This window comes from Enterobacter sp. DNB-S2, assembly GCF_019443845.1.
GTDB classification, from domain to species: domain Bacteria; phylum Pseudomonadota; class Gammaproteobacteria; order Enterobacterales; family Enterobacteriaceae; genus Enterobacter; species Enterobacter asburiae_B.
This window is the reverse complement of the sequence record NZ_CP050520.1, coordinates 339,582-396,305: the sequence shown is the minus strand read 5'-3', so window position 1 is coordinate 396,305 and position 56,724 is coordinate 339,582. Positions and strand designations below refer to the sequence as shown.

Sequence of the window (56,724 nt, the reverse complement as noted above, 5' to 3'; positions counted from 1 at the left end):
ATAAATCCTTTTCAGGTAGGTACCGGTTAATTGTAGCTAAGTCAGATAAAAAAGCCCCCTGATGGGGGCAAAAAAGTAGCAACATATCCGGTTAAGGAATAATCTATCAAGGAAAGGGTAAAAGCACGGATACTACAATCGCATTCAGCCTGCATTGATCATGTGGCGGTGCGCTTCGGCCATGGCCTCATGTGGGCCGGACTGACCGTTATTCATGAATTCATGGGCAACCGCTGCTCTTTCATGCTCATCCATCGCTGCGTAAGACGTTGACGAGACGGTCGTGGATACAGTGTTATTTCCCATCATCTTTTGATGACTTTCCACCATTTTCTGGTGCGCATCCGCCGATCCGTTCGTCATGGTTTCATGAGCAATTATGGCCTGTTCATGCTGATCCATACCGTTCATACTGGGGGCGGAACCCTGAATCCCTACATAAGCAGCAGCAGACTGCATCTGGTGAGCAGGAGCCTGTGCATTGTTGACGCGCTCATGGATATTCACGGATTCCGTGGCCCACGCTGACGAAATTAAGCCAAGACCTAACACTGATGCTAAGACGATATTTTTCATTGTAACTCTCCAGTAATTAATTAGTGATGTCCGGGAATGGAGAGCTGCATCTCCCGTTGCATAACAGCAAAGGCTCGGCAGTTCTTATTTCTCCGGAAGTTGGCTGGATATTCATTTCCTGGCGTACTCTGACGCCGGGTATTGATGAAGCAATCCAGCCTTCCTGATAAGTTGCACTAATTATATCGAATGGCTTCTGTTTGCTGCATGACAGGCTAATGACATCTTTGTCATTTAATTCTTTATTCTCAGTGTTGGGGACCCGGAATCATTTTCTCCAGTCTGGGTACGGATAAAATAAAACGCGTCGAGCGTTCATCCGATTCCACATGCACTCTTCCGTGATGTGCTTCCACGATTGACTTCACAATCGCAAGACCGATGCCGCTGCCTTCTCCTTTTCGTTGTCTGGCCGGATCCACCCGATAAAAACGGTCAAAGAGCCTTGATAAATGCTCTTCAGGGATTGGTTTCCCCGGATTTTCAATCACAAGGTCAAAAAAGCTCTCCTGCTCTCTTATTGAGACGGTGATTGCCTGTCCCTCCGGGGTATAACGCAGGGCATTGGATAACAGATTATTAATCGCTCTTCTGAACATTTGTGGATCTCCCTCAACCAGGCAGGGCATCCCGTTAAATTTGAGCGTGATATTGCGTTCTTCGGCCCAGGCTTCGAAAAACTCGAAGACTTTCAAAACTTCCGCTCTAAGGTCAAACATGACCCTGTCAGGTATCAGCTGATTATTATCTGCCTGTGCCAGGAACAGCATATCGCTGACCATTTTGGTCATCCGGTTATATTCTTCAAGACTGGAATAGAGGACATCCTCAAGTTCCCTCTGTGTTCGATCCTGACTCAGTGCGATTTCAGTCTGCGTCACCAGATTGGTGATGGGCGTTCTGATCTCGTGCGCGATATCGGCAGAGAAATTGGCCTGGCGGGTAAAGACATCCTCAATCTTTTCGATCATATGATTGAAGGAGATAACCAGCTGCTCCAGCTCTATGGGAACGCGTGTCGGTTCGAGTCGCGCATCAAGATTCTCAGAGGTGATGTTTTTAATGGCATTGCTGACATTACGAAGCGGCAGATGTCCCTGGCGGACGGCGATTCGAATAATAAGAACAATCAGCAGGCTTATCACGACAGCAATCGCAATCAGATTTTTTTTCAGCGCATCGAGGTAGTGGAGATGGAAATTAATGGAGAGGCCGACCAGCATGACATATTGCTGCTGTTTACCCTGAAATATCACCTGACCAGAGGAAGCGATAATCCTGTATGTTTCCATCTTCATTTCGGACCCGGTATCCATAGGTCTTGCAGGATCCTCCACCGTCCAGAGAAAGACATCCCGTGCGCGGCAATGCTCGCTAAAATCTGCTGTTCTCACGGCCGGTCGTAGTGCTGCCCCCTGCGCTGAACTAAAGAGCACTTCCCCCCTGGGGTTGAGGAGCAAAAGGGCAACGTTGCGGTAGCTGGCAATCGATTCCTTTATTTTACTTACTTTTTTTTCATCCGGAACTGTTGGGGACTGGAGTATACGGCTCAGAGTGGTGCTGATTTGCTGGAGATCGCTGACATCCTGCTCGGCAAAATGATTTTCAACAGAATGCAGCATAAACCAGGTGAAAGCGATAAAAGCCAGTATCGTGGACAGGCTGATAAAAAAGGTCAGCCGCAGAGCGAGTGAAAAAGGGCGCCTGGAAGGTTTGCTATGCATCCGGGACCTCCAGCATATAGCCCACGCCGCGGACTGTCTGGATCAGCTTTGTCCCGTAATCGTTATCTATTTTAGCGCGGAGTCGCTTTACGGCGACATCAATCGCGTTAGTGTCGCTGTCAAAATTCATGTCCCAGACCTGAGAGGCAATCAGGGAGCGGGGAAGAACCTCTCCCTGATGGCGAATGAAAAATTCCAGCAGGCTGAACTCTTTACTGGTGAGCACAATGCGGTTTCCGGCGCGACTGACTTTTCTGGATACGAGATCAATAGAGAGGTCAGCCACCTTAAACTGGCTTTCCGTGATCATCGTGTTTCCCCGCCTCAGAAGAGTTCTCACCCGAGCGAGCAGTTCGGCAAACGCAAAGGGTTTAACCAGATAATCGTCCGCACCCAGCTCCAGTCCTTTGACCCTGTGTTCGATCGTGCCCAGGGCCGTCAGCAGTAAGACCGGCATACCCTTTCCGGCAGTGCGGAGCATGCGGATGATATCCCAGCCGTTCACATCAGGCAGCATGATATCCAGAATGACTAAATCATACTCCGCGGTCATGGCGAGATGATATCCGGTAAGACCATTATCAGCGTGATCCACTACGAACCCTGCTTCTGTAAGCCCTTTGCTGAGATATTCACCTGTTTTAATTTCGTCTTCGACGATCAATATTTTCATCTTGCTCCCCGGCTGGCTGCTAATGTCATTCTATTGCGCCCACGATCGTTATCAACGGATTACAGCAAAAATGACAACATTGTCATTATCCTGTCACCCGGCAAACAGAGAGCGTTCGGTAAAGTATCCCTATCAATAATCTGGACTTCATTTGAACCATTTATCAGGTCTGCCTGGACGAGAAGCGTTATGTTCAAATTAAAATTACTCAGCATCAGCACGATATTCATCCTGGCCGGTTGTGTCTCTCTGGCACCTGAATATCAGCGCCCGGCAGCACCGATACCCCAGCAGTTTTCACTGTCCCGAAACAGCCTGACGCCAGCTGTGAATGGTTATCAGGATACGGGCTGGCGTAACTTTTTTGTCGATCCCCAGGTTACACGGTTGATTACTGAAGCTCTGAACAATAACCGTGATTTGAGGATGGCTGCTCTGAAGGTTGAAGAGGCCCGGGCCCAGTTCAACGTCACGGATGCAGATCGTTATCCCCAGTTGAATGCCTCATCCGGGATCACATACAGCGGTGGTCTGAAAGGCGACAAGCCGACCACACAAGAGTACGACGCGGGTCTGGAGCTCAGCTATGAGCTCGATTTTTTCGGCAAACTTAAGAACATGAGTGACGCTGATCGCCAGAACTACTTTGCCAGCGAAGAAGCCCGTCGGGCCGTACACATTCTGCTTGTCTCCAACGTTTCACAGAGCTATTTCAGCCAGCAACTGGCGTACGAACAACTCCGTATTGCGCGGGAAACGCTGAAAAATTATGAACAGTCTTATGCTTTCGTTGAGCAACAGCTGGTGACCGGGAGTACGAACGTTTTGGCACTTGAACAGGCCAGAGGACAAATCGAAAGTACCCGCGCCGAAATAGCCAAACGAGAAGGCGATCTGGCTCAGGCAAACAATGCCCTGCAACTGGTGCTGGGAACATACCGCACACCGCCGTCAGAAAAAGGGATGAAAGGCGGGGAGATCGCCCCAGTAAAATTGCCACCAAATCTGTCGTCACAAATTTTGCTGCAGCGTCCGGATATTATGGAAGCGGAATACCAGCTGAAAGCGGCTGATGCCAATATTGGCGCAGCGCGAGCGGCCTTTTTCCCGTCCATTACCCTGACAAGTGGTCTTTCCACAAGCAGTACGGAGCTGTCCAGCCTCTTTACGTCAGGAAGTGGAATGTGGAATTTTATTCCTAAAATTGAAATTCCTATTTTTAATGCTGGCAGGAACAAAGCCAATCTGAAGCTGGCTGAAATTCGCCAGAAACAGTCGGTGATTAATTACGAACAGAAAATTCAGTCAGCCTTTAAGGATGTTTCCGACACGCTTGCGCTGCGGTATAGCCTTAGCCAGCAACTTGAGGCACAGCAGCGTTATCTTGATTCACTTCAGATAACCCTCCAGCGTGCCAGAGGATTATATGCAAGTGGTGCTGTCAGTTACATTGAAGTACTGGATGCAGAGCGTTCCCTGTTCACGACGCAGCAAACCATCCTCGACCTTACCTATTCCCGACAGGTTAACGAAATTAATCTGTTCACTGCACTGGGTGGCGGTTGGGTAGAGTAAATTATATTCAACATATCAGGAAATTTAAAATGCGTAACTCACTTAAAGCTGTTTTATTTGGTGCTCTCTCTGTCATGTTTTCTGCCGGTCTTCATGCTGAAACACATCAGCATGGTGATATGAATGCTGCCAGTGATGCTTCGGCACAGCAGGTGATCAAGGGCACCGGTGTCGTTAAAGACATTGATATGAATAGTAAAAAGATCACCATTTCACATGAAGCAATTCCTGCGGTGGGCTGGCCTGCAATGACTATGCGCTTTACTTTTGTTAATGCAGACGATGCTATTAATGCCCTGAAAACAGGCAACCAAGTCGATTTCTCGTTTATTCAGCAAGGCAATATCTCCTTACTCAAAAGCATTAACGTGACGAAATCCTGATTGACATCCGGAGCGATTACATCCAGTACGCCTGAACATTCATTAAGAGATTTCTGTGAATGAATAATCGGGCGCATATGCCAGGTGTTTTGATTTTTCAGCGAGAAATTGTATGGCTTCTTTAAAGATAAAATATGCTGCAATAATTATCAGCAGCCTCATAGCAGGAGGGCTGATATCGGTTACTGCCTGGCAGTTTGTAAACTCATCACAAAAAACAGTACAAACAGAACAAAAGGCACCGGAGAAAAAGGTACTTTTCTGGTATGACCCGATGAAACCGGATACCAAATTTGATAAACCCGGAAAATCTCCCTTTATGGATATGGACCTGGTGCCAAAATATGCTGATGAAAGCGACGAGAAAAGCAATGGCGGGATCCGTATAGACCCAACGCAGGTTCAGAACCTGGGATTAAAAACGCAAAAAGTCACGCGCGGAATGCTGAATTATTCTCAGACGATCCCGGCGAATGTTAGTTACAACGAGTATCAGTTTGTCATTGTGCAGGCGCGCTCTGACGGTTTTGTCGAAAAAGTGTATCCACTGACGATTGGCGATCATGTGAAGAAAGGCACTCCGCTTATCGATATCACCATTCCTGAATGGGTTGAGGCACAAAGTGAATTCCTGCTGTTATCCGGTACAGGCGGTACGCCAACCCAGATAAAAGGGGTTCTGGAACGGCTTCGTCTGGCCGGTATGCCGGAAGAGGATATTCAAAGGCTGCGTTCAACCCGCACCATCCAGACCCGTTTCACCATTAAAGCACCTATTGATGGTGTAATTACTGCATTTGACCTGCGAACCGGCATGAATATTTCGAAAGATAAGGTGGTGGCTCAGATTCAGGGGATGGACCCGGTCTGGATCAGCGCTGCAGTGCCAGAATCTATCGCCTATCTGCTGAAAGATACGTCGCAGTTTGAAATTTCGGTACCGGCTTATCCGGATAAAACATTCCATGTCGAAAAATGGAACATTCTTCCCAGCGTGGATCAGACAACCCGTACGCTTCAGGTCCGTCTCCAGGTTTCTAATAAGGATGAGTTTCTCAAGCCGGGCATGAATGCCTACCTGAAACTAAATACCAAGAGCCAGGAGATGCTGCTGATACCAAGCCAGGCCGTTATCGATACCGGCAAGGAACAGCGCGTGATTACTGTTGATGATGAAGGCAAGTTTGTGCCGAAACAGATCCACGTTCTGCATGAATCACAGCAACAGTCCGGCATCGGCTCCGGTCTGAATGAAGGTGATACTGTGGTGGTCAGTGGCCTGTTCCTCATTGACTCCGAAGCCAATATTACGGGCGCCCTGGAACGTATGCGTCACCCTGAAAAAACAGAAAGCAGCATGCCAGCAATGTCTGACCAGCCTGTAACCATGCATTCAGGGCACTGAGGAGACGACGATGATTGAATGGATTATCCGGCGCTCTGTCGCCAACCGTTTCCTGGTCATGATGGGGGCCCTGTTTCTCAGCATCTGGGGTACATGGACGATTATTAACACGCCGGTCGATGCCTTGCCTGACCTGTCAGATGTGCAGGTTATTATTAAAACCAGCTATCCCGGCCAGGCCCCGCAGATTGTAGAAAACCAGGTCACCTATCCACTTACCACCACCATGCTGTCCGTACCTGGCGCAAAAACCGTGCGTGGTTTTTCACAGTTCGGGGATTCGTATGTGTATGTCATTTTTGAAGACGGCACCGATCTGTACTGGGCCCGTTCCCGCGTGCTGGAATATCTGAATCAGGTTCAGGGAAAACTGCCCGCCGGTGTGAGTTCTGAAATCGGTCCGGATGCCACGGGTGTGGGCTGGATTTTTGAATATGCCCTTGTCGATCGCAGCGGAAAACACGACCTTTCAGAACTGCGTTCTCTGCAGGACTGGTTCCTGAAATTTGAGCTGAAAACCATCCCGAACGTGGCTGAAGTAGCCTCGGTTGGCGGCGTGGTGAAGCAGTACCAGATTCAGGTGAACCCGTTAAAACTGTCCCAGTATGGTATCAGCCTGCCCGAAGTGAAACAGGCCCTTGAATCGTCTAACCAGGAAGCCGGTGGCTCGTCCGTTGAAATTGCGGAAGCGGAGTATATGGTCCGTGCCAGCGGTTATCTTCAGAGCATTGATGATTTCAATAACATTGTCCTTAAAACCGGCGAGAACGGCGTGCCGGTTTATCTGCGGGATGTTGCCCGCGTGCAGACTGGGCCGGAAATGCGTCGTGGCATTGCAGAACTTAACGGCCAGGGGGAAGTTGCTGGCGGCGTGGTGATCCTGCGGTCGGGTAAAAATGCGCGCGACGTTATCACTGCGGTCAAGGATAAACTGGACACGCTGAAGGCCAGCCTGCCGGAAGGCGTTGAAATCGTGACCACCTACGATCGCAGCCAGTTAATCGACCGGGCCATTGATAACCTCAGCTACAAACTCCTGGAAGAGTTTATCGTGGTGGCCATCGTCTGTGCCCTGTTCCTGTGGCACGTACGTTCAGCCCTGGTGGCAATTATCTCTCTGCCGCTTGGCCTGTGTATCGCCTTTATCGTTATGCACTTCCAGGGGCTGAACGCCAATATTATGTCACTGGGAGGGATAGCGATTGCCGTCGGAGCGATGGTGGATGCCGCCATTGTGATGATTGAAAATGCGCATAAACGGCTTGAAGAGTGGGATCATCAGCATCCGGGTGAGCAGATTGACAACGCAACCCGCTGGAAGGTCATTACCAACGCCTCCGTGGAAGTGGGACCTGCACTGTTTATCAGCCTGCTGATCATCACCCTGTCCTTTATTCCTATCTTTACCCTGGAAGGTCAGGAAGGACGTCTGTTTGGCCCGCTGGCATTCACGAAAACTTACTCCATGGCGGGCGCGGCCGCGCTGGCCATCATCGTCATTCCGATTTTGATGGGGTTCTGGATCCGGGGGAAAATTCCTGCCGAGACCAGTAACCCCCTGAACCGGGTGCTGATCAAAGCGTATCATCCATTGCTATTGCGGGTACTCCACTGGCCAAAAACAACCCTGCTGGTTGCGGCCTTGTCCATTTTCACCGTTATCTGGCCGCTGAGTCAGGTGGGCGGTGAGTTTCTGCCGAAGATCAATGAGGGCGACCTGCTGTATATGCCGTCAACATTGCCAGGCGTCTCTCCGGCAGAAGCTGCAGCGCTCCTGCAGACGACGGACAAGTTAATCAAAAGCGTTCCTGAAGTGGCCTCTGTATTTGGCAAGACCGGTAAAGCAGAGACTGCGACGGATTCCGCGCCGCTCGAAATGGTTGAAACCACGATCCAACTGAAGCCTGAAGATCAGTGGCGTCCAGGCATGACGATTGACAAGATTATTGAAGAACTCGACAGGACCGTCCGTTTACCGGGTCTGGCAAACCTCTGGGTGCCGCCAATCCGTAACCGTATTGATATGCTCTCAACCGGAATTAAAAGCCCGATAGGTATCAAAGTGTCCGGGACTGTTCTGTCGGATATCGATGCGACTGCGCAGAGTATCGAGGCGGTAGCCAAAACCGTGCCGGGCGTGGTATCTGCCCTGGCTGAGCGACTTGAGGGCGGGCGCTATATCGATATCGATATCAACCGGGAAAAAGCCTCCCGCTACGGAATGACGGTGGGCGATGTTCAGCTGTTCGTCTCATCAGCCATCGGCGGCGCGACGGTAGGGGAAACGGTTGAAGGTGTGGCCCGGTACCCGATTAATATCCGCTATCCGCAGGATTACCGGAACAGTCCAAATGCGTTGAAACAAATGCCGATCCTGACCCCGATGAAGCAGCAGATTACGCTGGGCGACGTCGCGGATATTAAGGTTGTTTCAGGGCCGACTATGCTGAAAACGGAAAATGCCCGTCCAGCCAGCTGGATTTACATTGACGCGCGCGGCAGGGATATGGTGTCGGTGGTTAATGACATTAAAACGGCGATCGGTCAGAAAGTGAAACTGAGACCGGGTACCAGCGTGTCATTCTCCGGACAGTTTGAACTGCTTGAGCATGCCAACAAGAAACTGAAGCTGATGGTGCCGATGACGGTGATGATCATCTTCATCCTGTTGTATCTGGCATTCCGCCGGGTTGATGAAGCCCTGCTGATCCTGATGAGCCTGCCGTTCGCCCTGGTTGGCGGGATATGGTTCCTGTACTGGCAGGGCTTCCATATGTCTGTTGCAACCGGAACCGGGTTTATCGCCCTGGCCGGGGTGGCAGCAGAGTTTGGCGTGGTCATGCTGATGTATCTGCGTCATGCCATTGAAGCGCACCCGGAATTGTCCCGTAAAGAGACGTTCACACCGGAGGGTCTTGATGAAGCCCTCTATCATGGTGCCGTATTGCGTGTCCGGCCGAAAGCCATGACCGTGGCGGTGATCATTGCGGGTCTGCTGCCAATACTCTGGGGAACCGGTGCAGGTTCAGAAGTCATGAGCCGTATCGCGGCACCCATGATTGGTGGGATGATCACGGCTCCGCTGCTGTCCCTGTTCATTATTCCTGCCGCCTACAAATTAATCTGGCTGCGCAGACATAAAAAAAGCGTGTCCTGAACCTGAAGGGGCACCCCCTGTGGGTGTCCTTCTGTACTGATTCACCCTGACGTCAGGGTTTATATCGATAATATACAGAGGTGAGTATGAAAAAAGTGGTTCTCATGGCGCTGGCTCTCGGCCTTTCACTTCCCGCGATGGCGAGTGAAAAAGTGATTGATATGTACAAATCTGAAAACTGTGGCTGCTGTTCCCTGTGGGGCAAGGCGATGGAAAAAGACGGGTTTGAAGTACGAACTCACGTAATGAATGATCAGGCGCTGTCAGCCCTGAAAGAAAAGCATGCTATTCCTGCAGGACTACGAAGTTGTCATACCGCGGTTGCCGGTAATTTGATCATTGAAGGCCATGTGCCTGCGACAACGATACATAAGGCAATGCAGTCTGGTTCGGGTATATACGGTCTCGCCACTCCCGGTATGCCAGCAGGAAGTCCTGGAATGGAGATGGGAGCCCGAAAAGAGGCTTACGATGTTATCGCATTCTCACCGGATGGAAGTAAAAAAGTCTTCCAGCGAATCGAATAGTCAGCGGAACGGCTGATAACGAGACGCCGGCAGCAGGCACTCCTGTTCCGGCGACATTCGTGGTAATCGCATCCATGACATACCCTGAAGACAGAAGATGCTTCAGGTATGCATAAGGAGAGTTACTGTGAAAAATGACAATGCAGTGCAACACAACAACCAGACTGCTTCTGAGCAGACATTATCCCCGGACGAGAGTCACGTATTGCATAAGGTGAGAGATCCCGTGTGCGGGATGACCATCCTGCCCGACAGGGCGCACAGCAGCATTCGATACCAGGACCATCAGTTTTATTTCTGCTCCGCCAGCTGTGAGAGCAAATTTAAAGCCCATCCTGATCGTTATCTTACCGAAGATGCCAGTGAACATTCCCATCACCGTCACCACGATCATCACGAAGTCAGCCCTGATCAGATAAAACAGCCTCATCACCAGGCGGAGAAAGTGAATTCTGAAGGTGTGTGGACATGTCCGATGCACCCGGAGATACGCCGTAGTGGTCCCGGAAGCTGTCCTGTCTGTGGAATGGCACTGGAGCCGCTCGTAGCTACGGCATCCACGGGGCCGAGTGATGAACTTCGCGACATGACAAGACGCTTCTGGCTGGGGTTGTTGCTGGCGTTTCCGGTTCTGGTACTCGAAATGGGATCTCATCTGTTTCCCGCCTTGAGGGATACAGTACCGCCACAGTACAACACATGGCTGCAGCTGCTTCTGGCCTCTCCTGTCGTGTTGTGGTGTGGCTGGCCATTCTTCGCCCGGGCCGGAATGTCGTTACGTAACCGCTCCCTGAATATGTTTACCCTTGTTGCAATGGGAACCGGCGTAGCCTGGGTTTACAGCGTCATTGCAACCGTCTTCCCCTCCTGGTTTCCTGCATCGTTCAGAAACATGGATGGCCTGGTGGCCGTTTATTTTGAAGCCGCAGCAGTCATTACGGTGCTTGTTCTTCTGGGACAGGTTCTTGAGCTGCGGGCACGGGAACAAACCTCAGGTGCCATTACTGCGCTTCTGAACCTTGCCCCCAAAACCGCCAGGCGGCTGGATCTTGACGGTCATGAAACGGATATTAATGCGGAAGATGTTCTGCCTGGCGATAAGCTCCGCATCAGACCTGGAGAGAGTATTCCGGTCGATGGTATCGTGATCGAAGGCAAAACAACCGTTGATGAATCGATGGTGACCGGGGAATCTATGCCGGTTACAAAAACGGAAGGTGATCCTGTCATCGGGGGGACGATTAATCAGACAGGTAGTCTTATCATCCGTGCAGAGAAAGTCGGTGATGAAACGATGCTCTCACGAATTGTTCAGATGGTCGCTGATGCACAGCGTTCGCGTGCCCCCATCCAGAGAATGGCTGACAGCGTATCAGGCTGGTTTGTTCCTCTGGTGATACTTATCGCGGTTGTTGCTTTCGTTATCTGGTCTGTCTGGGGGCCAGAGCCCAGGATGGCGCACGGTCTGATTGCGGCTGTATCGGTCCTGATTATTGCCTGTCCCTGTGCGCTGGGGCTGGCCACGCCGATGTCGATAATGGTGGGGGTGGGAAAAGGAGCCCAGGCCGGGGTATTAATCAAGAATGCCGAAGCCCTGGAGCGTCTTGAAAAAGTAGACACACTGGTTGTAGATAAAACAGGCACGCTCACGGAAGGTGCGCCTTCGGTGACAGGGATTATCAGTCTCAATCCGGGAGGCGAAACATCTCTTCTACGTTTAACGGCCGCAGTGGAAAAAGGCTCGCAGCATCCGCTGGGTGTGGCAGTAGTTAAAGCAGCACAGGAAAAGGGGATCGCGATACCGTCGGTCAGTAATTTCAATGCTCCGTCGGGTAAAGGCGTCTCAGGCGATGTTGAAGGTCAACGGGTTGTTATTGGTAATGAACTGGCTATGCAGGAAAACAGTATCGTTATTGATAATGAAAAGGCCGTTGCGGATACGTTGCGGATGGAAGGCGCTACCGTTATCTATGTGGCGACAGACGGGCACCTTGCAGGCCTGATAGCTATCTCGGATCCTGTGAAAGCAACCACACCGGATGCGCTTAAAGCGTTACGTCAGGCGGGGATACGCATTGTTATGCTCACCGGGGATAACCAACTTACTGCTGAAGCAGTCGCACGGAAACTGGGAATAGATGAGGTTGAAGCCGGAGTTCTGCCTGACGGAAAAAAAGCAGTGATAACCCGACTGAAAGAGTCTGGTCATGTGGTTGCAATGGCGGGGGACGGTGTAAATGATGCCCCGGCACTTGCTGCGGCTGACGTGGGCATAGCCATGGGAACGGGTACTGATGTCGCAATTGAAAGCGCCGGAATCACCCTTCTCAAAGGCGATTTGATGATACTGAACAGGGCCCGTCATCTGTCAGAGATCACCATGAAAAATATCCGGCAGAATCTGTTTTTTGCATTCATCTACAACGCACTTGGCGTGCCTGTGGCAGCAGGTCTGCTTTACCCTCTTTATGGAATTCTACTGTCGCCGGTTATTGCGGCGGCGGCCATGGCTCTTTCCTCCGTCAGCGTCATTCTAAATGCGTTGCGTCTGAAAAGTGTCAGGCTCGGGAAATAACCCTGAATGAAGGCTCTGTTACGAACAGAAGGAGTCCAGAATGAAAAGTACAACTTATGCTCTTATTGCAGTCGTCGCGATCGCGGCATTTGCTCTCCTGCGCGAACACTGGTCACATGTGGCAGGTTACTGGCCATATCTGTTGTTGCTGGTCTGCCCGCTTATGCATCTTTTCCACGGGCATGGAGGGCATGGAGATCACCAACATCACGATGGTGGGAACGATAAAAAAAATTAATTCGGCAAACGGGGCCGCGTCGCGGTCCCGTTATCAGTCCAGGTATCGTTCGTAGTCTCTGGCATGCGCAAAGGCATGCTGTTCGAGTTTGTTATCAGCGGGTGCCGCTCCCCGGAACGCCAGTGAGTTAACAGGATTGTTATTGATGACCAGCTCGTAATGCAGATGAGGACCGGATGAACGTCCGCTGTTACCGGATAACGCAATAGCGCCTCCCCGGGTAACCCTGGCCCCTTTAGTAACGAGTATTTTATTGAGGTGGAGATAGCGAGTTTTAACACCGGCTTTTCCCGTTACTTCAACAAAATATCCCATGGTACTGTTGTATTCGGCCCGGGTGATTTTTCCGTCGATGACGCTGACTATTTTCGTGTTCATAGGCATGGAATAATCAATGCCATTATGGGGACTCACTTTTCCCGATACCGGGTTAAGTCTTGCAGGATTGAAAGGCGAACTGAGTCTTGCTGTGGCCGGTAACGGATAATCGAGACTGCTTTTCCCGGAAGTATCGGAAAGGTTATAGAACTTTTTGTCTGATATACGATACGCCGTGTAATTAAATGAACCGGACGTAAATTTATAGGCCACTACACGTGATTTTCCCGCTTTCTTTTGCAGTACGAGTTTCAATGATTCATTTTTTTTCAAATGCCGAAGATCAAACCGGGAAGGCAAAGAGCGCTGAAGGGTAGCGATCTCGTTCGATTCCAGCCCCGAGCGGGTGGCTGAAAGGTAGGCATTTTCTTTTACGACATCGGTAGAATACATTTACTGGAATTCGCCGTTAGCATGAACACTGCGGCGTATGCTAGGGGTTTTCAGGAGGCGTGTCATCTGTCAGTTAATCGGGAGCACCGTTGATGTTCGGCATTTTTGTAACATATCTTGTTTCCCGTTTGCTCCTGAAGCTCTGGGAACTGTATGACCAGCCCGACGTAAATGATTAACGGGACTGAAACAGGTTACGGCAGAGCAATATGGTGCTCATGTCCTTCTACGTAACCCGTCAATGAAGCCCTGCTGCGCACCTCACGTTCAGCACTAACCCGCCTGCGGCTACTTGGACGAATACAGTCCGCGAAGCTTTCTTGCCTGCGTCTGATGAGCTTCCGCACCGGCATTATTGACCTGCTCATGCACGAGGGCGGCTTTCTCTCCGGAATTCAGTTCGTTAAAAGAAGAAGATGAGGTCTTTGAATTTGCATCACTGCCGGACAGCATTTTTTTATGTTCCTCAATCATTTTCTGATGTACATAGGACGCGCTGTTGTTCATAAATGAATGAGCAACAATGGCCCTTTCATGTTCATTCATTTCAGAGAATGAGGGCGTGTTGTTTTTATTAATCCTGTCCGGCAAGTTTTCATGCGTCGATGAATTTACATGACTGACTGCTGAGGCATTATTAACGAATCGGTGTGCTTCATGGGCAATATCACTGGACTGAGCAAAAGCCGCCCCACAAAATAAAGCTGTAAACGCAGTGGTTGTAATTAATGCATTCATGTGTAATTACCTTCTTAGGTACATAAAGATGTCATCACGATCATATATAAAAATAATCAACCTGTGGGGAAGATGACATAAATGTAATACAGCTACGTACATTACACGATTGTAATGAATTTGTTTCTTGAGGTGTGTTAGCTTCATTTCATTGTAAGAGGGTGAACCAGAAATTTAATTTAAATCGGTCCTCGAATTTTGTCAGTAACCATACTTTAAATAAGGGAACGCGCATGCTGTTGAAAACGTCTCGACGAACTTTCCTGAAGGGGTTAACCCTCTCTGGCGTAGCCGGAAGTCTTGGCGTATGGAGTTTCAATGCGCGTTCCAGTCTGAGCCTGCCAGTTGCCGCATCCCAGCAGGGTACTCAGTTTGACCTGACCATTGGTGAAACGGCAGTCAATATTACGGGCAGTGAGCGTCAGGCCAAAACAATCAATGGAGGCCTGCCGGGACCCGTTCTTCGCTGGAAAGAAGGTGACACTATTACCCTGAAGGTCAAAAACCGTCTTAATGAACAAACGTCCATTCACTGGCACGGCATTATTCTTCCGGCCAATATGGATGGTGTTCCGGGGCTGAGTTTTATGGGTATCGAACCTGATGATACCTACGTTTACACCTTTAAGGTTAAGCAGAACGGGACATACTGGTACCACAGCCATTCCGGTCTGCAGGAACAGGAGGGGGTATACGGTGCCATTATCATCGATTCCAGGGAGCCAGAGCCGTTTGCTTACGATCGTGAGCACGTGGTTATGTTGTCTGACTGGACCGATGAAAATCCTCACAGCCTGCTGAAAAAATTAAAAAAACAGTCGGATTACTACAATTTCAATAAACCAACCGTTGGCTCTTTTTTCCGCGACGTGAATACCAGGGGGCTGTCAGCCACCATTGCCGACCGGAAAATGTGGGCTGAAATGAAAATGAATCCGACTGACCTCGCGGATGTCAGTGGCTACACCTACACCTATCTCATGAACGGGCAGGCCCCGCTGAAAAACTGGACCGGACTGTTCCGTCCCGGTGAAAAGATACGCTTACGGTTTATCAACGGCTCGGCAATGACCTATTTCGATATCCGCATCCCCGGGCTGAAAATGACGGTCGTGGCTGCAGATGGCCAGTATGTAAACCCGGTTACCGTTGACGAATTCAGGATTGCCGTAGCCGAAACCTATGATGTCATTGTGGAGCCTCAGGGTGAGGCCTATACCATCTTCGCACAATCCATGGACAGGACCGGTTACGCTCGGGGGACACTGGCCACGAGAGAGGGGTTAAGTGCTGCCGTTCCCGCCCTCGATCCCCGTCCTCTGTTGACCATGGAAGATATGGGTATGGGAGGAATGGGACATGATATGGCAGGAATGGACCACAGCCAGATGGGAGGCATGGATAACAGCGGAGAGATGATGTCTATGGACGGTGCTGACCTTCCGGATAGCGGGACATCCTCCGCGCCCATGGATCACAGCAGCATGGCTGGTATGGATCATTCACAGATGGCCGGAATGCCGGGTATGCAAAGTCACCCTGCGTCAGAAACGGATAACCCACTGGTTGATATGCAGGCGATGAGCGCCTCACCGAAATTAAATGATCCGGGTATTGGTCTTCGAAATAACGGAAGAAAGGTTCTTACGTACGCGGATTTGAAAAGCCGCTTTGAGGATCCTGACGGTCGTGAACCCGGGCGAACTATAGAGCTGCATTTAACCGGGCACATGGAAAAGTTCGCCTGGTCATTTAACGGAATCAAGTTTTCAGATGCCGCACCGGTGCTGCTGAAATACGGTGAGCGACTCAGGATCACGCTGGTCAACGATACCATGATGACTCACCCAATTCACCTGCATGGTATGTGGAGCGATCTTGAAGATGAAAACGGTAATTTCATGGTTCGTAAACACACAATAGATGTTCCCCCTGGTACAAAACGCAGTTACAGAGTGACAGCAGATGCGCTTGGCCGCTGGGCGTATCACTGCCATTTGCTCTATCACATGGAAATGGGAATGTTTCGTGAAGTCCGGGTGGAGGAATGATGCGAATGAAGAGAAGTTTTAAGGCCATACCTGTTCTGATCGCCGGTTTGTTTACCTCACAGCTTTCGATTGCGGCGGGCTCCGTCTCTGCAGAGCCCCACGTCGGGCACGACATGTCTTCCATGCAGATGCCAGCAGATGAGAATTTCACTGAGATGACGTCCATGGAGCCCATTGTAACTGAGAGCAGAACGCCAATTCCGCCTGTTACCGATGCCGACCGGAAGGCTGCATTCGGCAATTTACAGGGGCATGCGATTCACGACAGTGCAATTAATTATCTGGTTCTGCTGGATCAGCTGGAATGGCAACGGTCAGATAACACCAACAATTTCAGCTGGAGTGTTAACAGCTGGATTGGCGGCGACACAGACCGGCTTTGGCTAAAGAGTGAAGGTGAACGAAGCGGGGGAAAAACAGAGACGGCAGAAGCCCAGTTACTCTGGGGGCATGCGGTTGGCCCCTGGTGGGATTTGGTTACGGGTGTCAGGCAGGATTTCAGACCTGCGTCTGCCCAGACCTGGGCTGCTGTCGGTTTTCAGGGGCTCGCTCTCTATAATTTTGAGTCTGAAATTACGGGTTTTGTCAGTAATGGTGGAAAAGCAGCCCTCCGTCTCGGGGGAGAATACGACGTTTTACTGACAAACCGACTCATACTCCAGCCATCCTATGAGGTAAATCTCTACAGTCAGGATGATGAATCGCGGGGGCGTGGCAGGGGATTAGCTGACACAGATCTGGGCCTTCGGCTTCGCTATGAAATACGCCGCGAGTTTGCACCCTATATAGGCGTCTCCTGGAATCAGCTTTACGGGAAAACGTCCGATATAGCGAAAAGAGAGGATGAGAAAGACCATCAGATAGTATTCCTGGCGGGAGCCAGAATCTGGTTTTAATACGTTGACTTAAAACACTAAACTAAACAGGTAAATAACATGTCGATTTTAAATAAAGCCATTATTACAGGTGGCCTGGTTATGGGCGTCGCTTTTTCTGCCATGGCCCATCCGGAATTAAAAAGCTCTGTTCCTCAGGCAGATTCAGCCGTAGCGGCCCCGGAAAAGATTCAGCTTAATTTCTCGGAAAATCTGACCGTGAAATTCTCAGGTGCAAAATTAACGATGACGGGTATGAAAGGCATGTCATCACATTCTCCGATGCCGGTCGCGGCAAAAGTGGCACCAGGTGCTGACCCTAAATCGATGGTCATTATTCCGCGAGAGCCTTTACCCGCTGGCACTTATCGTGTTGATTGGCGCGCGGTTTCTTCAGATACGCACCCTATTACCGGTAATTATACCTTTACAGTGAAGTAATATTATGAACGACCTGATTATGATTGTTATTCGTTTTCTTCTTTATCTTGATTTGATGGTGATATTTGGATTGCCATTTTTTCAGATATACGGAATAAGCGGTGTCAGACATGAAACCTATAACCTGACTAATTTCAGGTCGTTTATAACCTTTGCTGTTGTTGCAGGCATCATTCTTACTGGCATTAATATGCTCCTGGTATCTAATGCCATGAGCGGAGTAACTGACCTCAGAGAATTATCCATCCATATTATCGAGATGGTTATAGAAGAAACGGATGTAGGTATTAGCTGGATTGTCAGGCTCTGTGCCCTGTTTACCACACTCGGTGCTTTGTTCCTTTACACTAATAAGAGAGTATTGTCCTGCCTGCTGATGACGATGAGTGGGGGCGTGGCGCTGGCCACACTTGCCTGGGGAGGACACGCCGTCATGCATGACGGTCTGCATTACTATCTCCATTTACTGAGCGATCTGACTCATCTCGGCGCTGCAGGTGCCTGGACAGGTGCTCTGGTTGCATTTGCTATCCTGCTGATGCGCAGAAACGCGCATAACGCACAGAGCGTCATTGTGATATCTGATTCCTTAGCAAAATTTGCCACGGCAGGTACGGTGATTGTTGTAGCCCTGATCCTGAGTGCGCTGGTCAACTATCTGTATATTGCTGAGGGTAATTTAACCCCCTTATTCAACAGCTCATGGGGGGGGATATTGCTTGCTAAGACGGCTCTGTTTGTTCTGATGCTTCTTCTGGCTGCAGCAAACAGGTTTCACCTGGGTCCCCGGCTTGAAGTTATGGTCAGGGAAGGGAATTATGATCGCAGTGTTGCCCTGATGCGAAACAGCATCCTGACAGAATTCGTTGTTGCGATTATCATTCTGGGCGCCGTAGCGTGGCTCGGAATGCTTGCTCCGTCTCAGGTCAGCTAGGGGACAGCCAAAGCTCATGCGTGAGATTTTTACTTTCATATCAGCGAGTTGACCATGCAGCGTATTTTAATCGTTGAAGACGAACAAAAAACAGGTCGTTACCTGCAGCAGGGACTGGCTGAGGAAGGCTATCAGGCCGATCTCTTTAATAATGGCCGCGATGGTCTCGGGGCCGCGTCGAAGGGACAGTATGATTTGATAATACTGGACGTGATGCTGCCTTTCCTCGACGGGTGGCAAATCATCAGCGCACTGAGGGAGTCCGGGCACGAAGAACCGGTCCTGTTTTTAACCGCAAAGGACAATGTGCGGGACAAAGTGAAAGGACTGGAGCTTGGTGCAGATGACTACCTGATTAAGCCCTTCGATTTTACGGAGTTGGTTGCACGTGTAAGAACCTTACTGCGCCGGGCACGCTCGCAGGCCGCAACGGTTTGCACCATCGCCGATATGACCGTTGATATGGTGCGCCGGACCGTGATCCGTTCGGGGAAGAAGATCCATCTCACCGGTAAAGAATACGTTCTGCTTGAGTTGCTGCTGCAACGCACCGGAGAAGTGTTACCCAGGAGTCTTATCTCGTCCCTGGTCTGGAATATGAACTTTGACAGTGATACGAATGTGATTGATGTCGCCGTGAGACGTCTGAGAAGTAAAATTGATGATGACTTTGAACCAAAACTGATCCATACCGTTCGCGGTGCCGGATATGTCCTGGAGATCAGAGAAGAGTGAGGTTCAAAATTTCCCTGACCACACGCCTGAGCCTGATTTTTTCTGCAGTGATGCTTACGGTATGGTGGTTATCTAGTTTTATATTGATTAGCACACTTAATGGCTACTTCGATAATCAGGACCGTGATTTTCTGACAGGTAAACTTCAGCTCACCGAAGAGTTTCTTAAGACAGAAACGTTCCAGAACAAGACGGATATAAAATCATTAACTGAAAAAATAAATGATGCGATGGTGGGGCACAATGGTTTATTCATTTCTATAAAAAATATGGAAAATGAAAAAATCGTGGAGCTGTACGCTAAAAACTCTGTTGTCCCTGCGATCCTGCTGAATAAGTCGGGTGATGTTCTCGACTATATGATCCAGACTGAAGAAAATAATACCGTGTATCGCAGTATCTCGCGGCGGGTTGCTGTGGCTCCGGAACAGGGTAGAAGCAAACATTTCATCATTACGGTTGCCACGGATACCGGGTATCACACCCTGTTTATGGATAAGCTCAGTACCTGGCTGTTCTGGTTCAATATCGGTCTGGTCTTTATTTCTATTTTTCTGGGATGGCTGACAACACGTATTGGTCTGAAACCATTACGGGAAATGACCAGTCTTGCATCTTCCATGACAGTGGATAGCCTGGACCAGCGTCTCAATCCCGATCTGGCACCGCCGGAAATCTCTGAGACCATGCAGGAATTTAATAATATGTTCGATCGTCTGGAGGGATCATTCCGGAAACTCTCAGATTTCTCTTCTGATATCGCGCATGAGTTGCGTACACCGGTCAGTAATCTGATGATGCAGACGCAGTTTGCACTGGCTAAGGAAAGGGATGTATCGCATTACCGCGAAATTTTATTCGCGAACCTGGAAGAACTGAAAAGATTGTCACGAATGACCAGTGACATGCTTTTTCTGGCGCGTTCAGAACATGGTCTGCTGCAGCTGGATAAACATGACGTGGATCTGGCAGCCGAGTTAAACGAATTACGTGAGCTGTTCGAGCCTCTGGCAGACGAGACAGGAAAGACACTCACGGTTGAAGGTGAAGGGGTTGTTGCCGGAGACAGCGACATGTTGCGACGTGCTTTCAGTAACCTGCTTTCAAATGCAATCAAGTATTCTCCCGATAACACATGTATTGCGATACGCCTTGAGAGTGGCAGTGACTGTATGAACGTGCTGATTACGAATGTGATGTCTGGCTCAGCTCCCGCCAATCTTGAACGTTTGTTTGACCGCTTCTATCGCGCAGATTCATCACGGGTCCACAACACAGAAGGTGCGGGGCTGGGGTTATCGATAACGAGGTCAATCATTCTCGCTCACGGTGGCGAATTGTCAGTAGTACAGCGGGGGCGGGAAATTGTGTTCAAAGTGCGCCTGTTAAAGGATTAATACCGTGATTCAGGAGAAACCTGGAAGGTGACAAAATTGTCATCATTCAGTCACGCGATAAACAGAGGCAGTTTTTTATAATTATTCATAAATCAGGAGCAGCGTGATAACACAATCACCTGGTTCCTGGAGTGATGATTAACCCGCCCTGAGATCAACTGCTTTCTCTGTTATAAGCCATTGATTGTTTGGGTATGTAAACACCGGAGACCCAACCATGAAAAAGATTCTCGTATCATTTGTTGCCATTATGGCTGTCGCTTCATCCGCCATGGCTGCAGAGACAATGAACATGCATGACCAGGTAAATAATGCACAGGCTCCTGCCCATCAGATGCAGTCATCTGCTGAAAAAAGCGCAGTTCAGGGAGACAGCATGACAATGATGGATATGAGCGGTCACGATCAGTCCGCAATGTCCCATGACATGATGCAAAACGGCAATTCTGCTGCCCATCAGGACATGGCTGAAATGCATAAAAAAATGATGAAATCCAAGCCAGCAGCTTCTAACGAAACAGCAAAATCATTTTCCCAAATGAACGAGCATGAGAAAGCCGCTGTTATGCATGAGAAGGCGAATAATGGTCAATCTTCCGTTATTCATCAGCAGCAGGCTGAAAAGCATCGCAGCCAGATCACCCAGAATTAACCCGCAGCTCCACTTGTTAGACCCTCATTTGACGCCGAAGTCACTGGCTTACGCTCCCGTCCGGGAGCGTTTTTTTTCTCATATATCAAACTTTAACTCTGAAGAAGTGGAAGTATCTGACCAATACTGTCACGTAACTCCGGATAACTAGGGGTCAGTTTGGATATCGAAAATTATTGTACGTTAAGGTCGTTTTTTGACCTTCCTACTTTAGCTGGCCGCAGCCGACGAAACTTACCTGAAGCCGGTAACCACTTTTAGTTACTGGCGTCCTGATGAAGCCCGCTGTGTTCCAAAAGCGGACATTACAAAACTGATAGTATTACAGTCCAGACTAAATCCGAAACAGGCTATTGAAATCAGATCCACAGTGCGGATACATTACGCATGTTGTTACTTTGTATCGTCAGGATGCCGTTGATTGTGTTTATTCGCCGTGAAGTCATTTCCAGAATCGTGCTTATCATCATGGCTGTTGCCGTGCTGAGCAGTTCGTTTATGGCAAAACCACAGGCTGCATACAGCGTTCAGGAAACAACGTCCATCAGTGACCATCAACACGACAGCGATGAACCACTGAATGAGCACGATCCGTTGCTGTTTCATTCCCACGGCAGCGTGCATCACCTCAATGCCGATCATTCCCACGATCTGAATAAACTCTTTGCTCTGCCTACTCTTCACACCTGGAATCCAGGTATGCGGGCGATATATGCGTTGAGCTCAGAACAAATATTGAAAATGCCTCAGGCCACCCCCGAACGCCCTCCGAGAATCCTGCCTGCGTAATAACTTCTGTTAATTCGTTATTATTCAAAATGTAAGGATTTTTATGAATACCAGCCTTGATACACAGGGCCGGTTGAGCGCTGGCCTGCTTTCAGCTCAGGCGCGTTCGGCTTGTCTGTTTTTCCTGTTGTTACTGCTTTTCTACAGCCAGGGCGCGTATGCGCACGGCGTGGCGGAAGGCGACAAAGGGTACATCCAGGAAATCACCGGGATTAACATCATCCCGTTTATCTACCTTGGCGCGAAGCACATGGTGACCGGTTACGATCATCTGCTGTTTCTGTTCGGGGTGATTTTCTTTCTCTACAAAATGCGCGATATCGGCCTGTACGTCAGCCTGTTCGCTATCGGTCACTCGACGACGCTGCTCATCGGCACGTTCTTTGATATCAGCGTCAGTGCTTACATCATTGACGCCATTATCGGGCTGTCCGTGGTCTACAAAGCGCTTGATAACCTTGGAGCATTCCAGCGCTGGTTTGGCTTTCAGCCCAACACGAAGCTTGCGACGCTTATCTTCGGGTTCTTCCACGGTTTTGGTCTGGCGACCAAAATCAAAGAATTTGAAATTTCTCCCGATGGCCTGTTTGTCAACCTGATTGCCTTCAACATTGGCGTTGAGATCGGCCAGCTGCTCGCGCTGAGCGCCATCCTGATCATTATGAGCTACTGGCGGCAAACGGCGAGCTTTTTCCGCCACGCTTATGCCGCCAATGTAGGGATGATGAGCGCAGGATTCCTGTTAATGAGTTACCAGCTTTGTGGCTACATTTTAGCCTGAAGGAGAAAAGACAATGTACAACACTGATTTACCAACACGCGCAGAATTACCTTCTGCCATCAAACTGATGCAGTCCACTATTCTCGCCGCCATCGTCGCGCTGACACTACTGATCACCATCGTCATGCCTTCGGAATATGGCATTGATCCTACCGGCGTGGGTCGTCTACTGGGGCTAAAGCAGATGGGAGAAATCAAAACGCAGCTTGCCGAAGAGGCTGATGCCGATAATCAGGCCAGCGCTATTCAGCAAGCACAGCTGGGTACACCGGTTAATGAGCGACCGATCCCGAATAATCCTCCGGCAATCACGCAGAGCAGCTACCCGGAGCGGAGCGTTCCGGCGACCACGCCCGCCCCGGTAGAGCCAGCGGCTGGTTCGCAGCGTCATCAGATGCTCATCACCCTTGAGCCTAACGAAGCTGCTGAAGTTAAACTGGAAATGCGTAAAGATGCCCGCGTGACCTATCAGTGGACCAGCTCCGGCCCCGTCAACGTGGATGCACACGGCGATCCGCTCAGCGCACCGAAAGGCTTCTACCATGGCTACGGTAAGGCCCGGCAGATCACCGCCAAAGACGGCGTTTTGCAGGCCGCGTTCGATGGCAAACATGGCTGGTTCTGGCGAAATCGCGGGTCTGAGACCATCACGATCCAGCTTGATACCAACGGCGACTACCTGAACATCAAACGGGTAATCTGATAAGTCAGGGGCAGGACAACCTGCCCCTTTTCACGCTGCCGTCAGCCCGGTCAGGCGTAATATCAGCCCGGCAAGAGCCGCCAGGGCAATAACGTGCGTGACTTTCCATTTTAATCTGAAAAGCGCAAACGCAGCGGCGACGGCAATCAGAGCGGCAGGGATATCGATCCCTCCCTTTGCGCCTTCTGGCCATACGGTATGCCAGATAAAAAACAGCCCCAGATTAACAATGACGCCCACTACGGCCGCCGTAATGGCGGTTAACGGTGCCGTGAAACCCGTCTTGTTGTGGGTCGTTTCGATAAACGGCCCGCCTGCCAGCACGAAAATGAAGGACGGGAGAAAGGTAAACCAGGTCACCAGGCAGGCGGCAACGGCTCCGCCGACAAACAGCATATCCGCGCCAAAAACGGCATGGGTATACCCGCCGACAAATCCGACAAAAGTCACCACCATAATCAGCGGGCCGGGCGTGGTTTCTCCCAGCGCCAGACCGTCCATCATCTGCCCGGCAGTCAGCCAGCCAAAATGGGCGACCGCCCCCTGATAAACGTATGGCAGGACGGCGTAGGCTCCACCGAAGGTAAGGAGCGCAGCCTTGGTAAAGAACCAGCCCATCTGCGTCACCGGATGCGCCCAGCCCAGCCCCAGCGTCAGCACCGTCATGGGAATAAGCCAGAGCAGTGCGCCCACCGCCACAATCCTTAACAGTTTCGCCCAACTGAACAGGGCATGCGCCGGTATGGGCGTATGATCGTCAATCACCGCAGCAGCACCGGCGGCTTTCTCCTGTTTGTTATGCCCGCTACCGCTGTGAAATTTTTCCGGCGCGATGCGTCCACCGATAAAGCCAGTTATCGCTGCCGAAATAACGATGACAGGGAAGGGAACGTTCAGGGCGAAAACGGCCACAAATGCCGCAGCAGCTATAGCCCAATGGGCACCGTGTTTCAGCGCACGGGAGCCGATGCGATGCGCCGCCTGCAGCACGATTGCCGCAACGGCGGGTTTAATACCGTAAAAGATACCGGCAATAACGGCGACATCTCCCCAGGCGATATAGATCCACGACAACGCGATAAGAATAAAAAGCGAAGGAAGGATAAATAACAGCCCGGCTATCACGCCGCCCCACGTTCTGTGCATCAGCCAGCCGATGTAGGTCGCAAGCTGCTGCGCTTCCGGACCGGGCAGCACCATACAGAAGTTGAGTGCGTGAAGGAAACGGGACTCGGATATCCAGCGCCGGTTCTCGACCAGCTCCTGGTGCATGATAGCTATCTGTCCGGCGGGCCCGCCAAAGCTGATAAACCCCAGCTTGAGCCAGAACCAGAATGCCTCCTTCAGGGGGAGCGGCGAGGGCTTATCGTTTTCCTCTGCCAGCGTCAGCGACTCCGTTTTGTTCATCATGGCCGGACCTCATTTCAAACGTCGTTAACAGACCATCAAACAGCGAACAGGCCGCTGTGAGTAATGTGTCATCATCCGTAATGCTTTCACGCAATCCTGCCAGTACACTTTCAACGCCAGCCGCTTCGGGGGGCTGAATCCCGCCTACATCAAGGTAATGTACCAGCATTGCCAGACCATTCAGGGCATCCCTCGTCAGCCCGAAGCGGACCATCAGTACTTCAAAGGTCACGCGATTGTCGATGTGGCTGAAGGTCGCCCCATCAAAATCAAACCCCACTGCCTCTGCCGGACAATCGTTGCCATCTTCAAGCCAGAGAAACTGCGCGTCAGGATCGATAAAACGCCGTATAAGCCAGGCGCTGGCAAGCCTGTCAATCCAGGGTCTGCGACGGGTTGCCCAGATCCTGTTGTGGAAATCCTCAGGTATCAGTTGTGTCAGTTCGCCGCTGACGGCGTGGGGCTCGCCGGGAGAGATGAACCTGTTAATGCCTGCTTCCAGTTCCGTCAGGCTAAAGACGGCCTGCGCCCGCGCTTCACCAGGAAAGAAATCAATCGCCACAATCCGATCCAGCTCGCGGCGAAGTTTTCTCACCACCTTCAACTGGCTGACGGCGGTTTCCTCATCCAGGTCGTTTTTACACACCTGTAGCCTTTCCAGCAGGGCCATGTACTGCTGAGAGCGATCAAATAACGGACGGATTTCCTCTTCTTCGGGCGTTTCAGCGTTAAAAACAAAGGCAGCGCCCCCCTCATCCCGGATTTCACGACTTATATCGTAAAAGATCTCATGCTCTTGTTGCGCTTCAGGCAACAGATAGACGCCGTCGCGCAGCATGGCGGCACCGGTGTTTTTTAATGCCCGCCAGACACGCATACGCAATGTGGCCTGCTGAGTGGGCAGTGTCAGGATAAGAATAAGTAGTTTCACGATGTAGAGATTAATACATCATGTAGACTTTGCTACTCATGATTTTTTATATGCATATAACAATGGGGGAGCATCCAAAAAGAGAGCCACTAAAATGTAATACCGCTTGCCAGGCACTCCGCCATTCTCTACTCTTTCCACATCCCCCCCGCGGGGATGTGGAAAGCCAGGAGAGTTTCTCATGCTAAGCATTCTTTCTGATCGTACATACCGCCACCTGTTTATGGCGCAAATAATTGCCCTTATCGGTACCGGTCTGGCGACCGTTGCACTGGGCCTGCTGGCCTATGATCTGGCGGGCGACATGGCTGGGGCCGTTCTGGGAACGGCGCTGGCGATTAAAATGAGTGCTTATATTCTGGTCGCCCCGGTTGCCGCCGCCTTCGCTGATAAATTTCCCCGCCGCACGATGCTGGTTACGTTGGATCTGGTGCGGGCTATGGTGGCTTTTGCACTGCCTTTCGTGACCCAAATCTGGGAAATTTATATCCTCATTTTCATTCTGCAATCGGCGTCAGCCGCGTTTACGCCAACGTTTCAGGCCACGATTCCGGATATCCTCCCGGACGAGCGTGACTATACCCGAGCGCTCTCGCTCTCCAGGCTGGCCTACGATCTTGAAAGCGTCATCAGCCCCATGCTGGCGGCCGCGCTGCTGACGGTGATGAGTTTCCACAACCTGTTCGCAGGCACCGCCGTCGGTTTTCTCGCTTCCGCCATTCTGGTTGTCTCCGTCACCTTGCCCAAAATGCAGGCGCTGACTGTTCATCGCACCATTTACGATAAAACCACACGCGGGATGCGAATCTTCCTGAAAACGCCAAGGCTGCGGGGGTTACTGGCGCTGAATATGGCCGTTGCCGCGGCAAGCGCGATGGTGATCGTCAACACCGTGGTTCTGGTGCAGGCCGACTTTGGTTTCTCACAGCGCTCCACCGCGATTGCGCTGGCGTTCTTTGGCGTGGGGTCGATGATATCGGCGCTGATACTTCCGCGTATTCTCGACAAAATGAGTGACCGGCTGCCAATGATGGTCGGAACCGGTTTACTGGTCGTTGGCCTTGGACTGGGTATTTTACTTAAGGATTATTTTACGCTGGTCGCGCTCTGGGCTTTGCTGGGCGTTGGCTACTCGCTTTCCCAGACGCCATCCGGGCGTTTATTACGCCGCTCATCAACACCGGAAGACAGGCCTGCTCTGTTTGCCGCGCAGTTTGCCTTGTCACATTCCTGCTGGCTGGTTACCTATCCGCTGGCCGGATGGGTAGGGGCAACCTGGGGTACTCAGACCTCTTTTATTGCGCTTACCGCTGTTGCGGCGCTTTCGCTTTTAACCGCTGTGCTGATCTGGCGTCCGGAACACGAAGCCCGCTCTCAGTTGCACAGCCATCAGGATGCAGAAACGAAGGCAGAAACAGAGCATGAGCACAATTTCGTTATTGATGACGAACATCCTTCATGGCCGAAGAAGAAGTAGATACCAAACGTTTATTACATCAGGAGAGGATAAAAATGACTGCTCACGCCTCACACCCCGACATTATTAAAAGACTTAAACGTGCCGCAGGGCACCTGAAAAGCACCATCCAGATGCTTGAAGATGAAAAAGCCTGTCTGGATATTGCCCAGCAACTTTATGCTGTGGAAAAGGCGATAACAAACGCCAAGCGTACGCTCATTCATGACCATCTTGATCACTGCCTGGAGGACGCGCTTCATGCAGATCATGACGGGTCTGAAAGCACGCTGAACGAGTTCAAAGAGATCACCAAATATCTTTAAGGCAAGTGAAACATGACTGATTTTTCTGCACTGTTGCAGCAGGGCGTGGCTAACGCCTGGCTGTTCATTCCCAGCGCTATTTTACTGGGAGCACTCCACGGGCTCGAACCGGGTCATTCCAAAACGATGATGGCGGCTTTTATTGTGGCTGTCCGGGGAACCGTTAAACAGGCCGTTCTCCTCGGTCTGGCTGCCACCCTTTCCCACACTTCGGTTGTCTGGCTGATTGCTCTGGGTGGAATGTATATCAGCCGCCAGTTTACCGCTGAATCTGCAGAGCCCTGGTTCCAGTTGATTTCTGCGATCATTATCCTCGCTACTGCCGCATGGATGTTCTGGCGCACCTGGCGCGGCGAAAAGCTGTGGAAGATGGAGCAGGAACAGGAGCATTCACACGGCCACCATCACGATGAAACACGCGTCATCGATACCGGTCACGGCAGCGTTGAACTCTCTATCTTTGAGGATGGCCAGCCGCCTCACTGGCGTTTACGCACGCTCAGCGGCAAAAAATGGGACGCGCGGGATATTTCGTTGGTGACCAACCGTGGGGCGGGTACTTTTTCACAGGTATTCGACTTCACTGAAAAAGACGGTTTTATGGTATCAACTCTGCCGATCCCCGAACCGCACAGCTTCGATGTACGCTTAACCTTGGGTCATCGCGGCCATGTGCATGACTATGATGTAGCGTTTCATGAGCACGACCATGACCATGACCACTCAGCTCTGGAAGGTCTGGATGTACATTCTCAGGAATATCAGGATGCGCACGAAAAGGCACACGCGAACGATATCAAAAAGCGTTTTGCTAATCGAAAGGTCACAACCGGGCAGATAGTTCTGTTTGGCCTGACCGGCGGATTAATCCCTTGCCCTGCGGCCATTACCGTTCTGCTGCTCTGTATTCAGGTGAAAGAGTTTACGCTTGGTGCTGCACTGGTGCTGTGCTTCAGTATTGGATTAGCCATTACGCTGGTTTCAGTGGGGGGGGCAGCGGCGTTCAGCGTTCGTCAGGCAACCAGGCGCTGGAGTGGGTTTGACACGCTTGCAAGACGTGCCCCCTATTTTTCCAGCGTGCTGATAGCTCTTGTGGGTATATATATGGGCTATCACGGCATGACAGGCATTATGCAATAAATTGTAAAAAAGCCAGCTTCAGATAACTTTGTAAGTTGATCTGAACATTGAAAGTTTCAGGTCAACTGTTCTCAAGAAATTATGGTTCCCGGCATCCATTATAGGGTGTATGTCCGCTTCAAAATTTTCCGTTTTCCAAACAGAACCCTATTTAACCCCAGGAGGATCCTGGAAAGATCCTCCTGGGGCCTGGAGGTCAATTTTCAGCCTAAACGTACAATAATTTTCGATATCCAAACTGACCCCAACTACAAAAACACCTTTTTCCTCCTGTAAATTGCAGTTCCTGCAAGAACATCAAGGCATAATGTTGGAACAGCGTGTGATACACACTTAGCATCATGTTTTGTATGTGTTTTTTTTAAAGTGTACAACTTTAAAGTCTTTTTCAGGTTAAAGGATACAACTTTAATGTCTCTACACAGCAGAAGACAAGTGACATAAGAGCACAGCCACTCGTCACGGTTGGCTTTACGAGCTGACGGTGGTGACGTCTGTCACAGCAAGAATATTGCTCGCGGCCACGGTCCCCATCCTGATATATGACGCTGCGGTAACGCCGCCAATATGCGGTGAAATAACCACGTTTTCTACGGACTGCCAGAGGTGCGGCGCGGTCAGCGGCTCGTGGGTAAAGCTGTCCAGCGCGGCGCTGTGCAGCGTGCCATCCCTGAGCGCCGCCAGTAACGACTCATCGTGGATCAGCCCACCGCGTGCTGTATTGACCAGAATTGCGTTCCGCTTGCAGTGTGCGAGCGTTTCGCTATTGATCATCCCCCGATTCTCATCGGTCAACGGACAGTGCAAAGAGATGACATCGGAACGGGAAAGAAGTCCGTTCAGCGTTTCTGCACGTTCGCACAGGGCAGGCATAGTCTTAGCATAGGGATCGTAAGCCAGCACCTTCATGCCGAAAGCGTGACCAATAGTCGCCACGCGCGAGCCGATAGCACCCAACCCAATTAGCCCTAACGTTAAGCCCTCCAGTTCAATGGATTTATGCGTCGCCTTATCCCAGTGCCCGTCTCGCAGCCGCTTGTCCAGAGGCACCACTGACTTTGCGCAGGCGAGGATCAGCGCCCAGGTATGTTCAGCCACTGCCGCCGCGTTTGCGCCTGGCGCAGCCCGGACGGCGATGTTGCGCTCGGCCGCTGCCGTCTGGTCTATCACATCGATCCCGCTTCCGTGCTTGGAAATAACCTGCAAAGCCGGGGCGGCATCCATAACTTTCTCGGTGATCCTGCCGTAACGTACCAGGATCGCCACAGGATTGTGTCGTTTACACAGCGCGATCAGGTCATCTTCTGTGGGCTGGCGGCCCGCAAACACCACCTCAAAGCCCTGTAACATCACCATGGCCTGCTCCGCCAGGTCGCTTCCGGTAACCAGCACTACGTCTTTGCCCCCCATCACAGCGTCTCCTCGTCGCTCAACATACCTGCCTTACGAAGCGCGTCATCAAGCCAGTGTGGACGTAAATCGCCTTCACGGATGGCGGCAAGACGCCGGGTCTCCATCTCCAGCTTTCCTTTTGCCAGAGCGATAACCTCCTGAACCTCATCGCGCGGGATGACGACCACGCCGTCGATATCCGCGACAACAAGATCCCCGGCCTGAACCGTCGCCCCGGCGACTGAAATGGGATGATTAACCCGGCCAGAAATTAACTTTGTCGGGCCGCAGGGGTTCAAACCGGCAGAAAAGACGGGGTAGTGACCTTTGCTCAGGGTGTCGGCGTCACGTACAGCGCCATCAATAATAATGCCCGCAATGCCGCTCGCCTGAGCCTGAGTGGCCATGATTTCGCCAAGCAGCGCGCAGCTCAGGTCGCCTTTGCCATCGACGATCAGGACATCGCCGGGCTGCGCCACCGCCATCGCGGCATGAATCGCCAGATTATCACCCGGGCGGACTTCAACGGTGATGGCCGGACCCGCAACGGACATGTGTGGGGCCAGCGGTTTGATGCGGCCATGAAGCGTACCGCGGCGACCGGCCACGTCGGCCAGAATAGCTGCCTGATACTCGGCCGCCCGACGTACGTCCTCGGCAGAAACGCGCTCGAAATGGCGATTAATCGGTTTTTTTTCATTAACGGACATAAATGCCTCCATATTGTTTTACTGAGTACAATGCAGGTGTACAGAACAAAACAACTATAGCGGTGTTGCTTTCCTTTTAGCCAGACCCGAGGTGGCGTTTGTGATGTAAACACGAAGTGACTCACAAAATTTGAGGTACACTCACTGCCGGGCTAACAAGGAGATAATGATGGGGAATGAAGGCGTTGTAGCGGTTGAAAAAGCGCTGGCTTTACTGGATTGCTTCCGTCCTGGAGATGAGAGCCTGACGCTGACCGCGCTGGCACAGCTGTCGGGTTATCACAAAACCACGGTTTACCGCTTGATGAATTCTCTTGAACGGATGAATTACGTCGTCAGGCATGAAGACGGCAATTATGCGCTGGGCCCACGTCTGCTTTACCTCGGCAAGCTGTATGAACAATCTTTCCATCTTTCCCGGGTGGTTCAGCCAGAGCTTCAGGCCTTATCCCTGGCGTCTCAGGAGAGTGCCAGCTGGTATGTGCTGGAGGGAGGGCAGCGGCTTTGCCTGTTTCGCGCTGAAGCGTCGCATGGCCTGCGACACAGCAATCTTCCCGGCAGCCAGTTCCCGCTCGATAATTCGGCCATCAGTAAGGTATTACGCCATTGGGGGCTCAATGAAAGCCTGCCGGAGGGAGACGCTGAACTCCCATTCTACACGTCAGGCGCGCGCGACCCCCATACCGCTGCGTTTGCGATGCCTGTCTTCGGCGTTCACGACAAGCTGGTTGCGGCGTTAGCCCTGACCGGCCCCATCTCGCGGCTGACGGAAGATCGTCGTGAGAAGGAAATAGGGCAGTTGATGAAGGCGGCTGCAAGCCGTCTGTCGCAGAAAATGGGCGCCAGCAAGCCCTTCTGTCAGCAGTTCTTTGGTGAAACGAGCGACGCGGCGGAAGAAAATCTTTAAACGCAGAAGCGGGACAAATGTCCCGCTTCTGTCATCGTTAATGCGTGACCTGTTTTTCGTGTAGCTGAGCGCGGCGGGCCTGCCGCCCCATAATGAGCACCGCGATACCCCCGGCCACGCACAGCGCGGCCAGCGGAAGCATTGCCAGCGTGTAGCTGCCTGTCCGCTCATTGATAATGCCGTACGCGTTTACCATCACCGCCCCACCTATCAGGTTTGCGATGGCGCCAATCGCGGCCAGTCCCGCCGCCGCTGAGGTACTGCTCATCCAACCGGACGCCAGCGCCCAGAAAGGCCCTTTCATTGAATAAGCGCCTATCAGCATAATGCTCAGGATAACGATCGTGGCAGACAGCGAGACGCTTACAAAGGCGGCGAACACGCCGGCGGCAATCATGAACAGCGTGAGTGCGGTATGCCAGCGGCGTTCGTTGGTACGATCGGAATTCCGTCCCCATACAATCATGAGAACCGATGCCAGACCGTAAGGAATGGCGTTAAACAGACCTGTCTCAAGGTTATCCAGATGGAAGGATTTCAGCAGTTGAGGAGACCAGACGCTGATGGTCGTGCCCGCGGAAGATGCACCCGCGTAAATCAGCGCCATCAGCCAGATTTGGCGATGCTTCAGCAACTGCCACGTCGTCTGGTGTCCGATACTCTTTTGCTGATTGCGCTCGGTTTCCAGCGTGGTTTCCAGCCATTGTTTCTGTTCGCTGCTGAGCCAGCTCGCCTGATGAGGGCGATCCCGGAGAATAAACCAGGCTGCAATACCCAGCAGCACCGCCGGCAAGCCTTCAATAATGAACAGCAGATGCCAGCCGCGAAGACCCAGCCAGCCATCCAGTGACAGTATCAACCCGGAAAGCGGGGAGCCGATGAAGTTAGCGAGCGGAATGGCGACCATAAAGGACGCAATAATGCGTGCGCGGTAGCGGGACGGGATCCACCAGGTCAGATACAGCACGACGCCCGGGAAGAAGCCCGCCTCTGCAGCACCGAGAAGAAAACGGACGATATAGAGCGAAGTGGTGTTCTGCACCAGGGCCATACACATGGAGACGATGCCCCAGCTGATCATAATGCGCGGGATCCACAGCCGGGCGCCGACTTTCTGCATGGCCAGGTTGCTGGGTACCTCAAACAAAAAATAGGCCACGAAGTAAAGGCTGCTGGCGAAGCCAAAGGCCGCTTTGCTGAGGCCAAGGTCCTCATTCATCTGCAGCGAAGCCATGCCGATATTCCCGCGATCGATAATGGAGACCAGGTAACTGACAATCAGAAACGGGAGAATACGCCAGATCACCTTCCGCATCGTCTCTCTTTCTATGTCCTCGGTGGCGGTAGCGCCGTTACGTAAATGTTCTGTCATTGTGTCCTCGCAGGGTTTGTTCTTTGTTTTATTAGGTACAACTCAGTTTTATTAAACAAAACCACTATAGCGACGGCGCGTTATTTTTATCCAGTTAATGGAAGGTTTAAATGATGTAAATAAGAGGTGACTCACAGATAGTGCGCTGCAGATATATCGCTCACAGCAGTCGAACCAGCCGCAAAGAGGGCACGCTGCAAAGGAGATAATCACGCAACGCAATTATTGCACCAACTTTTCCTCGTCATTCAACTAAGCTTCGACCAGGTGCCCCGCCTCGTTCGCGGGGCCAGATTCCTTTTGGTCGAGCACGCATCATGCAGCTACTCAGTATTATTATTTTGCTTACCCTTACCGTGGTGATCCATTCGCTGTGGATGTTTGGCGTTTTAAAGTTCATCAAATTAGAAGTCGATTCGGCGGTACGCATCGTTTTACGCAATGTCGGTATCGTGATCTCCATGATCTTCGCCCACCTCCTTGAGGCCGGACTGTTTGCTGCGTTTTATTTTGTCATCGACGCGTTTAATGACTGGAACACCAGCTTCTATTTTTCACTGGTCAGCTACGCTACCGTGGGATACGGCGACGTCACGTTACCCCAGCACTGGCGGCTCATCGGCGGGGTGGAAGGGCTGGTGGGCGCGTTGATGGTGGGCTGGTCTGTGGCGGTTCTGGTGGCGGTGCTGCAGCGTTTGCGCGGCATGAGCGCCTAAACGGCAGATGCGCGATCCCCGCCTGGTAAGGTAAAGTACTCCTCCTTGCGCGGCCTGAAGGCCGCGACTTTGAGGGCGAAGAGGCTGATTAACGGCCCGCCCTTTTCTGTTCCTGGTTTACGCCAGTTTGCATGGTGTTGTGTTTTGTCTGCCAAAAGGGTTTTGTATGTCTGCTGCTCATCTCGGTTTCCCGACGGAAACCGTTGTTGTCTTTGTGGTGATGGCCGTAGGGGCGATGTTTATCGACCTCTTTATGCACCGTCACGATAAACCCGTCTCGCTGAAAAGCGCGGCGATGTGGTCCATTTTCTGGGTCATGATGGCGATGGCCTTCGCCGGATTCCTGTATGTTCACCACGGCGCCGAGATGGCGAGCCTGTTCCTCACCGGCTACGCGCTGGAAGAGGTGCTCTCCGTCGATAACCTGTTTGTGATGATGGCAATCTTCGCCTGGTTCGGCGTGCCGGATAAGTACCGTCACCGCGTGCTCTACTGGGGCGTGCTGGGGGCGATTGTCTTCCGCGGCATCTTTGTGGCTATCGGCACCAGCCTGTTAAGCCTGGGGCCGTACGTTGAGGTGATCTTCGCGCTGGTCGTCGGCTGGACGGCGGTGATGATGCTCAGGCGCAATGAAGAGAGCGACGAAGTGGAAGATTACTCGGGTCATCTCGCCTATCGCCTGGTGAAGCGCTTCTATCCGGTCTGGCCGAAAATCAGCAGCAACGCCTTTATTCTGACCCAGAAAGAGGTGGATGCTGAGCTTGAAAAACCGGAAAACCAGGACGTGATGGTCGGACGCGTGAAGAAGGCGAAGCGCTATGCGACGCCGCTGCTGCTTTGCGTAGCCGTCGTCGAACTCTCTGACGTCATGTTCGCGTTTGACTCCGTGCCGGCCATTATTGCCGTGAGCCGCGAGCCGCTGATTATCTACAGCGCCATGATGTTCGCCATTCTCGGCCTGCGTACGCTTTACTTCGTGCTGGAAGCGCTGAAGCAGTATCTGGTGCACCTCGAGAAAGCCGTGGTTCTGCTGCTGTTCTTCGTGGCGTTCAAGCTGGGGTTAAATGCCACCGACCACTTCTGGCATCACGGTTACAGCATTGGCGCCACGGCCAGTCTGTTTGTGGTATTAGGCGTGCTGGCGCTGGGGATTATTGCGAGCGTGATGTTCCCGGGGAAACGTGAGGCCTGATGTACCGCCTTTCTCCCTCTCCCTGTGGGAGAGGGCCGGGGTGAGGGCACCAGACCGCACCTAACCCTTAATTGGTGAATTCCGGCGCTTGCGCGGGTGGTGGAAGTGCCGCCAGTGCGGATCCTGCGCCGCCGCCAGCAGCTCGTGGTCTCCGCGGGTGTCGCCCCAGGCGCGCAGATGATAGGCGTTCAGATCGCCATACACTTTTTCCAGCCTTGCCACCTTCTGGGCGCAGCGGCAGTTATTGCCCGTGATGCGCCCCGTCAGCTTGCCGTCTTTCACTTCCAGCTGCGTGCCAATCAGCTTAATGCCCAGTTTGTCAGCCCACGGCTGGAGCACCAGCGCCGGGGACGCAGAGCAGATGGTCACTTCCGCACCGGAATTCACCTCAGCCGCCACCGCCAGAACCCCTTCGGGGCGCATCAGCTTGTTCCAGTATTTTTCGCAAAAGGCTTCCGCCTGCTGGCGCAGCCAGTGTTCATCCACGCCCGTCAGGAAGGTTTTAATCAGCACTTCCTTCAGCTCATCGCGCGTCAGCTTGCGACGCACGCAGTGGAGCGTGGGCAGCGCCATGCGCACCAGGCGGCCCGCGAAGTAGCGTTTACCGAAGGCAAAACGCAGGAAAGGAATAAAGCTGTCGTGGTGCGTTAATGTCCCGTCAAAGTCGAAGACAGAGAGCACGCTGGATTTAGCCACCGTCTCGTCGGCAATCATATTGGTCATAAATACGTCTTAGCTGAAATACACATTCTGCGGATCAGTTTACCTGCTTTAGCTGGACAGTCCTTATATCACCACTCTTTTTTTCTCGATCTTGCGATCTCAAAGTGAGTCCATTTTTGGCCTCGATAACAATTGGTGAAAAAACGAGCTGTCTATATTATCGCCACATCGCAAGATATTTAGGGGAACCATTGGCCCCCACAGGTAAGGAAAAACTCACTCACTACTTCTTTCTTGATATGACTCTTAGATCGCTTATTTCAATCCTCACGTTAAGTTTTGCTTCGTTTTCTGCGTTCAGCTTTCAACTTCCAGCGTCGATGTTATCGATGAACAGCGAGCTGGCGGCATCACCGGCGAAATCTGCGCTGGTGCATCAGGAAACAGGTCCGCTGCGCTCGCGTATTCTCGACCAATACCAGAAGTGGAAAGGCACCCAGTACCGGTGGGGCGGAACCACGCATCGCGGGGTGGATTGCTCCGCGCTCATGCAGCACCTGTTCACCGATGCGGCGCATCTTAATTTGCCGCGCACGACGAGTGAACAGATCCATCGCGGCGTGCAGGTCGCCCAATACCGCCTGAGAGCCGGCGATCTGGTCTTCTTCCAGACGGGCCCGAACCGCAAGCACGTCGGCGTTTATATTGGCAAAAACCAGTTTATTCATGCCTCAACCAGTCAGGGCGTAACGGTCTCAACCCTGACGGATGATTACTGGCAGGCACACTACATTACCGCCCGTCGCATCGCAGGCAGTGCGGCCTGACAGCGTCAGATGATGTCATCCACGACGCCTCCGTCGACGCGCAGCGCCGCGCCCGAGGTGGCGGAGGCCTGGGTCGAACAGACATAAATCACCATATTGGCCACCTCTTCAACCGTGGCCGCGCGCTGGATAACCGAGCTGGGGCGGTTGGCCATCACAAACTCTTTCGCCAGCTGCTCCAGCGATTTGCCGGTTTTTTCGATTTCATCTTTCATCATCTCGGCGAAACCGTCAGACATCGTCGGGCCCGGCAGGACGCTGTTGACCGTCACGCCGCTCCCCGCCACAAACTTCGCCAGCCCGCGCGCCAGCGAGAGCTGCGCCGTTTTGGTCACGCCGTAGTGGATCATATCCGCCGGAATATTGCAGGCTGACTCGGAGGAGATAAACACCACGCGTCCCCAGCCTTTCTGCACCATGCCCGGCAGCAGGGCGCGGGACAGACGCACGCCGGACATCACGTTGGTCTGCCAGTAACGCTCCCAGGTTTCATCGTCGGTGGCATAGAAATCCTGCGGGCCGTAAATCCCGGCGTTGTTGACCAGAATATCGATGTTATTCGCCACCTTCAGAAGCGATTCGACCCCTTCCGCCGTGCTGAGATCGGCAATCGCGGCACGGACCTGTACGCCCGGCACCACCTGCTGGAGCTGCTGAATGCCTTTATTCACCGATTCCGTGCTGCGGCCATTGACGATCACTTCCGCACCGCTTTCTGCCAGACCTCTGGCAATGGCGAACCCGATCCCGCCGGTTGAGGCGGTCACCAGCGCCACTTTCCCCGCAAAGTCGATTTTCATCATCTGCTCCTTCTCGTTTTAACGTTCGGACCTTAAAGCGTAGCAGGTGAGGATGACGGCTCCTGGCTAAAAAGGCGCAACAGCGTCTCAACCTGTTCATCAAGCGGGGCGAGGGAACGCTTAACAATCAGGTGTAGCGGCGTTGCCCTGCGCGCGCCGTGGCTCAGCGGCAGGCGTTTCAGTACGCCCTGATCCAGCTGGGTCTGGATACGTTCCTCTGGCAGCCAGCCGTAGCCGACCTGAGAGACGACGGCTTCAATCGCGGCATCGATGGTGGAGAAGGTCCACGACTCGCCGGCAGCACGCGCGGCGGGCTGGCTGTCCGCAATCTGGATGAGCGGCCACGGGCGCAGCATCTCATCATTTAGCGGCGCGTCGAGGTGAAACAAGGGGTGCCGGGAATGGGCCACGGCAACAAAGTCGATATTCATCAGCCATTCTCCGAGCCCGGTAATGTCCTGGCGGCGGGTTAAGACCATCACATCGGCTTCGTCGTTAATGGCATCGGCGCGGGTATTTTCCAGCACCTCGGTCAGACGTACCTGAGTCTGCGGATACTGCTGCTGGAACTGACGAAGAATAGCGAACAGGCGGCGGCGCGGGAAAATGGAGTCCACCACCAGATCTAACCGCGTTCGCATCCCGTTGCGAAGTGTCGCTGCGCGCGTCTCAACGTACGAAAACGCTTTCAGCAGCGGTTTAACCTGGTTGAGAAGAAGTTCTCCGGCCGGAGTTAACACCGCCCGTCGCCCCTCCGGGACCAGCAGCGCCACGCCGAGCCGCTCCTGCAGCAGCGACAGGTTATAGCTCACCGAGGACTGGCTGCGGTGGGTTTCTTCCGCGGCTTTGGCAAAGCTGCCCGCTTCCACCACTCTTTCCAGTAAAGCCCATTGTTCCAGCGTCGTCTTATGCATAATTTATCTAAAATTTGGATGAATTTGATTAAAACATAGCGTTATTCATTCATTTTTTGAAGGGGTGCGATCGTCTCATCAAAACAAAGGAGACATCTTATGAACACCTTCGACAAACACGACTTAAGCGGCTTTGTTGGTAAACATCTTGTATATACCTACGATAACGGCTGGAACTACGAGATTTACGTAAAAAATGAGACCACGCTTGATTACCGTATTCACAGCGGTCTTGTGGCCAACCGTTGGGTGAAAGATCAGCAGGCTTATATCGTGCGGGTAGGCGAGAGCATCTATAAAATTTCCTGGACCGAACCAACCGGTACCGACGTCAGCCTGATCGTGAACCTGGGCGACAAGCTGTTCCACGGCACCATCTTCTTCCCACGCTGGGTCATGAACAACCCGGAAAAAACCGTCTGCTTCCAGAACGACCATATTCCGCTGATGAACAGCTATCGCGATGCGGGTCCGGCGTATCCAACGGAAGTGATTGATGAATTTGCCACGATCACCTTTGTGCGCGATTGCGGTGCCAATAATGAAAGCGTTATTGCCTGTGCGGCCAGTGAATTACCGAAAAACTTTCCAGATAATCTCTAATAAGCGCGACAATTAACTAAAAAGAAAAGTTCCCGGCTATTTCATATTATTTTGAAATGGCCGGGATTTTTTTTGTTTGTTGATGATTGGTTTAAATGAATCCATTTCAAAATGTTGCAAAAGATCACATTAAAAATATTTAATATTAATTTAACTTGTTGTTTTTCAACTAACTGCTAGTTGTCTTATAACGTTGCAAACGTTGTCTTAATTTTTCCCTAAGGAAAGAGAGCTACTTTGATATAAGTTTATGGTTCGTTGAAATAAACGGGCTGGCATTTGGTTAATATCAAAAACATGCCATTTTTATTGCAAGGAAATTAATAATGAGTGATTTTCTGCCTTTTTCGCGGCCGTCGATGGGCGCTGAGGAAATTGCGGCGCTTCAGGACGTTTTGATGTCGGGCTGGATCACTACTGGGCCTAAGAATCAGGAACTTGAAGAGGCATTCTGTCAGCTTACCGGGAATCAGCATGCGATTGCCGTCTGTTCAGCCACCGCGGGTATGCACGTCACGCTGATGGCGCTGGATATTGGCCCGGGCGATGAAGTCATTACCCCTTCCCAGACCTGGGTCTCCACGCTGAATATGATCGTGTTGCTGGGTGCCACGCCGGTCATGATTGATGTGGACAAAAATACATTAATGGTGACGCCAGAAGCCGTTGAAGCCGCCATTACCCCGCGTACCAAAGCCATTATTCCCGTTCATTATGCCGGCGCGCCGTGTGAAATCGACGCCATTCATGCCATCGGTGAACGTCACGGTATTCCGGTAATTGAAGATGCGGCCCATGCCGCCGGAACGTACTACAAGAACCGTCATGTGGGCTGGAAAGGAACGGCGATTTTTTCCTTCCACGCCATTAAAAATATGACCTGCGCGGAAGGCGGCTTAGTCGTCACGGATAATGCCCAGCTGGCACAGCGGATCCGCAGCCTGAAATTCCATGGCCTGGGCGTAGATGCCTATGACCGCCAGACGCACGGCCGCGCGCCGCAGGCGGAAGTGATCGCGCCGGGCTATAAATACAACCTGGCGGATATCAACGCCGCGCTGGCGCTGGTGCAGTTAGGCAAACTGAAAGAGGCCAACAGGCGCCGCCAGGAAATTGCTGAACGCTACCTGCGTGAGCTTGCCGATACGCCGTTCCAGCCGCTCACCATTCCGTCATGGCCGCACGTGCACGCCTGGCACCTGTTTATTATTCGCGTTGACGAAGCGCGCTGCGGGATCTCACGCGACAACCTGATGGCGGCGCTGAAAGAGAAAGGCATCGGTACCGGCCTCCACTTCCGCGCGGCGCACACCCAAAAATACTACCGCGAGCGTTTTCCTGATGTATCGCTCCCGAATTCTGAATGGAATAGCGCGCGTATTTGTTCTCTCCCTCTTTTCCCGGATATGACTCATGACGACACAACCCGCGTCATTACCGCACTCCATCAGCTTGCAGGACATTGATATGTTCAGTGCACCGCCTGTACAAAAAGTTTCCGTGGTAATCCCGGTTTATAACGAGCAGGAGAGCCTGCCCGAACTGATCCGCCGTACAACCGCCGCCTGCGACACGATGGGCAAGGCTTATGAAATTCTGCTGGTGGATGATGGCAGTAGCGATAATTCCGCGCTGATGCTGACAGAGGCCGCGCAGGCCGAAGGCAGCCATATTGTTGCCGTGCTGCTCAACCGCAACTACGGCCAGCACTCGGCGATTATGGCGGGGTTTAGCCACGTCACGGGCGATCTGATCATCACCCTGGACGCTGACCTGCAAAACCCGCCGGAAGAGATCCCGCGTCTGGTTGCCAAAGCCGATGAAGGCTATGACGTGGTCGGCACGGTACGTCAGAACCGTCAGGACAGTCTGTTCCGCAAGCTGGCCTCACGCACCATCAACCGTCTTATCCAGCGCACGACCGGTAAAGCGATGGGCGATTACGGCTGCATGCTGCGCGCCTACCGCCGCCATATTGTCGACGCGATGCTGCACTGCCATGAGCGCAGCACCTTTATTCCGATCCTCGCCAACACCTTTGCCCGCAAGGCAACGGAAATTCCGGTTCTGCACGCCGAGCGCGAGCACGGGGAATCGAAGTACAGCTTTATGCGTCTCATCAACCTGATGTATGACCTCATCACCTGTCTGACCACCACGCCGCTGCGTCTGCTGAGCGTGTTCGGCAGCATCATCGCCGTGGCCGGGTTTGCGCTGTCCGTTCTGCTGGTGGTGCTGCGCCTGGTCTTTGGCCCGCAGTGGGCGGCGGAAGGGGTCTTCATGCTCTTTGCCGTGCTGTTTATGTTCATCGGCGCCCAGTTTGTCGGGATGGGCCTTCTCGGTGAATACATTGGCCGTATCTATAACGATGTTCGCGCGCGTCCGCGCTACTTTATTCAACGTGTTGTCCGTCAGGAACACAAAGCATCTCAAGAGGAAATTCACCCATGAAAGCTGTTGTATTTGCCTATCACGATATGGGGTGCACGGGCACGCTGGCCCTGCTGGAAGCGGGCTATGACATTGCGGCAATCTTTACCCATCCGGACACGACCGGAGAGAATAACTTTTTTGGCTCCGTGGCGCGTATCGCCGCCGAGCGTGGGATCCCGGTTTATGCACCGGACGACGTCAACCACCCGCTGTGGGTGGATCGCATCCGCGCGCTCGCGCCTGACGTAATCTTCTCGTTCTACTATCGCAACCTGCTCTCTGACGAGATCTTAGGTCTGGCCGCAAAAGGCGCCTTTAATCTTCACGGTTCTCTGCTGCCCGCCTACCGCGGCCGCGCGCCGCTGAACTGGGTGCTGGTGAACGGTGAAACGGAAACGGGCGTGACGCTGCACCGCATGGTGCGCCGTGCTGATGCGGGCGCTATCGTGGCACAGCAGAAGGTCGCTATTGATGCGGACGAAACGGCGCTGCAGCTGCATCAAAAGCTGAATGCAACGGCGCAGACGCTGCTGCGTGATGCCCTTCCAGGCATCCTCAACGGCACCTTCAGCGAGACCGAGCAGGATGAGAGCAAGGCAAGCAGCTTTGGCCGCCGCTCGCCGGAAGATGGTCGTCTGGACTGGAACAAGCCTGCCCGCCAGCTGCACAACCTGGTGCGCGCCGTAACCGACCCGTGGCCGGGCGCGTACAGCTTTGCTGGCGTAAGCAAATTTATCGTCTGGAAATCCCGCGTGCGTGACGACATCCCTGCTGCCAAACCGGGCACCGTCGTCTCCGTCTCCCCGCTGATTGTGAGCTGCGGCGAGCAGGCGCTGGAGATCGTCACCGGACAAACCGACAACGGCCTGTACGTTCAGGGCATGCAGCTGGCGCAGTCTCTGGGTCTGGTGGCCGGGGCGCTGATCACCAGCGCACCGGTTGTTGCCATCAAACGCCGTACCCGCGTGCTGATCCTCGGCGTGAACGGTTTTATCGGTAACCACCTGACGGAACGTCTGCTCAAAGACGATAACTACGAAATCTATGGTCTGGATATCGGCTCTGACGCCATCAGCCGTTTCCTCGATAACCCGCGTTTCCACTTCGTGGAAGGGGACATCAGCATCCATTCCGAGTGGATTGAATACCACATTAAAAAATGCGACGTGGTGCTGCCGCTGGTCGCCATTGCCACACCAATCGAGTACACCCGTAACCCGCTTCGCGTGTTCGAGCTGGACTTCGAAGAGAACCTGAAGATCATCCGCGACTGCGTGAAATACGACAAGCGCATCATCTTCCCGTCCACGTCTGAAGTGTACGGCATGTGTACCGATAAGAACTTCGATGAAGACACCTCCAACCTGGTGGTCGGGCCGATCAACAAACAGCGCTGGATTTATTCCGTCTCCAAACAGCTGCTGGACCGCGTGATTTGGGCCTACGGTGAGAAAGAAGGCCTGCGCTTTACCCTGTTCCGTCCGTTCAACTGGATGGGCCCGCGTCTGGATAACCTGAACGCGGCGCGTATCGGCAGCTCCCGTGCGATCACCCAGCTGATCCTGAACCTGGTGGAAGGCTCGCCAATTAAGCTTATCGAAGGCGGGAAACAGAAACGCTGCTTTACGGACATCAGCGACGGTATCGAAGCGCTGTTCCGCATCATCGAAAACAAAGATAACCGCTGCAACGGTGAAATCATCAACATCGGTAACCCGGAAAACGAAGCGAGCATTCGCGAGCTGGCAGAGATGCTGCTGGCCAGCTTTGAGCGTCATCCGCTGCGCGACAAGTTCCCGCCGTTTGCCGGTTTCCGCGAAGTGGAAAGCAGCAGCTACTATGGTAAGGGCTACCAGGACGTTGAGCACCGTAAGCCAAGCATTCGCAACGCGAAGCGCTGCCTGAACTGGACGCCGACGGTGAAGATGGAGCAGACCATTGACGAAACGCTCGATTTCTTCCTGCGCACCGTGGAGCTGTCGGAACAGGCCTCATGAAAAAAGTCGGTTTACGCATTGATGTCGACACCTTCAGGGGAACGCGTGACGGCGTACCCAAACTGCTGGAACTGCTGAGCAAGCACGGTGTGCGTTCCAGCATTTTCTTCAGCGTGGGGCCTGACAACATGGGACGCCATTTATGGCGTCTGATTAAACCGGCATTTCTGTTCAAAATGCTGCGCTCGCGCGCAGCATCCCTCTACGGCTGGGATATTTTGCTGGCTGGCACCGCCTGGCCCGGCAGACGTATCGGCGCGGGTAATGAAGCCGTTATCCGTGAGGCGGCGCAGCATCATGAGGTGGGTCTGCACGCCTGGGACCACCATGCCTGGCAAGCCTGGGCGGGCGTCTGGGATATCCCGCGCCTGTCCCGTGAGGTCGAGCGTGGGATGCTGGAGCTGGAGGCCATTACCGGTCAGCCCGTGCGTTGCTCCGCCGTGGCGGGATGGCGTGCGGATCAGCGCGTCGTGAAGGCCAAAGAAGCCTTTGCGTTTCGCTACAACAGCGACTGTCGCGGAACCGGGCCCTTTTTGCCGCTGTTAGGCGAAAATCGCTACGGAACGGTGCAAATTCCGGTTACGCTTCCCACCTGGGATGAAGTGGTCGGGCGCGAGGTGAAGGCGGATGAGTTCAATCGCTACATTCTGGACCGCATCCATCGTGACGCCGGCACGCCGGTGTATACCATCCATGCCGAAGTGGAAGGGATTGCGTATCAGCATGATTTCGACGAACTGCTGACGATGGCCGCTCAGGAGGGCATTGAATTTTGTCCGTTGAGCGAGCTGCTGCCGGACGATCTCAGCACCCTGCCCGTGGGCAAAGTCGTCCGTAATGAAATGGCTGGCCGGGAAGGCTGGCTTGGCTATCAACAAACCGTGAGTCCGGTCCCATGAAAACAGCCCGTTATGGCTTAGCGCTTCTCGCACTGTTTATCGTTTACTACCTCATTCCGGTCGATATTCGTCTGCTCTGGCAGCCTGATGAAACGCGCTATGCGGAAATCAGCCGCGAAATGCTGGCATCCGGAGACTGGGTTGTCCCGCATTTTCTGGGGCTGCGTTACTTTGAAAAACCGATTGCTGGCTACTGGATCAACAGCATCGGGCAGTTGCTGTTCGGGCACACCAACCTCGCCGTGCGCGCCGGTTCTATATTCTCCACCGGGTTAGCGGCGCTGCTGGTCATCTGGATGGCATGGCGTCTCTGGCGAGATAAGCGGACCGCCATTTTCTCCGGTCTTATCTTCCTGACCCTGTTCCTGGTGTATGGCATCGGCACGTATGCGGTGCTGGATCCTATCATCACCCTGTGGCTGGTGGCGGCGATGTGCAGCTTCTGGCTGGCCTCACAGGCCCAAACCGTTGCCGGAAAAGCGGGCGGCTATGTGCTGCTTGGGCTGGCCTGCGGGATGGGGGTGATGACCAAAGGCTTCCTGGCGCTGGCGGTACCGGTGATTGGCGTGCTGCCGTGGATAATCGCCCATAAGCGCTGGAAAGAGGTGCTGATTTTTGGCTGGCTCGCGATCCTGAGCTGTGTGCTGATTGTTCTGCCGTGGGGGCTGGCTATTGCGCAGCGTGAGCCTGACTTCTGGCGTTACTTCTTCTGGGTTGAGCATATTCAGCGTTTTGCCCAGAGCGACGCGCAGCACAAAGCCCCGTTCTGGTACTACATACCGTTCCTGATCGCGGGCAGCCTGCCGTGGCTTGCGCTTTTGCCCGGTGCGATTCGTCTCGGCTGGAATGACCGACAAAACGCGGGTGGCGGATTCTATCTGCTGGGTTGGGTGGTGATGCCGCTGCTGTTCTTCAGCATTGCCAAAGGCAAGCTGCCGACCTATATCCTGCCGTGCTTTGCCCCGCTGGCGATCCTGATGGCGCGCTATGCCTGCCTCGCGGCGGAAAAAGGTGCCAGAGCGTTACGCATTAACGGCGGGATTAACCTGGCATTTGGCGTTATCGGCGTGGTGGCGGCGCTGGTGGTCTCGCCGTGGGGACTGTCTAAGCATCCGGTCTGGACGTCGGTCGAACTGTATAAAGTCTTCTGTGCGGTGGTGGCGTTCCTCATCTGGGCCGCGGTAGGCTGGTTTACCTTCAGACAGAGCCAGCAGCGCTGGTGGCTGGCGGCACTGTGCCCCGCAGGGCTGGCGCTGCTGATTGGTTTTGCCATTCCTAATCTGGTGGTGGATTCCAAACAGCCGCAGTCGCTGGTCGATACCGTGCGCGAGCCGCTTCAGGAAAGCCGATTCGTGCTGGCCAATAACGTGGGCGTGGCCGCGGGCCTGGCGTGGGAGCTGAAGCGCAATGACATCACGCTGTTTGGTCAGAGCGGCGAACTGCGCTACGGGCTGGATTATCCCGATGTGAAAGATCGTTTTGTCAGTGAGGACGACTTCGCGCAGTGGCTGGCAGCGCATCGTCAGCAGGGGCGCGTGTCGCTGGTGATGCTGCTGTCAAAACGCGACGATATTTCACGGGCGAATTTACCGCAGCCGGACAATCTCTATATCCAGGGGCGTCTGGCCTTGCTGGAGTACCTGCCGAAGTGATGACCTGGATCTGGCTGATACTGGCAAGCCTGCTCAGCTGCGCGGGGCAGCTGTGCCAGAAACAGGCCACCCGTCCGGCGAAAGCCGGGCGGCGCGGGGCGCACATCGCGCTGTGGCTTGGCCTGGCACTGCTGGCGCTGGGCTGCGGGATGCTGGTCTGGCTGGTGGTGCTGCAACGCCTCCCTGTCGGCATCGCGTACCCTATGCTGAGCCTCAATTTTGTCTGGGTGACGCTGGCGGCGAAGGCGTTCTGGCGTGAGCACGTTGCTGCGCATCACTGGCTGGGGGTAGGGTTCATCATCATTGGGATTGTTATCCTGGGAGGGAGCCTGTGAAAGGAGCGTTCTGGGCCTTATGCAGCGTGCTGTTAGTCAGCGCGGCGCAGCTGTTGCTGCGCAATGCCATGCAGGCATTGCCACCGGTCAGTGAGATCCTGGCGTTTGTTTCCGCGCTGTGGCACTTCTCGTCCGGCACGGGCGCGCTGCTGCTGGGGTTGACGGGGTACGTGGCCTCGATGGGCTGCTGGTATCTGGCGCTGCATCGCATGGCGCTCAGCAAAGCCTATGCCCTGCTGAGCCTCAGCTATATTCTGGTGTGGGGCGCGGCGATCCTGCTGCCCGGCTGGGGAGAACGCTTCTCCTGGCACGGGCTGGTGGGCGTCGGGTTTATTATTCTGGGTGTGTTAGTGATTTTTCTGCCCCGAACGTCCCAACGTGAATAATCGACTCGTGGGTCAGGGTGTAAGGGGTCGATGTGCAGACGGCAAGGCTCAGCGAGCCGACCTGTAGCTGGCTGACCGCGTGCGTCTGCGCCGTGCTGTCGATGCTGACAATCTGCCAGGCGCTGCCGCCACGCTGTTTCACAATCGCTTCTTTCCGCGTCCAGATACGCCAGAAGGCGGAAAGCCGTTCCTCGGGCGCTTCACGCTCCAGCTCGTCATGCTCCGTCATGCTGAATACCGCATTAGCCAGCGCCTGCCAGTTCTTCCTCGGGCGAATTACTTCGATATCGCAGCCAACCTCGCCTTCATCGCTCATCAGCAGGGCGATATCGTCACCGCTATGGCTCAGGTTGAACCACAGCGGATTTCCCTTCGCAAAGGCCGGTTTCCCCTGCTCACCGTAAATGATGTCGGGGAGCGGGTGAGGGGATAACGTTCTGGCGAGCAGCGTTCTCCCGGCCAGCCAGGAGGCCTGTCGGGCACCCTGAGGCGCCCTGTCTGCGAGCGCTGATGCCAGCGGGTCCGCGCAAAGGGTGGAGATTTTTCCCAGTACAAACTGGTACATAGTTACGCCCAGCGTTTAATGATAATCGAGGTGTTGATGCCGCCAAACGCGAAGTTATTGCTCTGCAGATACTCGCAGTCAATCTGACGGGCTTCCCCCATAATATAATCTAAAGCACCGCATTGCTCATCCGGCTGCGTTAAATTGAGCGTCGGGGCAAACCAGCCTTCACGCATCATCTGCAGGCTCATCCACGCTTCCAGCGCGCCGCAGGCACCCAGCGTATGGCCAAAATAGCTCTTCAGCGAGGAAACCGGCACGCTGTCACCGTAGATGGCGGCAGTGGCCTGACTTTCGGCGATATCGCCGCGATCGGTGGCGGTACCGTGCGCGGAGATATACCCCATATCCCGGGCGCTTAATCCCGCCATGGCCAGCGACTGCTCCATGCAAATCTGCATGGTGTCACGCTGAGGCTGGGTGATATGGGCCGCGTCACAGTTGGTGGCAAAGCCCACGATCTCACCGTAGATTGTCGCCCCGCGCGCTCTGGCGTGCTCCAGCTCTTCCAGAATCAGGGTGCCTGCGCCTTCCCCAATGACCAGACCATCGCGCTGCGTATCGAACGGAGAAGGGGTGGTTTTGGGTTCGTCGTTACGCTGACTGGTGGCAAACAGCGTGTCAAACACCGCCGCTTCAGACGGACACAATTCTTCCGCGCCCCCCGCGACCATCACGGTCTGATACCCGTGGCGAATCGCCTCCCAGGCGTAGCCAATCGCCTGGCTGCCGGAGGTACAGGCGCTCGACGTCGGGATCACGCGGCCGCGTAACCCAAAGAACAGGCCGGTATTCACCGCCGTAGTGTGCGGCATCATCTGGACGTAGGTTGTCCCGGTGATGTTATTGGTGTGCTTTTCGGTGAGCATGGTCGCGAATTCGCTGACCGGACCGGTGCTGCCAGTCGAAGAACCGTAGGCGATACCGGTTTGACCGTTGGTGAGCACCGCTTCGCCAATCAGCCCCGCCTGCTCCAGCGCCAGCTCGGTGGCGCGGGTCGACATCAACGACACGCGGCCCATGGCGCGAATACGCTTGCGGGTATAGTGTTCCGGCAGCGTGAAATCGTCGATCGGCGCGCCCAGCAGGGTATGCAGGCCATCGTACACCTGCCATTCCGGCATTTTACGCACCGCGTTTTCATACGCCAGCAGCCTGCTGGAAACGGATTGCCAGGTTTCGCCAAAGGCGGTCACGCCGCCCATGCCCGTAATCACCACGCGACGCGTCATAGCATGCCTCCGTTAATGGAAATGACCTGGCGGGTAACGTAGCCCGCAATATCCGACATCAGATAGCTTGCCAGCCCGGCGACCTCTTCAGCCTGGCCCATCCGTTTCATTGGGATGATGGACATGGCTTCCTTCAGCGCGGCCTCTTCCATCTCAATCATGCCGGTATCAATCAGCCCCGGGGCAATGCAGTTGACGGTGATTTTGCGTTTTGCCAGCTCAATCGCCAGCGCTTTAGTGGCGCCGATAATGCCCGCTTTGGCCGCGCTGTAGTTCACCTGACCGCGGTTGCCCATCACGCCGGACACGGACGATAAGGTGATAATGCGCCCCCCTTTACGGGTGCCAATCATCGGCATAATGCAGGGGTGAATGACGTTATAAAAACTGTCGAGATTGGTGTGGATCACGCTGTCCCAGTCGTATTCGCTCAGCGCCGGAAAGGCGCCGTCGCGCGTAATTCCGGCGTTGCTGACCACGCCATACCATGCGCCATGGGCTTCAATCTCCTGCTCCAGCACCTCGCGGCACTGTTCGCGGTTGCCCACATCAAAGGCGAGTAAACGACCGTTGCCACCCGCCTGCGTGATGGCGTCCAGCGTCTCCTGCGCGCCTGCGGCATCACGATGGTAATGCACGCCTACGGTAAACCCGTCGGCGGCAAGCTGACGAGCGATGGCGCGCCCTATGCCTTTGCTGGCCCCGGTGACCAGTACGGAACGACTCATGCGTTAGATCCCTGATTAAAAAGCGATGTTAATTCTTCTGCGCTCGGCTGGAAGGTGTTGACCCGGCCCGTGGCCAGCGTCTCTTCATTAGCGGAAATCGCGCATTCAAAGCTGCCGAAGCGTTCGTCCTGCATCAGCAGCTTAACGGTGATGTCCAGCGTCAGGCCTGCGGCGAAATGCCCGCTGGCGCAGACCAGCTCGCGCGCGCCGAGCACCATGCCCAGCGCGATATGATCCTGCCCCTGCTGCTGGCGATGCCAGCCTGACCAGACGCCGACGGTCTGCGCCATCAGCTCGAGCGCGTACCAGCCCGGCAGGTCGCCATCGGCGTTGAGAAACGGCGCCAGCACGCTTTGCCCGTTGACCGCCACGCGGCAGACCGCCGTGTCGTCCGTAACGTTCTCAACGGACCCCAGCAGCATCATCGGCGCCTCGTGCGGCAGATAGGCTTCGGGTGATAAGTAGCTCATGAGGCTCTCCCCAGCAGGATGCTGGCGTTGTTACCGCCAAACGCGAACGAGTTAGACAAAATGACCGGCTTTTTCAGGGCGGTGCGCTGGTGCAGAAGGCCGCACGGCGCCAGCGTGTCGTCCGGCGCGTAGCGTGCGAAGTCCTGCGGCGGCAACGGCAGATCGCGCGTCAGAATCAGCCAGCTCAGGGCCGCTTCGGTAATGCCGGCGGCGCCCAGCGTATGGCCGGTAAGGTGTTTGGTTGAGCTGCACGGCACGCTTTCCCCGAAGAGATCGTGAATCACCTGCGATTCAATCTGATCGTTGAGCGGCGTGGCCGTGCCGTGCAGGTTGATGTAGCCGATATCCTGCGGCTGCATATCCGCTTCGTTAAGCGCCTGCGCGATAGCCCTTATCGCCCCTTCACCCTGCGGATGCGGAGCGGAAATATGGTACGCATCGCTGGATTCGCCCGTTCCGAGCAGCGCCACGTCGGCGGGCTCCCGGCTCAATACCATCAGCGCGGCGGCTTCACCAATGGTGATCCCCCGGCGGTCGCGACCAAACGGCTCGCAGAGCGTAGGGGAGAAAGATTCAAGGCTGTTAAAGCCGTTGACGGGCATCCGGCTCAGGGTATCGGCACCGCCGACAATGGCGATGTCCACCAGCCCGGCTTCAATCAGACGTTTGCCGCCGATCATCGCCCGTGCGCTGGAAGAGCAGGCCGTGGAGATCGTATAGGCCGGGCCTTCGAGCTGAAGCCAGTTGGCGAGGAAGCGGGACGGATCGCCAAGCTCCTGCTGCGGATACTGCCAGCGCGTGCTCGCTTCGCCATGGGCCATGTGGCGCACGTGCTCATCGCCTTCGTCCAGCCCGGAGGTGCTGGTCCCCAGCACCACGGCCACGCGGTCACGACCGACGCGGGCGATGGCCTCGTCAACGGCGGGCTGAATCTGCGCCAGCGCGGCCAGCAGCAGCTGGTTATTGCGGGTACGGTGTGCGGCGAAGGCGTCCGGGATGGGTGGAAGCTCGCCTTCCACGCCGCCCAGAACGGCTTCGGGTAAACCCTGCAACCAGCCGGTCCGGGCGTGCATCCCCGGCGCCACGCCTGCCGTCAGGTTCGCGGCAATCTCGTCAGGCGAGTTGCCCAGCGCGTTGACCATGCCAACAGCGGATATATAAATCATCTCAGTCACCCAGATATTGAATGGTGATGTGGTATTTAAAGACGTGTTGCTCGATGCTGATCGGCTCGCGCTTGCCTTTGCGCTGCAGGTAGACAATCTCCGTCACCAGCTTGCCGCTGGCGTTACGCAGCTCGCGCCGATCGCCATTGTCCGTTAACGTCCAGCCCTTCGGCAACTGCGGCTGCCAGACGCTAATCGGCCAGTGGCTGAGCATCACGTCGGCCAGCACCTGGCTGGCGGGCGGCAGCTGCGGCACGACGATCGACTGCTCGGTATGAATACCTGTCTCATCGTACGTTGCCAGGAACAGACGAATGCCCACGGAAGAGAGCCCGGCCAGTGTGACCTTATGCGCATCCGCGTTGAGCATCACCAGCAGGGACTGCGTTTGTCCGTTAAAGCTGCCGGTCAGCAGCTGCTGGGAGCTTACCGCCGGGCTGATGCCGGGCGGCGGCAGCGTCACTCTGGTGCCCGGCTGGAGCCAGGCCTGAGGCCGCGTCTCTTTGGTATCGGTCGAATGGCTGCAGCCTGCCAGCAGCAGCGCCGCGGCCAGCGCAACGGCGCGATAAAAAGCGTTCATTTACGTTTTCTCTCTTTCTTATCCGGCATCGCCAGCGGAGCCAGCAGGAAGGCGGTAAAAATACCGCTCACCAGCACGATACCAAAGCTGCTGATGGCCTGGGTGGCGCTGAAGACGAGCATGCCCAGCGTCAGCAGCGTGGTCATCATGGCCAGCGTAATCGCCAGCATTGAGGTCAGCGGCGTACCGCGCGGGTTGCTGAAAAACAGCGTGTAGTTAATGCCAATGCCGAGCACCAGTACCAGCGCCAGCAGTGAGAACAGATTCACCGGGTGGCCCGTTACGGCCAGCACCGCCAGGCCGCAGCTCAGCGACAGCACGGACGGCACCAGGCTTATCAGCCCTTTACGCAAGCCGAGGCGCAGCATCGCCCCGCAGGCAATCACTGCCAGCGCGGCAAACAGTAGCCCCGTCAGCAGCGTGCGGTAGAGGGCAAACAGGCTGTCAAAGCTGGCTTTGCGATCGACCCAGACGACGCCGTCATGGCGCGCGGCCAGTTCACCGAGGTAAGCGCTGTTTTTCGCGCCGTCCACCGGCACCAGCACGCCGCTTTCCCCGTTGGGCAGGGTCAGCCAGAGCAGACGCCAGCCTTCGCTGGCCGGGCTTTCAAGCCACGCGTCCACGCTGACCGGCATGGCGTCGAGATTCGGGGATACGGCGTTGAGCCCGGCGCTTTTCAGCACGTTCGTTACCGCAGGGGCAGCCTCGCGCAGCAGCTTCAGATCGCTTTTCTGGCGCGCCAGCGAGTTCAGCGGCAGCGTACGCCAGCGGGCGATCTCTCCGGCTTTTTGCGCCTGTGCCAGCGCCGGGGTAAAGGCTTCCAGCCGCTCCAGCGTTTGCTGAGGCGAGGCGCCATGAACCACAAACCATTTCTGATCGACGCTCTGTCCGGTCAGGGCGGTAATGGCCTTCTCCTGCGCCAGAATATCTTTCGGCAGGGCCTGCAGCTGGGCGATGTCGTCGTCCACCCTCAGGGTGCTCATCCCCACGGCGGAGAGCAGCGCCAGCGCGACGGGCAAACCCACGGACAGTTTTTTATTGCGTCGCCAGGCGGCCAGCCAGCGCAGCATGATAACCATCAGCGGAACCGGGCGCACCGGTAAACCCCGGCACAGCCACGGATGCCAGAAAATCACCGTCAGGCAGGAGGCGCTCAGCCCCACGGCGGCGAACACCGCCATCTGGCGGATCCCGGGGAAGGGGGCCAGCATCATAATCAGGTAGGCGGCGACGGTCGTCAGCAGCGCCAGCAGCAGCGCATTGCGTACCTTGGCCAGGCTTTGCCAGGGGGAATATTCCGCGCCGTGCACCATCCGTTCGGTCAGGTAGTAGAGCGTGTAGTCGGCTGAAATACCGATGATGCTCATGCTCATCACCAGCGTCATCAGGTGCAGTTCGCCAAAGAGCAGCAGCGTCACCACCGTACCCGCCAGCGCGCCGATGGCAATGGAGAGCACGCTCAGCAGCAGCGGGCGCAGAGAGCGGAACACCGCCACGATGAGCAGGAACACGCCAAGCAGGGTGGCGATGCCCAGCGTCGAGACGTCGCGTTTGGCCTGCTGGCTGGCGTAATCGCTGTAGAACACGGTCCCGCGCGAAAGCAGCTGCGCCTGCGGGAAACGGGCTTTTAGCGTCTCCTGCAGCGCGTTAAGCGTCGTCACCAGCCGGTGGGTCTGCTGCATATCAAATGACGAGCCCGCCAGCTCGCCGTGCAGCAGATACCAATAGTTTCCCGCCTCATCCTGTGTGACCAGCCAGCCGTCCATCAGCCGCAGCTTCTGGCCGTTTTGCGCCAGAGCGAGCTGCGAGCCGCGTATCAGCATCAGGGGATCGTTTTGCAGCTCTTTGCCGCTGACGCCGGAAAAGGCCGAATAGAGCTGAGATAAAATCCACTGCGCCTGCGCTTCTCCGCCGTTTTGCAGGCGGGCGCGGGTGGCGGGATCGATCAGGCCATTTCGGTGCTGCCAGAAGAACTCTCCCCAGGCTTTTTGCCCGGCGGCGTCCATCGGGCCTTTGACCTCGCTGAGCGAATCGCTGCTTTGCAGCAACGCCAGCCACTGCTGCGCCACGCGCGGATCGGGCTCTTTGCCGGGGCTGACCAGCCAGACCAGCTGGCGGTCGAGACGCTGCATAAACCCGTCGTTGAGCGCCGGCGGGATCGCCCCCAGCGTCTGCTTCGGCAGCATGGCCAGCACGCTGCTGTTCAGACGCGCGCCGGGCAGCAGCGACAGCAGCACGCCCAGCAGAATCAGGCATAGCGTGGCCCACAGCAGCGCCGGGCGCAGGGATTTACGGTGCGGCAAAGCGTTGGCGTTCGTCATCGGTCAGGCTGGCGGGCGTCAGTTGGTGGCGTGAAAGGGCGATATCGGTACGGTCGCCCTGTTTATCGTTGAGGCGAATCGTCTCCAGATAGGTCGCGCCGCCCAGATCGAGGGTGGCGAAAATCTTGTCCAGCGGCGTCGTTTTTGGCGTAAGCACCAGCGACCAGCGGCCCGCGCCCAGGTCTTTAAAATCGATGCGGAAGTTCTCTTCAAGCACCCTGCGGTCGGCCTGGAACAGGGCCCGCAGAAGATGGTTGAACTGGAACATCTGCGGATTATTGTCGGCGGTGACGGTCTGCGGCGGCTGGCCGTTAATGGCCTGAACCATCCGCTTGTCGTCCAGCAGGAGCGTCATCGGAAACGGCGCTTTTTGATCCCACAGCAGGCCGCTGTCGCGGGCGATCAGCATCTCGCCCTGCGAGCGCAGCGGCTGCGGCATATCTTTTATGGTGCGAACCTGCTCGAAGTGCGCGCGCACGACGGGCTGCCCGGTGAAGCGCTGCTGCAGTTCATCCAGCGTCACGGCGCTGACCAGCGGGCTGACGAGAAGCGCCAGCAAAGGCCACCATTTCATGGCGTCACTCCCATTCGTTCAAACAGTATTGCCGGGCTCACAAAGCACATTTCGCGGGTGGCTTCTTCCACCGCCACCTGGATGGTGTAACCGGTGGTGGTGCGTTTGCCGGTCTGCGCATCGAAAATTTGATAGGCAATGCGCAGGCGGTTTTCATACTCTTCAACGTGCGCGCGGACGCGAATACGCTGCTCAAAGGTCACCGCATCGCGGTATTTCACCCGGGTATCGACGACGGGCCAGACGTAGCCGGAGGCCTTCATCTGGCGATAGCCATAGTCAAACTGATTGAGCAGCGCCTCGCGGGCGATCTCAAAGTAGCGGAAATAATTACCGTGCCAGACCACGCCCATCATATCGACGTCGTGGAACGGAACGGTGATCTCAACTTCAGTCGTAAAGCGGGGATCGGTCAGCACCCTTTACTCCTTCTCTCTGGACTCTGGCAGATGCCAGAAATCGAAAAAATTAAACCAGTCGAGCGGCGACAGGAGGGCGTAATGCTCCAGCCGCTGCGCGTAGCGATCGACGGTCTCCTGCAGCGCCTGCTGGCGTTCGCCGCGCGGCAGGTGCAGCGGGTCGGCAAACGGTTCGCTGTGCAGGACGAGCTTACCCTGCTGGCGCAGGGCAAAAATCAGCACCACCGGGCAGCGCAGGATGGAGGCCAGGATAAACGGCCCCTGTGGGAACGGCGCTGGCTGGCCCATGAACGGACTCCAGATCACGCGCCACTCGCCGCCACGCTGCGGATTCACCGCGATGCGGTCGCCCACAATGGCGACCCATTCTCCCCGCTCAAGCTTCTCTTTGATGGCAATCGCGGTGTCCGGGCCGATGTCGGTGACCGACATCAAATTCACGCCCGCCTGGGGCGCCATTTCGCTCATGATTTGCTTAAAGCGCCGGGCGTTTTCGCTGAAGACCAGGGCGGTGATAGTTTTGCTGCCGTCCAGCTGGGCCAGCGCACGGCAGGCCTCTACGTCGCCAAGATGCGAGGCCAGCAGCAGCTTGCCCTGCGGGGCCGCGATATTAAGCGTTTCGCTCGCGCCGGGGGCAAAGACCACGTCGCGATCAAACTGCAGCTCACCGCGCCAGCTGGCGACTTTATCCAGCATCGCGTTGCCGAAGCGCATGAAATGGAAAAAGCTGTTGAGCCGCGGGGGAACGGGCATGTTCCGCTGACGCAGTTCTTGCTTCACTCTCCCAATCCACTGCCGCGAGGCCAGCCGCGCCGGACGTGCGATAAGCCAGTACACGCCTATCACCGGCCACAGCAGCACGGTAAAGGCCCGCCGCCCCATCAGCTTCCAGACGCGCAGCATCAGGCGCATGCCCCACAGGCCTTTGACCTCGTCCTGCTGCGCCCAGTGCTGGCGGCGTCGACGGAAAAGCAGGCCGGGCATGCGGGGCAGCATGCCGAAGAACAGCCGGGTATGCATCAGGGAGATCCGCACGTTATCTTTTAACGCGTCGAAGTGGGACAACCCGTCCTGCGGGTAGGTGACGCGGGTCGGCAGAAAGACGCTGGTGTTACCCTGCCAGTAAAGACGGACCATCACTTCGGTGTCAAAGTCCATCCGTTTGCCGAGCGTTTCACGCGCTGCCAGGCGCAGCGTGGGCGAGACCGGGTAGACCCGAAAGCCGCACATGCTGTCTTTAAGCTGCAGGGATAAGGTCTCAATCCACACCCAGACGTGGGTTACCCAGCGTCCGTAGAGTCGCGAGCGCGGAATGGAATCATCGTAAATGGGCTGGCCGGAAATCAGCGCGTCCGGGTGGCGCTCCGCCAGCGCCAGCAGTTTGGGGATATCTTCGATGGCGTGTTGACCGTCCGCGTCCACCTGCACGGCATGGGTATAGCCCGCGCGCGCGCACTCCTCCAGCCCCCTGATGACCGCGGCACCTTTTCCGGCGTTTTGCGCCAGGCGGACCAGCGTTACCTGCGGCTGCTCCGCCGCCAGGCGCTCGAGCTCCTGACGGGTGCTCGCTTCGCTGCCGTCATCCACCACCAGGCACGGCAGGCCGAACGGTGCGAGACGCGACAGCACGCGGGCGATCATGGCGCCGTGGTTGTAGCACGGGATCAGCACGCAGGGGCGGAAGGTTACTGACATAGCCGAATTTTCCCGCTGCTGGCGGTATGGCGCTCCGCCCCGGCGTGACGCTGGTAGCTGAAGGTCAGCATCTGACGTTCGGCATGCCACTCAAGCACCAGCGTCACCGTGGTTTCCGGCAGCAGAGGCGCCTGGAACTTCACGTTTTGAATGCTGTGAAAGCGGTAGCCCGGCGCCAGTAACGTCGTGGCGTAGTGCATCACCCAGTCAAGC

The 56,724-nt window shown here is 54.5% G+C and carries 56 protein-coding genes (1 of these 56 cut by a window edge); 32 read left to right on the top strand and 24 right to left on the bottom strand.

Annotated features, from left to right (window positions below):
* Positions 1 to 144 precede the first annotated feature (144 nt).
* The 3 genes from silE to silR form a co-directional block, all read right to left on the bottom strand.
* On the bottom strand, positions 145 to 576 hold the full coding sequence (gene silE / locus HB664_RS02050; protein ID WP_032653890.1) for a silver-binding protein SilE: 432 nt from the start codon (positions 574 to 576) through the stop codon (positions 145 to 147).
* A 248-nt stretch (positions 577 to 824) separates the two neighbouring features.
* Complete coding sequence (gene silS, locus HB664_RS02045) at positions 825 to 2,300, bottom strand: copper/silver sensor histidine kinase SilS (RefSeq protein ID WP_032653887.1); 1,476 nt, start codon at positions 2,298 to 2,300, stop codon at positions 825 to 827.
* On the bottom strand, positions 2,293 to 2,973 hold the full coding sequence (gene silR / locus HB664_RS02040; protein WP_000697969.1) for a copper/silver response regulator transcription factor SilR: 681 nt from the start codon (positions 2,971 to 2,973) through the stop codon (positions 2,293 to 2,295). Before silR ends, silS begins: the two co-directional genes overlap by 8 nt.
* Before the next feature lie 189 nt (positions 2,974 to 3,162).
* On the opposite strand from silR, the gene silC reads away from it, so the two are divergent.
* From silC to HB664_RS02005, 7 genes are all read left to right on the top strand, one after another.
* Positions 3,163 to 4,548, top strand: a complete 1,386-nt coding sequence (gene silC / locus HB664_RS02035) for a Cu(+)/Ag(+) efflux RND transporter outer membrane channel SilC (RefSeq protein WP_032653885.1) — start codon at positions 3,163 to 3,165, stop codon at positions 4,546 to 4,548.
* A 29-nt stretch (positions 4,549 to 4,577) separates the two neighbouring features.
* A complete protein-coding gene (gene cusF / locus HB664_RS02030; RefSeq protein WP_032653882.1) occupies positions 4,578 to 4,931 on the top strand; it encodes a cation efflux system protein CusF in 354 nt (117 codons plus the stop codon).
* 112 nt (positions 4,932 to 5,043) lie between these two features.
* The gene (gene silB / locus HB664_RS02025; protein ID WP_032653879.1) at positions 5,044 to 6,336 is read left to right on the top strand and encodes a Cu(+)/Ag(+) efflux RND transporter periplasmic adaptor subunit SilB; all 1,293 of its coding nucleotides are present in this window, start codon (positions 5,044 to 5,046) and stop codon (positions 6,334 to 6,336) included.
* A gap of 10 nt (positions 6,337 to 6,346) precedes the next feature.
* The gene (gene silA / locus HB664_RS02020; RefSeq protein ID WP_032653876.1) at positions 6,347 to 9,493 is read left to right on the top strand and encodes a Cu(+)/Ag(+) efflux RND transporter permease subunit SilA; all 3,147 of its coding nucleotides are present in this window, start codon (positions 6,347 to 6,349) and stop codon (positions 9,491 to 9,493) included.
* 86 nt (positions 9,494 to 9,579) lie between these two features.
* Positions 9,580 to 10,020, top strand: a complete 441-nt coding sequence (locus HB664_RS02015) for a DUF411 domain-containing protein (RefSeq protein WP_000758228.1) — start codon at positions 9,580 to 9,582, stop codon at positions 10,018 to 10,020.
* 97 nt (positions 10,021 to 10,117) lie between these two features.
* Positions 10,118 to 12,595: an Ag(+)-translocating P-type ATPase SilP gene (silP, locus tag HB664_RS02010; RefSeq protein WP_128301965.1), complete on the top strand. Its 2,478-nt coding sequence runs from the start codon at positions 10,118 to 10,120 to the stop codon at positions 12,593 to 12,595.
* 40 nt (positions 12,596 to 12,635) lie between these two features.
* A complete protein-coding gene (locus HB664_RS02005; RefSeq protein ID WP_032653869.1) occupies positions 12,636 to 12,833 on the top strand; it encodes a DUF2933 domain-containing protein in 198 nt (65 codons plus the stop codon).
* A gap of 33 nt (positions 12,834 to 12,866) precedes the next feature.
* Here HB664_RS02005 and HB664_RS02000 read toward each other — a convergent pair whose 3' ends face one another.
* Complete coding sequence (locus HB664_RS02000) at positions 12,867 to 13,604, bottom strand: peptidoglycan DD-metalloendopeptidase family protein (RefSeq protein WP_032653865.1); 738 nt, start codon at positions 13,602 to 13,604, stop codon at positions 12,867 to 12,869.
* Between the two features lie 288 nt (positions 13,605 to 13,892).
* Positions 13,893 to 14,342: a hypothetical protein gene (locus HB664_RS01995; RefSeq protein ID WP_032653862.1), complete on the bottom strand. Its 450-nt coding sequence runs from the start codon at positions 14,340 to 14,342 to the stop codon at positions 13,893 to 13,895.
* A 233-nt stretch (positions 14,343 to 14,575) separates the two neighbouring features.
* Between HB664_RS01995 and pcoA the strand changes: the two genes are divergently transcribed.
* The 10 genes from pcoA (at position 14,576) to HB664_RS01945 (ending at position 23,700) form a co-directional block, all read left to right on the top strand.
* Positions 14,576 to 16,393 carry a multicopper oxidase PcoA gene (gene pcoA, locus HB664_RS01990; RefSeq protein WP_032653860.1) on the top strand — a complete coding sequence of 606 codons (1,818 nt, stop codon included), beginning with the start codon at positions 14,576 to 14,578 and terminating at the stop codon, positions 16,391 to 16,393.
* 5 nt (positions 16,394 to 16,398) lie between these two features.
* Positions 16,399 to 17,289: a copper resistance protein B gene (locus HB664_RS01985; RefSeq protein ID WP_170860682.1), complete on the top strand. Its 891-nt coding sequence runs from the start codon at positions 16,399 to 16,401 to the stop codon at positions 17,287 to 17,289.
* Between the two features lie 39 nt (positions 17,290 to 17,328).
* A complete protein-coding gene (pcoC, locus tag HB664_RS01980) occupies positions 17,329 to 17,709 on the top strand; it encodes a copper resistance system metallochaperone PcoC (protein WP_028018070.1) in 381 nt (126 codons plus the stop codon).
* Between the two features lie 55 nt (positions 17,710 to 17,764).
* Positions 17,765 to 18,643, top strand: a complete 879-nt coding sequence (gene pcoD / locus HB664_RS01975; protein WP_309137272.1) for a copper resistance inner membrane protein PcoD — start codon at positions 17,765 to 17,767, stop codon at positions 18,641 to 18,643.
* Positions 18,644 to 18,697: 54 nt separating this feature from the next.
* The gene (gene pcoR, locus HB664_RS01970; RefSeq protein ID WP_032653849.1) at positions 18,698 to 19,378 is read left to right on the top strand and encodes a copper response regulator transcription factor PcoR; all 681 of its coding nucleotides are present in this window, start codon (positions 18,698 to 18,700) and stop codon (positions 19,376 to 19,378) included.
* Positions 19,375 to 20,775, top strand: a complete 1,401-nt coding sequence (locus HB664_RS01965) for a sensor histidine kinase (RefSeq protein ID WP_032653846.1) — start codon at positions 19,375 to 19,377, stop codon at positions 20,773 to 20,775. Before pcoR ends, HB664_RS01965 begins: the two co-directional genes overlap by 4 nt.
* A 217-nt stretch (positions 20,776 to 20,992) precedes the next feature.
* Entirely contained in the window at positions 20,993 to 21,427 is a 435-nt protein-coding gene (gene pcoE, locus HB664_RS01960) for a copper resistance system metallochaperone PcoE (protein WP_032653843.1), read from the top strand.
* A gap of 423 nt (positions 21,428 to 21,850) precedes the next feature.
* Entirely contained in the window at positions 21,851 to 22,216 is a 366-nt protein-coding gene (locus HB664_RS01955; protein ID WP_032655658.1) for a hypothetical protein, read from the top strand.
* 43 nt (positions 22,217 to 22,259) lie between these two features.
* Positions 22,260 to 22,997, top strand: coding sequence for a HupE/UreJ family protein (locus tag HB664_RS01950; protein ID WP_032653839.1), 738 nt, complete (start codon positions 22,260 to 22,262; stop codon positions 22,995 to 22,997).
* A gap of 13 nt (positions 22,998 to 23,010) precedes the next feature.
* Positions 23,011 to 23,700 (top strand): hypothetical protein, encoded by a 690-nt coding sequence (locus tag HB664_RS01945; RefSeq protein WP_032653837.1) that lies wholly within the window; start codon positions 23,011 to 23,013, stop codon positions 23,698 to 23,700.
* A 30-nt stretch (positions 23,701 to 23,730) separates the two neighbouring features.
* On the opposite strand, the gene chrA is transcribed toward HB664_RS01945, so the two are convergent.
* Both chrA and HB664_RS01935 read right to left on the bottom strand, forming a co-directional pair.
* Positions 23,731 to 25,107 carry a chromate efflux transporter gene (chrA, locus tag HB664_RS01940; protein ID WP_032655655.1) on the bottom strand — a complete coding sequence of 459 codons (1,377 nt, stop codon included), beginning with the start codon at positions 25,105 to 25,107 and terminating at the stop codon, positions 23,731 to 23,733.
* Positions 25,064 to 26,041 (bottom strand): chromate resistance protein ChrB domain-containing protein, encoded by a 978-nt coding sequence (locus HB664_RS01935; protein WP_242672852.1) that lies wholly within the window; start codon positions 26,039 to 26,041, stop codon positions 25,064 to 25,066. Before HB664_RS01935 ends, chrA begins: the two co-directional genes overlap by 44 nt.
* Before the next feature lie 181 nt (positions 26,042 to 26,222).
* Here HB664_RS01935 and HB664_RS01930 point away from each other — a divergent pair, with 181 nt between their 5' ends.
* From HB664_RS01930 to HB664_RS01920, 3 genes are read left to right on the top strand one after another with little or no spacing between them, the layout of a single operon-like run.
* Positions 26,223 to 27,518 carry an MFS transporter gene (locus HB664_RS01930; protein WP_032653831.1) on the top strand — a complete coding sequence of 432 codons (1,296 nt, stop codon included), beginning with the start codon at positions 26,223 to 26,225 and terminating at the stop codon, positions 27,516 to 27,518.
* 35 nt (positions 27,519 to 27,553) lie between these two features.
* Complete coding sequence (locus HB664_RS01925) at positions 27,554 to 27,823, top strand: metal-sensing transcriptional repressor (RefSeq protein WP_032653828.1); 270 nt, start codon at positions 27,554 to 27,556, stop codon at positions 27,821 to 27,823.
* A gap of 12 nt (positions 27,824 to 27,835) precedes the next feature.
* A complete protein-coding gene (locus tag HB664_RS01920; protein WP_219940305.1) occupies positions 27,836 to 28,963 on the top strand; it encodes a nickel/cobalt efflux protein RcnA in 1,128 nt (375 codons plus the stop codon).
* 471 nt (positions 28,964 to 29,434) lie between these two features.
* On the opposite strand, the gene HB664_RS01915 is transcribed toward HB664_RS01920, so the two are convergent.
* Both HB664_RS01915 and HB664_RS01910 read right to left on the bottom strand, forming a co-directional pair.
* On the bottom strand, positions 29,435 to 30,373 hold the full coding sequence (locus HB664_RS01915) for an NAD(P)-dependent oxidoreductase (RefSeq protein ID WP_033146859.1): 939 nt from the start codon (positions 30,371 to 30,373) through the stop codon (positions 29,435 to 29,437).
* Complete coding sequence (locus HB664_RS01910; protein WP_033146858.1) at positions 30,373 to 31,065, bottom strand: RraA family protein; 693 nt, start codon at positions 31,063 to 31,065, stop codon at positions 30,373 to 30,375. The genes HB664_RS01915 and HB664_RS01910 overlap by 1 nt, the downstream gene beginning before the upstream one ends.
* 169 nt (positions 31,066 to 31,234) lie before the next feature.
* Between HB664_RS01910 and HB664_RS01905 the strand changes: the two genes are divergently transcribed.
* Positions 31,235 to 31,972: an IclR family transcriptional regulator gene (locus HB664_RS01905; protein ID WP_033146857.1), complete on the top strand. Its 738-nt coding sequence runs from the start codon at positions 31,235 to 31,237 to the stop codon at positions 31,970 to 31,972.
* A gap of 37 nt (positions 31,973 to 32,009) precedes the next feature.
* Here the strand turns inward: HB664_RS01905 and HB664_RS01900 are convergent, their stop codons facing one another.
* A complete protein-coding gene (locus HB664_RS01900) occupies positions 32,010 to 33,344 on the bottom strand; it encodes an MFS transporter (RefSeq protein ID WP_048981458.1) in 1,335 nt (444 codons plus the stop codon).
* Between the two features lie 317 nt (positions 33,345 to 33,661).
* Here HB664_RS01900 and HB664_RS01895 point away from each other — a divergent pair, with 317 nt between their 5' ends.
* The gene (locus HB664_RS01895) at positions 33,662 to 34,060 is read left to right on the top strand and encodes a potassium channel family protein (protein WP_023309546.1); all 399 of its coding nucleotides are present in this window, start codon (positions 33,662 to 33,664) and stop codon (positions 34,058 to 34,060) included.
* A 166-nt stretch (positions 34,061 to 34,226) separates the two neighbouring features.
* Complete coding sequence (locus tag HB664_RS01890) at positions 34,227 to 35,252, top strand: TerC/Alx family metal homeostasis membrane protein (RefSeq protein WP_024908851.1); 1,026 nt, start codon at positions 34,227 to 34,229, stop codon at positions 35,250 to 35,252.
* A 60-nt stretch (positions 35,253 to 35,312) separates the two neighbouring features.
* On the opposite strand, the gene HB664_RS01885 is transcribed toward HB664_RS01890, so the two are convergent.
* Complete coding sequence (locus tag HB664_RS01885; RefSeq protein WP_014885577.1) at positions 35,313 to 35,975, bottom strand: HAD family hydrolase; 663 nt, start codon at positions 35,973 to 35,975, stop codon at positions 35,313 to 35,315.
* Between the two features lie 239 nt (positions 35,976 to 36,214).
* Between HB664_RS01885 and HB664_RS01880 the strand changes: the two genes are divergently transcribed.
* A complete protein-coding gene (locus HB664_RS01880; protein ID WP_029740677.1) occupies positions 36,215 to 36,742 on the top strand; it encodes an NlpC/P60 family protein in 528 nt (175 codons plus the stop codon).
* A 5-nt stretch (positions 36,743 to 36,747) separates the two neighbouring features.
* Here HB664_RS01880 and HB664_RS01875 read toward each other — a convergent pair whose 3' ends face one another.
* Together HB664_RS01875 and HB664_RS01870 are read right to left on the bottom strand one after the other, a co-directional pair.
* The gene (locus HB664_RS01875) at positions 36,748 to 37,542 is read right to left on the bottom strand and encodes an SDR family NAD(P)-dependent oxidoreductase (RefSeq protein ID WP_167818781.1); all 795 of its coding nucleotides are present in this window, start codon (positions 37,540 to 37,542) and stop codon (positions 36,748 to 36,750) included.
* A gap of 32 nt (positions 37,543 to 37,574) precedes the next feature.
* A complete protein-coding gene (locus HB664_RS01870; protein WP_032662157.1) occupies positions 37,575 to 38,456 on the bottom strand; it encodes a LysR family transcriptional regulator in 882 nt (293 codons plus the stop codon).
* A 99-nt stretch (positions 38,457 to 38,555) separates the two neighbouring features.
* Between HB664_RS01870 and HB664_RS01865 the strand changes: the two genes are divergently transcribed.
* From HB664_RS01865 to arnF, 8 genes are all read left to right on the top strand, one after another.
* Positions 38,556 to 39,059, top strand: coding sequence for a phenolic acid decarboxylase (locus HB664_RS01865; protein WP_008503103.1), 504 nt, complete (start codon positions 38,556 to 38,558; stop codon positions 39,057 to 39,059).
* Positions 39,060 to 39,385: 326 nt separating this feature from the next.
* A complete protein-coding gene (arnB, locus tag HB664_RS01860) occupies positions 39,386 to 40,525 on the top strand; it encodes a UDP-4-amino-4-deoxy-L-arabinose aminotransferase (protein WP_214538953.1) in 1,140 nt (379 codons plus the stop codon).
* Between the two features lies 1 nt (position 40,526).
* The gene (gene arnC / locus HB664_RS01855; RefSeq protein WP_023333737.1) at positions 40,527 to 41,510 is read left to right on the top strand and encodes an undecaprenyl-phosphate 4-deoxy-4-formamido-L-arabinose transferase; all 984 of its coding nucleotides are present in this window, start codon (positions 40,527 to 40,529) and stop codon (positions 41,508 to 41,510) included.
* Positions 41,507 to 43,489, top strand: a complete 1,983-nt coding sequence (arnA, locus tag HB664_RS01850; protein WP_143347670.1) for a bifunctional UDP-4-amino-4-deoxy-L-arabinose formyltransferase/UDP-glucuronic acid oxidase ArnA — start codon at positions 41,507 to 41,509, stop codon at positions 43,487 to 43,489. The genes arnC and arnA overlap by 4 nt, the downstream gene beginning before the upstream one ends.
* Positions 43,486 to 44,388: a 4-deoxy-4-formamido-L-arabinose-phosphoundecaprenol deformylase gene (gene arnD, locus HB664_RS01845; RefSeq protein WP_058842007.1), complete on the top strand. Its 903-nt coding sequence runs from the start codon at positions 43,486 to 43,488 to the stop codon at positions 44,386 to 44,388. The genes arnA and arnD overlap by 4 nt, the downstream gene beginning before the upstream one ends.
* Positions 44,385 to 46,040 (top strand): lipid IV(A) 4-amino-4-deoxy-L-arabinosyltransferase, encoded by a 1,656-nt coding sequence (arnT, locus tag HB664_RS01840; RefSeq protein WP_219940304.1) that lies wholly within the window; start codon positions 44,385 to 44,387, stop codon positions 46,038 to 46,040. The genes arnD and arnT overlap by 4 nt, the downstream gene beginning before the upstream one ends.
* Positions 46,037 to 46,375: a 4-amino-4-deoxy-L-arabinose-phosphoundecaprenol flippase subunit ArnE gene (arnE, locus tag HB664_RS01835; protein WP_071995995.1), complete on the top strand. Its 339-nt coding sequence runs from the start codon at positions 46,037 to 46,039 to the stop codon at positions 46,373 to 46,375. Before arnT ends, arnE begins: the two co-directional genes overlap by 4 nt.
* Positions 46,372 to 46,761, top strand: a complete 390-nt coding sequence (arnF, locus tag HB664_RS01830) for a 4-amino-4-deoxy-L-arabinose-phosphoundecaprenol flippase subunit ArnF (RefSeq protein WP_033146850.1) — start codon at positions 46,372 to 46,374, stop codon at positions 46,759 to 46,761. Before arnE ends, arnF begins: the two co-directional genes overlap by 4 nt.
* Here arnF and acpT read toward each other — a convergent pair.
* The 11 genes in view from acpT to HB664_RS01775 are tightly spaced (at most 3 nt apart) and all read right to left on the bottom strand, a layout consistent with a single transcriptional unit that may run on beyond the window.
* A complete protein-coding gene (gene acpT, locus HB664_RS01825) occupies positions 46,709 to 47,326 on the bottom strand; it encodes a 4'-phosphopantetheinyl transferase AcpT (RefSeq protein WP_047059880.1) in 618 nt (205 codons plus the stop codon). The two genes, arnF and acpT, sit on opposite strands and share 53 nt — an antisense overlap.
* Before the next feature lie 2 nt (positions 47,327 to 47,328).
* On the bottom strand, positions 47,329 to 48,558 hold the full coding sequence (locus tag HB664_RS01820) for a beta-ketoacyl-ACP synthase (protein WP_048981451.1): 1,230 nt from the start codon (positions 48,556 to 48,558) through the stop codon (positions 47,329 to 47,331).
* Positions 48,555 to 49,286 carry a 3-ketoacyl-ACP reductase FabG2 gene (locus tag HB664_RS01815; protein WP_219940303.1) on the bottom strand — a complete coding sequence of 244 codons (732 nt, stop codon included), beginning with the start codon at positions 49,284 to 49,286 and terminating at the stop codon, positions 48,555 to 48,557. The genes HB664_RS01820 and HB664_RS01815 overlap by 4 nt, the downstream gene beginning before the upstream one ends.
* Positions 49,283 to 49,756 (bottom strand): hypothetical protein, encoded by a 474-nt coding sequence (locus tag HB664_RS01810; protein WP_063441614.1) that lies wholly within the window; start codon positions 49,754 to 49,756, stop codon positions 49,283 to 49,285. The genes HB664_RS01815 and HB664_RS01810 overlap by 4 nt, the downstream gene beginning before the upstream one ends.
* Positions 49,753 to 50,922 carry a beta-ketoacyl-[acyl-carrier-protein] synthase family protein gene (locus tag HB664_RS01805; protein WP_219940302.1) on the bottom strand — a complete coding sequence of 390 codons (1,170 nt, stop codon included), beginning with the start codon at positions 50,920 to 50,922 and terminating at the stop codon, positions 49,753 to 49,755. Before HB664_RS01805 ends, HB664_RS01810 begins: the two co-directional genes overlap by 4 nt.
* Before the next feature lies 1 nt (position 50,923).
* Complete coding sequence (locus tag HB664_RS01800) at positions 50,924 to 51,502, bottom strand: DUF3261 domain-containing protein (RefSeq protein WP_047059874.1); 579 nt, start codon at positions 51,500 to 51,502, stop codon at positions 50,924 to 50,926.
* On the bottom strand, positions 51,499 to 53,823 hold the full coding sequence (locus HB664_RS01795) for an MMPL family transporter (protein WP_167818758.1): 2,325 nt from the start codon (positions 53,821 to 53,823) through the stop codon (positions 51,499 to 51,501). Before HB664_RS01795 ends, HB664_RS01800 begins: the two co-directional genes overlap by 4 nt.
* A complete protein-coding gene (locus HB664_RS01790) occupies positions 53,792 to 54,397 on the bottom strand; it encodes an outer membrane lipoprotein carrier protein LolA (protein ID WP_094934873.1) in 606 nt (201 codons plus the stop codon). Before HB664_RS01790 ends, HB664_RS01795 begins: the two co-directional genes overlap by 32 nt.
* The gene (locus tag HB664_RS01785; protein WP_023309526.1) at positions 54,394 to 54,816 is read right to left on the bottom strand and encodes a thioesterase family protein; all 423 of its coding nucleotides are present in this window, start codon (positions 54,814 to 54,816) and stop codon (positions 54,394 to 54,396) included. Before HB664_RS01785 ends, HB664_RS01790 begins: the two co-directional genes overlap by 4 nt.
* A gap of 3 nt (positions 54,817 to 54,819) precedes the next feature.
* Positions 54,820 to 56,511 carry a glycosyltransferase gene (locus tag HB664_RS01780; protein ID WP_219940301.1) on the bottom strand — a complete coding sequence of 564 codons (1,692 nt, stop codon included), beginning with the start codon at positions 56,509 to 56,511 and terminating at the stop codon, positions 54,820 to 54,822.
* Positions 56,502 to 56,724, bottom strand: the 3' portion of a protein-coding gene (locus tag HB664_RS01775) for a hydroxymyristoyl-ACP dehydratase (protein ID WP_069303391.1). Its footprint extends 131 nt past the window's final position; only the last 223 of its 354 coding nucleotides appear in the window; its start codon lies off the right edge, out of view — the gene reads right to left on this strand; it ends in the stop codon at positions 56,502 to 56,504. The genes HB664_RS01780 and HB664_RS01775 overlap by 10 nt, the downstream gene beginning before the upstream one ends.

Excerpts from the sequence above, each read along its gene's own strand:
- pcoD (WP_309137272.1), top strand. The coding sequence starts at position 17,765 with ATGGTGATATTTGGATTGCCATTTTTTCAGATATACGGAATAAGCGGT.
- HB664_RS01885 (WP_014885577.1), bottom strand. The coding sequence starts at position 35,975 with ATGACCAATATGATTGCCGACGAGACGGTGGCTAAATCCAGCGTGCTC.
- HB664_RS01820 (WP_048981451.1), bottom strand. The coding sequence starts at position 48,558 with ATGACGCGTCGCGTGGTGATTACGGGCATGGGCGGCGTGACCGCCTTT.
- HB664_RS02000 (WP_032653865.1), bottom strand. The coding sequence starts at position 13,604 with ATGTATTCTACCGATGTCGTAAAAGAAAATGCCTACCTTTCAGCCACC.
- HB664_RS01920 (WP_219940305.1), top strand. The coding sequence starts at position 27,836 with ATGACTGATTTTTCTGCACTGTTGCAGCAGGGCGTGGCTAACGCCTGG.
- HB664_RS01790 (WP_094934873.1), bottom strand. The coding sequence starts at position 54,397 with ATGAAATGGTGGCCTTTGCTGGCGCTTCTCGTCAGCCCGCTGGTCAGC.
- arnB (WP_214538953.1), top strand. The coding sequence starts at position 39,386 with ATGAGTGATTTTCTGCCTTTTTCGCGGCCGTCGATGGGCGCTGAGGAA.
- HB664_RS01870 (WP_032662157.1), bottom strand. The coding sequence starts at position 38,456 with ATGCATAAGACGACGCTGGAACAATGGGCTTTACTGGAAAGAGTGGTG.
- HB664_RS01805 (WP_219940302.1), bottom strand. The coding sequence starts at position 50,922 with ATGATTTATATATCCGCTGTTGGCATGGTCAACGCGCTGGGCAACTCG.
- HB664_RS01865 (WP_008503103.1), top strand. The coding sequence starts at position 38,556 with ATGAACACCTTCGACAAACACGACTTAAGCGGCTTTGTTGGTAAACAT.
- HB664_RS01950 (WP_032653839.1), top strand. The coding sequence starts at position 22,260 with ATGAATACCAGCCTTGATACACAGGGCCGGTTGAGCGCTGGCCTGCTT.
- HB664_RS01875 (WP_167818781.1), bottom strand. The coding sequence starts at position 37,542 with ATGAAAATCGACTTTGCGGGGAAAGTGGCGCTGGTGACCGCCTCAACC.
- HB664_RS01995 (WP_032653862.1), bottom strand. The coding sequence starts at position 14,342 with ATGAATGCATTAATTACAACCACTGCGTTTACAGCTTTATTTTGTGGG.
- HB664_RS01930 (WP_032653831.1), top strand. The coding sequence starts at position 26,223 with ATGCTAAGCATTCTTTCTGATCGTACATACCGCCACCTGTTTATGGCG.
- cusF (WP_032653882.1), top strand. The coding sequence starts at position 4,578 with ATGCGTAACTCACTTAAAGCTGTTTTATTTGGTGCTCTCTCTGTCATG.
- silE (WP_032653890.1), bottom strand. The coding sequence starts at position 576 with ATGAAAAATATCGTCTTAGCATCAGTGTTAGGTCTTGGCTTAATTTCG.
- HB664_RS01985 (WP_170860682.1), top strand. The coding sequence starts at position 16,399 with ATGAAGAGAAGTTTTAAGGCCATACCTGTTCTGATCGCCGGTTTGTTT.
- HB664_RS01900 (WP_048981458.1), bottom strand. The coding sequence starts at position 33,344 with ATGACAGAACATTTACGTAACGGCGCTACCGCCACCGAGGACATAGAA.
- arnT (WP_219940304.1), top strand. The coding sequence starts at position 44,385 with ATGAAAACAGCCCGTTATGGCTTAGCGCTTCTCGCACTGTTTATCGTT.
- HB664_RS01800 (WP_047059874.1), bottom strand. The coding sequence starts at position 51,502 with ATGAACGCTTTTTATCGCGCCGTTGCGCTGGCCGCGGCGCTGCTGCTG.
- HB664_RS01810 (WP_063441614.1), bottom strand. The coding sequence starts at position 49,756 with ATGAGCTACTTATCACCCGAAGCCTATCTGCCGCACGAGGCGCCGATG.
- silA (WP_032653876.1), top strand. The coding sequence starts at position 6,347 with ATGATTGAATGGATTATCCGGCGCTCTGTCGCCAACCGTTTCCTGGTC.
- pcoE (WP_032653843.1), top strand. The coding sequence starts at position 20,993 with ATGAAAAAGATTCTCGTATCATTTGTTGCCATTATGGCTGTCGCTTCA.
- HB664_RS01905 (WP_033146857.1), top strand. The coding sequence starts at position 31,235 with ATGGGGAATGAAGGCGTTGTAGCGGTTGAAAAAGCGCTGGCTTTACTG.
- pcoC (WP_028018070.1), top strand. The coding sequence starts at position 17,329 with ATGTCGATTTTAAATAAAGCCATTATTACAGGTGGCCTGGTTATGGGC.
- chrA (WP_032655655.1), bottom strand. The coding sequence starts at position 25,107 with ATGAACAAAACGGAGTCGCTGACGCTGGCAGAGGAAAACGATAAGCCC.
- silP (WP_128301965.1), top strand. The coding sequence starts at position 10,118 with ATGCTTCAGGTATGCATAAGGAGAGTTACTGTGAAAAATGACAATGCA.
- arnA (WP_143347670.1), top strand. The coding sequence starts at position 41,507 with ATGAAAGCTGTTGTATTTGCCTATCACGATATGGGGTGCACGGGCACG.
- HB664_RS01945 (WP_032653837.1), top strand. The coding sequence starts at position 23,011 with ATGTACAACACTGATTTACCAACACGCGCAGAATTACCTTCTGCCATC.
- silB (WP_032653879.1), top strand. The coding sequence starts at position 5,044 with ATGGCTTCTTTAAAGATAAAATATGCTGCAATAATTATCAGCAGCCTC.
- arnD (WP_058842007.1), top strand. The coding sequence starts at position 43,486 with ATGAAAAAAGTCGGTTTACGCATTGATGTCGACACCTTCAGGGGAACG.
- HB664_RS01890 (WP_024908851.1), top strand. The coding sequence starts at position 34,227 with ATGTCTGCTGCTCATCTCGGTTTCCCGACGGAAACCGTTGTTGTCTTT.
- HB664_RS01925 (WP_032653828.1), top strand. The coding sequence starts at position 27,554 with ATGACTGCTCACGCCTCACACCCCGACATTATTAAAAGACTTAAACGT.
- silC (WP_032653885.1), top strand. The coding sequence starts at position 3,163 with ATGTTCAAATTAAAATTACTCAGCATCAGCACGATATTCATCCTGGCC.
- pcoA (WP_032653860.1), top strand. The coding sequence starts at position 14,576 with ATGCTGTTGAAAACGTCTCGACGAACTTTCCTGAAGGGGTTAACCCTC.
- arnC (WP_023333737.1), top strand. The coding sequence starts at position 40,527 with ATGTTCAGTGCACCGCCTGTACAAAAAGTTTCCGTGGTAATCCCGGTT.
- HB664_RS01915 (WP_033146859.1), bottom strand. The coding sequence starts at position 30,373 with ATGGGGGGCAAAGACGTAGTGCTGGTTACCGGAAGCGACCTGGCGGAG.
- acpT (WP_047059880.1), bottom strand. The coding sequence starts at position 47,326 with ATGTACCAGTTTGTACTGGGAAAAATCTCCACCCTTTGCGCGGACCCG.
- HB664_RS02015 (WP_000758228.1), top strand. The coding sequence starts at position 9,580 with ATGAAAAAAGTGGTTCTCATGGCGCTGGCTCTCGGCCTTTCACTTCCC.
- HB664_RS01895 (WP_023309546.1), top strand. The coding sequence starts at position 33,662 with ATGCAGCTACTCAGTATTATTATTTTGCTTACCCTTACCGTGGTGATC.
- HB664_RS01880 (WP_029740677.1), top strand. The coding sequence starts at position 36,215 with ATGACTCTTAGATCGCTTATTTCAATCCTCACGTTAAGTTTTGCTTCG.
- HB664_RS02005 (WP_032653869.1), top strand. The coding sequence starts at position 12,636 with ATGAAAAGTACAACTTATGCTCTTATTGCAGTCGTCGCGATCGCGGCA.
- pcoR (WP_032653849.1), top strand. The coding sequence starts at position 18,698 with ATGCAGCGTATTTTAATCGTTGAAGACGAACAAAAAACAGGTCGTTAC.
- HB664_RS01910 (WP_033146858.1), bottom strand. The coding sequence starts at position 31,065 with ATGTCCGTTAATGAAAAAAAACCGATTAATCGCCATTTCGAGCGCGTT.
- HB664_RS01815 (WP_219940303.1), bottom strand. The coding sequence starts at position 49,286 with ATGAGTCGTTCCGTACTGGTCACCGGGGCCAGCAAAGGCATAGGGCGC.
- HB664_RS01795 (WP_167818758.1), bottom strand. The coding sequence starts at position 53,823 with ATGACGAACGCCAACGCTTTGCCGCACCGTAAATCCCTGCGCCCGGCG.
- HB664_RS01780 (WP_219940301.1), bottom strand. The coding sequence starts at position 56,511 with ATGTCAGTAACCTTCCGCCCCTGCGTGCTGATCCCGTGCTACAACCAC.
- silR (WP_000697969.1), bottom strand. The coding sequence starts at position 2,973 with ATGAAAATATTGATCGTCGAAGACGAAATTAAAACAGGTGAATATCTC.
- silS (WP_032653887.1), bottom strand. The coding sequence starts at position 2,300 with ATGCATAGCAAACCTTCCAGGCGCCCTTTTTCACTCGCTCTGCGGCTG.